Source organism: Spirulina sp. LEGE 11439 (assembly GCF_059821285.1).
In genome coordinates this window covers 1-57671 of record NZ_JCAMRX010000038.1, presented here as the reverse complement: position 1 = coordinate 57671, position 57671 = coordinate 1, and the positions used below count along the sequence as shown (strand labels likewise).

Annotated in this window: 46 protein-coding genes (1 of these 46 running past the window's edge); 32 read left to right on the top strand and 14 right to left on the bottom strand. The window is 40.4% G+C overall.

The features are described from left to right. Positions 1 to 414 carry the 3' portion of a phosphoglycerate kinase gene (locus AC6RV6_RS21275; protein ID WP_500242886.1) on the top strand. 792 nt of this gene lie to the left of the window's left edge, so 414 of the gene's 1206 nt are visible here — the last part of the coding sequence; its start codon lies off the left edge, out of view; its stop codon occupies positions 412 to 414. 303 nt (positions 415 to 717) lie between these two features. Here AC6RV6_RS21275 and AC6RV6_RS21270 read toward each other — a convergent pair whose 3' ends face one another. From AC6RV6_RS21270 to dapB, 4 genes are all read right to left on the bottom strand, one after another. Next, positions 718 to 1149 (bottom strand): hypothetical protein, encoded by a 432-nt coding sequence (locus AC6RV6_RS21270; protein ID WP_500242885.1) that lies wholly within the window; start codon positions 1147 to 1149, stop codon positions 718 to 720. A gap of 377 nt (positions 1150 to 1526) precedes the next feature. After that, on the bottom strand, positions 1527 to 2087 hold the full coding sequence (locus AC6RV6_RS21265) for a GNAT family N-acetyltransferase (protein WP_500242884.1): 561 nt from the start codon (positions 2085 to 2087) through the stop codon (positions 1527 to 1529). Positions 2088 to 2123: 36 nt separating this feature from the next. Next, entirely contained in the window at positions 2124 to 2954 is an 831-nt protein-coding gene (locus AC6RV6_RS21260; protein ID WP_500242883.1) for a DUF8619 family protein, read from the bottom strand. 97 nt (positions 2955 to 3051) lie between these two features. Continuing rightward, the gene (gene dapB, locus AC6RV6_RS21255) at positions 3052 to 3879 is read right to left on the bottom strand and encodes a 4-hydroxy-tetrahydrodipicolinate reductase (RefSeq protein WP_500242882.1); all 828 of its coding nucleotides are present in this window, start codon (positions 3877 to 3879) and stop codon (positions 3052 to 3054) included. 269 nt (positions 3880 to 4148) lie between these two features. Between dapB and AC6RV6_RS21250 the strand changes: the two genes are divergently transcribed. From AC6RV6_RS21250 to AC6RV6_RS21235, 4 genes are all read left to right on the top strand, one after another. Continuing rightward, entirely contained in the window at positions 4149 to 5459 is a 1311-nt protein-coding gene (locus AC6RV6_RS21250) for a DUF3326 domain-containing protein (RefSeq protein WP_500242881.1), read from the top strand. Between the two features lie 29 nt (positions 5460 to 5488). Continuing rightward, positions 5489 to 6835, top strand: a complete 1347-nt coding sequence (locus AC6RV6_RS21245) for an aminotransferase class I/II-fold pyridoxal phosphate-dependent enzyme (protein WP_500242880.1) — start codon at positions 5489 to 5491, stop codon at positions 6833 to 6835. 224 nt (positions 6836 to 7059) lie between these two features. Continuing rightward, positions 7060 to 8598: a phytoene desaturase family protein gene (locus AC6RV6_RS21240; RefSeq protein ID WP_500242879.1), complete on the top strand. Its 1539-nt coding sequence runs from the start codon at positions 7060 to 7062 to the stop codon at positions 8596 to 8598. Positions 8599 to 8630: 32 nt separating this feature from the next. After that, the gene (locus AC6RV6_RS21235; protein WP_500242878.1) at positions 8631 to 9845 is read left to right on the top strand and encodes an FAD-dependent oxidoreductase; all 1215 of its coding nucleotides are present in this window, start codon (positions 8631 to 8633) and stop codon (positions 9843 to 9845) included. A gap of 10 nt (positions 9846 to 9855) precedes the next feature. On the opposite strand, the gene AC6RV6_RS21230 is transcribed toward AC6RV6_RS21235, so the two are convergent. Beyond that, entirely contained in the window at positions 9856 to 10719 is an 864-nt protein-coding gene (locus AC6RV6_RS21230) for a hypothetical protein (RefSeq protein ID WP_500242877.1), read from the bottom strand. A gap of 238 nt (positions 10720 to 10957) precedes the next feature. Between AC6RV6_RS21230 and ureC the strand changes: the two genes are divergently transcribed. From ureC to bioF, 3 genes are all read left to right on the top strand, one after another. Continuing rightward, complete coding sequence (gene ureC, locus AC6RV6_RS21225) at positions 10958 to 12667, top strand: urease subunit alpha (RefSeq protein WP_500242876.1); 1710 nt, start codon at positions 10958 to 10960, stop codon at positions 12665 to 12667. A gap of 291 nt (positions 12668 to 12958) precedes the next feature. Further along, a complete protein-coding gene (gene proS, locus AC6RV6_RS21220; protein WP_500242875.1) occupies positions 12959 to 14764 on the top strand; it encodes a proline--tRNA ligase in 1806 nt (601 codons plus the stop codon). 65 nt (positions 14765 to 14829) lie between these two features. Next, complete coding sequence (bioF, locus tag AC6RV6_RS21215; RefSeq protein WP_500242892.1) at positions 14830 to 15993, top strand: 8-amino-7-oxononanoate synthase; 1164 nt, start codon at positions 14830 to 14832, stop codon at positions 15991 to 15993. A 100-nt stretch (positions 15994 to 16093) separates the two neighbouring features. On the opposite strand, the gene AC6RV6_RS21210 is transcribed toward bioF, so the two are convergent. Continuing rightward, positions 16094 to 17068 carry an Npun_R2479 family HD domain-containing metalloprotein gene (locus AC6RV6_RS21210; RefSeq protein WP_500242874.1) on the bottom strand — a complete coding sequence of 325 codons (975 nt, stop codon included), beginning with the start codon at positions 17066 to 17068 and terminating at the stop codon, positions 16094 to 16096. Positions 17069 to 17492: 424 nt separating this feature from the next. Here AC6RV6_RS21210 and AC6RV6_RS21205 point away from each other — a divergent pair, with 424 nt between their 5' ends. Then, positions 17493 to 19376 (top strand): AAA-like domain-containing protein, encoded by a 1884-nt coding sequence (locus tag AC6RV6_RS21205; RefSeq protein WP_500242873.1) that lies wholly within the window; start codon positions 17493 to 17495, stop codon positions 19374 to 19376. A gap of 78 nt (positions 19377 to 19454) precedes the next feature. On the opposite strand, the gene AC6RV6_RS21200 is transcribed toward AC6RV6_RS21205, so the two are convergent. Continuing rightward, entirely contained in the window at positions 19455 to 19703 is a 249-nt protein-coding gene (locus tag AC6RV6_RS21200) for a Ycf34 family protein (RefSeq protein WP_500242872.1), read from the bottom strand. 257 nt (positions 19704 to 19960) lie between these two features. On the opposite strand from AC6RV6_RS21200, the gene AC6RV6_RS21195 reads away from it, so the two are divergent. Further along, a complete protein-coding gene (locus AC6RV6_RS21195; protein WP_500242871.1) occupies positions 19961 to 23251 on the top strand; it encodes a CHAT domain-containing protein in 3291 nt (1096 codons plus the stop codon). Positions 23252 to 23296: 45 nt separating this feature from the next. On the opposite strand, the gene patR is transcribed toward AC6RV6_RS21195, so the two are convergent. From patR to gifA, 3 genes are all read right to left on the bottom strand, one after another. Further along, positions 23297 to 24232 carry a heterocyst master regulator PatR gene (patR, locus tag AC6RV6_RS21190; protein ID WP_500242870.1) on the bottom strand — a complete coding sequence of 312 codons (936 nt, stop codon included), beginning with the start codon at positions 24230 to 24232 and terminating at the stop codon, positions 23297 to 23299. 365 nt (positions 24233 to 24597) lie between these two features. Next, complete coding sequence (locus AC6RV6_RS21185) at positions 24598 to 25476, bottom strand: ABC transporter permease (protein ID WP_500242869.1); 879 nt, start codon at positions 25474 to 25476, stop codon at positions 24598 to 24600. A gap of 209 nt (positions 25477 to 25685) precedes the next feature. Then, positions 25686 to 25886, bottom strand: a complete 201-nt coding sequence (gene gifA, locus AC6RV6_RS21180; protein WP_500242868.1) for a glutamine synthetase inactivation factor IF7A — start codon at positions 25884 to 25886, stop codon at positions 25686 to 25688. Positions 25887 to 25972: 86 nt separating this feature from the next. On the opposite strand from gifA, the gene AC6RV6_RS21175 reads away from it, so the two are divergent. From AC6RV6_RS21175 to AC6RV6_RS21165, 3 genes are all read left to right on the top strand, one after another. Continuing rightward, positions 25973 to 26098, top strand: a complete 126-nt coding sequence (locus tag AC6RV6_RS21175; RefSeq protein WP_500242867.1) for a hypothetical protein — start codon at positions 25973 to 25975, stop codon at positions 26096 to 26098. 145 nt (positions 26099 to 26243) lie between these two features. After that, on the top strand, positions 26244 to 28805 hold the full coding sequence (locus tag AC6RV6_RS21170) for a two-partner secretion domain-containing protein (RefSeq protein ID WP_500242866.1): 2562 nt from the start codon (positions 26244 to 26246) through the stop codon (positions 28803 to 28805). A 132-nt stretch (positions 28806 to 28937) separates the two neighbouring features. Next, complete coding sequence (locus AC6RV6_RS21165) at positions 28938 to 29813, top strand: alpha/beta hydrolase (RefSeq protein ID WP_500242865.1); 876 nt, start codon at positions 28938 to 28940, stop codon at positions 29811 to 29813. Positions 29814 to 29903: 90 nt separating this feature from the next. On the opposite strand, the gene AC6RV6_RS21160 is transcribed toward AC6RV6_RS21165, so the two are convergent. Genes AC6RV6_RS21160 through leuS form a run of 4 tightly spaced genes read right to left on the bottom strand, consistent with a single transcriptional unit; the run spans position 29904 to position 34566 of the window. Then, entirely contained in the window at positions 29904 to 30308 is a 405-nt protein-coding gene (locus AC6RV6_RS21160; protein ID WP_500242864.1) for a helix-turn-helix domain-containing protein, read from the bottom strand. Next, positions 30292 to 30591, bottom strand: coding sequence for a type II toxin-antitoxin system HigB family toxin (locus AC6RV6_RS21155; RefSeq protein WP_500242863.1), 300 nt, complete (start codon positions 30589 to 30591; stop codon positions 30292 to 30294). The genes AC6RV6_RS21160 and AC6RV6_RS21155 overlap by 17 nt, the downstream gene beginning before the upstream one ends. Positions 30592 to 30620: 29 nt before the next feature. Then, positions 30621 to 31808 (bottom strand): GIY-YIG nuclease family protein, encoded by a 1188-nt coding sequence (locus AC6RV6_RS21150; RefSeq protein ID WP_500242862.1) that lies wholly within the window; start codon positions 31806 to 31808, stop codon positions 30621 to 30623. 22 nt (positions 31809 to 31830) lie between these two features. After that, positions 31831 to 34566: a leucine--tRNA ligase gene (gene leuS / locus AC6RV6_RS21145; protein ID WP_500242861.1), complete on the bottom strand. Its 2736-nt coding sequence runs from the start codon at positions 34564 to 34566 to the stop codon at positions 31831 to 31833. 60 nt (positions 34567 to 34626) lie between these two features. Here leuS and AC6RV6_RS21140 point away from each other — a divergent pair, with 60 nt between their 5' ends. From AC6RV6_RS21140 to AC6RV6_RS21050, 19 genes are all read left to right on the top strand, one after another. Continuing rightward, positions 34627 to 35442 carry a nucleotidyltransferase family protein gene (locus AC6RV6_RS21140; protein WP_500242860.1) on the top strand — a complete coding sequence of 272 codons (816 nt, stop codon included), beginning with the start codon at positions 34627 to 34629 and terminating at the stop codon, positions 35440 to 35442. Between the two features lie 174 nt (positions 35443 to 35616). Beyond that, on the top strand, positions 35617 to 37107 hold the full coding sequence (locus AC6RV6_RS21135) for a hypothetical protein (protein ID WP_500242859.1): 1491 nt from the start codon (positions 35617 to 35619) through the stop codon (positions 37105 to 37107). Between the two features lie 44 nt (positions 37108 to 37151). Further along, positions 37152 to 38624 carry a class I SAM-dependent methyltransferase gene (locus AC6RV6_RS21130; RefSeq protein ID WP_500242858.1) on the top strand — a complete coding sequence of 491 codons (1473 nt, stop codon included), beginning with the start codon at positions 37152 to 37154 and terminating at the stop codon, positions 38622 to 38624. A 74-nt stretch (positions 38625 to 38698) separates the two neighbouring features. After that, positions 38699 to 40288, top strand: a complete 1590-nt coding sequence (locus AC6RV6_RS21125; protein WP_500242857.1) for a radical SAM protein — start codon at positions 38699 to 38701, stop codon at positions 40286 to 40288. A 53-nt stretch (positions 40289 to 40341) separates the two neighbouring features. Beyond that, positions 40342 to 41847 (top strand): hypothetical protein, encoded by a 1506-nt coding sequence (locus AC6RV6_RS21120; RefSeq protein WP_500242856.1) that lies wholly within the window; start codon positions 40342 to 40344, stop codon positions 41845 to 41847. 8 nt (positions 41848 to 41855) lie between these two features. Beyond that, entirely contained in the window at positions 41856 to 43385 is a 1530-nt protein-coding gene (locus tag AC6RV6_RS21115) for a B12-binding domain-containing radical SAM protein (RefSeq protein ID WP_500242855.1), read from the top strand. Beyond that, entirely contained in the window at positions 43378 to 44046 is a 669-nt protein-coding gene (locus tag AC6RV6_RS21110; protein WP_500242854.1) for a thiamine pyrophosphate-dependent enzyme, read from the top strand. Before AC6RV6_RS21115 ends, AC6RV6_RS21110 begins: the two co-directional genes overlap by 8 nt. A gap of 8 nt (positions 44047 to 44054) precedes the next feature. Then, complete coding sequence (locus tag AC6RV6_RS21105) at positions 44055 to 44591, top strand: hypothetical protein (protein ID WP_500242853.1); 537 nt, start codon at positions 44055 to 44057, stop codon at positions 44589 to 44591. Positions 44592 to 44600: 9 nt separating this feature from the next. Further along, on the top strand, positions 44601 to 45566 hold the full coding sequence (locus tag AC6RV6_RS21100; protein ID WP_500242852.1) for a GDP-L-fucose synthase family protein: 966 nt from the start codon (positions 44601 to 44603) through the stop codon (positions 45564 to 45566). 23 nt (positions 45567 to 45589) lie between these two features. Continuing rightward, positions 45590 to 46720, top strand: a complete 1131-nt coding sequence (locus AC6RV6_RS21095; protein WP_500242851.1) for an SGNH/GDSL hydrolase family protein — start codon at positions 45590 to 45592, stop codon at positions 46718 to 46720. Continuing rightward, complete coding sequence (locus AC6RV6_RS21090) at positions 46717 to 47649, top strand: NAD-dependent epimerase/dehydratase family protein (protein WP_500242850.1); 933 nt, start codon at positions 46717 to 46719, stop codon at positions 47647 to 47649. Before AC6RV6_RS21095 ends, AC6RV6_RS21090 begins: the two co-directional genes overlap by 4 nt. Before the next feature lie 95 nt (positions 47650 to 47744). Then, positions 47745 to 49232 (top strand): putative sugar O-methyltransferase, encoded by a 1488-nt coding sequence (locus tag AC6RV6_RS21085; RefSeq protein WP_500242849.1) that lies wholly within the window; start codon positions 47745 to 47747, stop codon positions 49230 to 49232. A 39-nt stretch (positions 49233 to 49271) separates the two neighbouring features. Further along, positions 49272 to 50285, top strand: coding sequence for a GHMP family kinase ATP-binding protein (locus AC6RV6_RS21080; protein WP_500242848.1), 1014 nt, complete (start codon positions 49272 to 49274; stop codon positions 50283 to 50285). 3 nt (positions 50286 to 50288) lie between these two features. Further along, on the top strand, positions 50289 to 50882 hold the full coding sequence (locus tag AC6RV6_RS21075) for a D-sedoheptulose-7-phosphate isomerase (RefSeq protein ID WP_500242847.1): 594 nt from the start codon (positions 50289 to 50291) through the stop codon (positions 50880 to 50882). 45 nt (positions 50883 to 50927) lie between these two features. Next, positions 50928 to 52097, top strand: coding sequence for a DegT/DnrJ/EryC1/StrS family aminotransferase (locus AC6RV6_RS21070; protein WP_500242846.1), 1170 nt, complete (start codon positions 50928 to 50930; stop codon positions 52095 to 52097). A 55-nt stretch (positions 52098 to 52152) separates the two neighbouring features. Next, complete coding sequence (locus AC6RV6_RS21065; RefSeq protein WP_500242845.1) at positions 52153 to 52959, top strand: ABC transporter permease; 807 nt, start codon at positions 52153 to 52155, stop codon at positions 52957 to 52959. Between the two features lie 2 nt (positions 52960 to 52961). Further along, complete coding sequence (locus AC6RV6_RS21060; RefSeq protein ID WP_500242844.1) at positions 52962 to 53708, top strand: ABC transporter ATP-binding protein; 747 nt, start codon at positions 52962 to 52964, stop codon at positions 53706 to 53708. Between the two features lie 274 nt (positions 53709 to 53982). Then, positions 53983 to 55998: a hypothetical protein gene (locus AC6RV6_RS21055; protein WP_500242843.1), complete on the top strand. Its 2016-nt coding sequence runs from the start codon at positions 53983 to 53985 to the stop codon at positions 55996 to 55998. A gap of 145 nt (positions 55999 to 56143) precedes the next feature. After that, entirely contained in the window at positions 56144 to 57370 is a 1227-nt protein-coding gene (locus tag AC6RV6_RS21050; protein WP_500242842.1) for a glycosyltransferase family protein, read from the top strand. The last annotated feature ends 301 nt before the right edge of the window (positions 57371 to 57671 follow it).

Below are 57671 nucleotides of genomic sequence, written 5' to 3'. Positions count from 1 at the left end.
TTATTGTTACCAACGGATGTTGTGGTTGCGGATAATTTTGCACCGGATGCGAATGCTCAAACGGTTAGCGTTGATGCGATTCCCGAGGGTTGGATGGGTTTGGATATCGGGCCTGACTCTGTAAAGACTTTCCAAGCGGCTTTAGAAGATTGTAAATGCGTGATTTGGAATGGTCCGATGGGGGTTTTTGAATTCGATAAATTTGCTCCGGGGACTGAAGCGATCGCGCATACTTTGGCGGGTTTGACTCCGAAAGGCTGCATCACGATTATCGGCGGTGGCGACTCGGTTGCAGCCGTGGAAAAAGTGGGTGTTGCTGAGAAAATGAGTCATATTTCGACTGGTGGCGGTGCCAGTTTGGAACTCTTGGAAGGAAAAACTCTTCCCGGTATTGACGCACTGAATGATGCTTAATTATATTTTAGGCTAATTGTAGAAGGGGCGCGATCGCGCCTCTTTTTTAGATAGGAAGGCCAATAACGCAAACAAAGTTAAAATCAACAAAAAAGAGGGTTTAAAGTATAACCCTCTTTTTTATTAAATACCACATTCAAGGAAGTTGTATAGTCATTTCAATTTAGATTGCGACAAAGCTGTCTTGCTATTAAAGCGGTTCAGTCGAAAAAAGGTGTTTCATTTTTATTTGAAATGACTATAATAGGTCAATTGCGGTGATTTTTTGATGCGTTAAGCTGTTGCTAACGCATCCTACGAGTTCTACTGCCAGTAATAATCATCTGAGTACTTTTCGGAACATTTTTTTACGGTGTCTTCAGAGTAGTTTGCATCCACCAGTGCAACATGTTGACCGTAATAGTAAACAACATTGTTGCCACCAAAACTGTACTGGACATTCCCTTGTAAGCAACTAAATACATCGTCAGCAATACTAGATCCCCAACTAAAAACAGAGAACTCAGGGCTAAAGCACGAATACAACTGATCTTTCGAGATGTCTGCCATAACCGCATTAGGATTATCTGGAACACCTACCGTTTTAACGTGTGAATTTAGACATTTTGTAATTGTGTCTGCTTGACTATTAGTTATTGCTGCTATAGCTGGGCTTTGTCCTTGAAGCATAATAAATGCAGACAGTAATAAAACACCAATTATTACGAAAAAACGACGTATATTTAATGATTGCATTAGAGATATCCTTCTAAATCTGTATTTTCTCAAATCTAATATGCCTAAGTATAATAGATGGATAGTAATGAATGCCAATTGCTGTTGAGTGCGTTAATGAAATGTAACAAACTCTCAAATCCTGAAGATTTAGTGAGTTATACTGTTACTAACACATTCTCTAAAGTTACTATTTGCAAGTGCGATCGCACTTTATATCAAATTCGGAAAACTATCCATAATACTAATGAAAATACAAAATCAAGACAATGAGTTTTGATGGTTCAGAATTTTTGGTGTTGGCAGGACGGCTTGTAGAAAAAGTTGAATTTTTTGCGACTCGCGAATCAAGATTGCGATCGCTAACAAAAAAAACTAGATTTCAGATCGCACTCTTCCTAATATTGTGGAAGCAGATAATAACACATGATAACTCGCTTATCTTGTCGTAAACCGCGTTGATTTTCGGCGGTAACCAGCCCTTGTAGTTCAATATTGCATTCTGAGAATGATCTCTCGTGAAATCCCAATTTTTGATAAAAAGAAGCATTCCAAGGAATGTCTCGAAAGGTCGTTAAAGTAATAGCTGGAATTCTCATTTCTCTTGCTCGATCGCAAACGGCTTTCACCAAAGCACTCCCGATCCCTTGTTTTTGAGATTGAGGATGAACATCTAATTCTTCCAAATGCCAACAATCTCCCAGTTTTTCGACATAAGCAAAACCGACCGGGATATCGTTGCGATCGCTAGCCACCCAAAGCAAGTTTTCTTGTTGCGCTTGTTGTAATTTTGCCATTGGGACGGGGCGATCGAGCAGTTCTTCCGGAAACTGTAATTCTGCTAAATAATCATGGAAAATCCGCGCCGCAGCCCTTTCAACATCGGGCAAATATGCCAAATTTTGAGGGCGGGCTAGATGAATTGTCTCGTTTTCTCGCATATTGTTAGAGGCAAGCATTGTGATGCAAAAATAATGCGATCGCTAACACCTTATTTAATAATCTTCACCTTTCCGACTTGTTGCTCTTTCCCGACGGCGATCCTCTCGTTGTCTGCGCCGTCTCATTTCTGCATAGTCGAGATCGCTTTTCCGACTCTCCTCAGATGTGCGGCGACTGGGAGAAGGACGACGAGAGGGTCGTTTTTTCTGGGGAGGTGCATTGCGAGCCTTTTTTTTGCCGTAGCGATCGCGCAGATCTTCCCGCATGGCAATAAAAAAGTCCCGCCGCAAACAAGGATACGCCCCCACCCATAACTCTTGACTGGGAATATAAATATCGCTGACCTTGCGAATATTTTCCAGATCGGGATCGTTGGACATGACCAAGCACTCTACCGGTTGTCCTCGGGCGATCGCTTTATGAATGCGCTGCAAAGGGGCTTTAATAATGGTTCTAAAGCCTGCCTTATCCCCAATTTCTACATTAATGCGGCGTTCGCGGTTTTCGACAATAACCAAATCTCCCAACCGATTAAAACTTTCCGCCTCATCAATGACATCTTCGGTAATAAAAGTATCCAAAACGCGACCCCGCCAAAAGCCGCTATAGCGCCATTTTCGATAGGAGGAATTTTGTATGCTCGCCCAATAGACCGGCGACCACAACCAATAAAACCCGAAAACAATGCCTAAAATAAACTTAAACCCTTGAGCGACTCCCCCAAAGAGAATATCTAATACAAAAAGAACAATCACACCCACAAAAGAAATTAACAGCCGTCGCAAAACATCTCTCAATGTTCCCCAGATCGCAGCATATTGAGACCCTGTTGCGATCGCAGGGACTAACTGTTCAAATTTTTCGCGAGTAATAGAGATAAGCATTGATTATGGGTTATTGGTTGTGAGTTATTGGTTATGGGGAAATATTCTCCTCAAAAAAATTGTGAAAATCCTAACATCCAGAAAATTTCCCTCAAGATTAGAGGATTTTCTCGAGACCGTATATTAAGGATTTTAATTCAGTTACTTTGCGAATGGCGAGAAGAACCCCCGGCATAAACGAAGCGCGATCGCTGGTATCGTGGCGCAGGGTATAAATTTGACCGGGAGAACCGAAAAGAATCTCCTGATGGGCGATCAGTCCGGGGAGACGCACGCTATGAATGCGGATATTTTCATCCCCGACACTTCCCCTCGCACCGGTTAAATGTTCGGTTTCTTCCACAGAGGACGGATTGTACGTTTTCCCTAATTCTGCCAGCATCTGCGCCGTTTTAATCGCCGTTCCGCTTGGTGCGTCAGCCTTTTGGTTGTGGTGCAGTTCGATAATTTCTACGTGGTCGAAATATTTCGCGGCTTGAATCGCGGCTTGCTGCATTAAAATCACGCCAATGGAGAAATTAGGGGCGATTATCGCTCCCGTGCTGGCTTTTTCGGCAAACTCCGTCAGATCTTTAATTTGTTCTGGGTTGAGTCCCGTCGTTCCCACCACCGGACGTACCCCATAAGCGATCGCGCTGCGAACATTTTCGTAAACGCCGTCAGGATGGGTAAAATCTACCATCACCCCCTGTACTTTTTCTTGGGTTGCCACCACTAAAATACTTTGCAGATCGTTCAAAATCGGAACTTCCAACTCGCCGCACCCCGCCACGACTCCCGCATCTTGCCCTAAAAGATTGGCGTTGAAGTCTACCGCCCCCACCAAGACCATATCTTCGGCTCCGGCCACGGCTTTAATGACTTCTCGCCCCATTTTGCCCCCCGCACCGTTGATAACCACGGGAATTGCTGCTTCATTAACCATTCTTTTCCTCTCGCTAGCTTTAAGCTGAGTTTTATTTTATCAAGATGGCTGCTCATTGCCTGACTCCCTTCGCTTTTTCTTTGAGAACCAAAGGATTGCTAGACTTGTTAACATTGCTACATTAAGATATTTTAAAAATCTTCTATTGCTTATATGAAGTGAATAGAATTGAGCCGAGTGAGTTTTGTTGATTGGTTTTGCGAGTACCGCGCAAAACCAACCTGCACAAACGCGATCGCGAACAAATCACTATTAAGAGGAGCTTAGGCGTGTCTGAAGTATTCGTTAAAGACTTTGAAATTAAATGCCCTTCTCATGAGAGAACTTGGAGTCAGATTGCCGAAAAAATTGCCCAATTTCCCTTACCGGGGATTCCTCTGAGATTGATTTTAATTGAAATCCGTGACGAAACGTTGATTTTTGAATGCAGCTTTATCCAAACCGATCGCCAGCCTATTTGGCCGTCTTTATTAGCACCGCGTCCCCGTCGGACGGCTAGTTCTCATCCGTTTGTTGTCGTTAATCTCATTCCTACAGGCATTCGGGCAGAAATTGGCGGCTTTGCCGGCGATGCCACCCCGAGTATGAATCTTTTAGCCAAAGCCTGCGATTATTTGATCGTTCACCCCAACTGCGTCACGGCTTCGGATTTATACTACGCGAACGATAATGTTCTTTACTTAGAAGGAAATTTAATTTGTCACCTGTTACTCGGTCATCTCAAACTCTTACCCGAGCCGCGCAAAGATATTGGGGTGGTGATTGAAAAACCTTTAAACGACCTCTTTTTAAATAATATTCTCAATGCCATTAATGGCGTAAGAACCGTTGGCGGCATTAATATCGATCCTGTCGTGGTAACAGGCGATCGCGTTAAAACCGAATGTACTTTTTCGGCTTACGGTCATGCCTCGGGGAAATTTTCTGGCATTGACGAATTAATGAAAGCCCTCGATGTTGTCGCCGAAACCGACACGACATCCGTGGCATTTTCAACGACGCTTTTTGTCGAAGATGAAATCAGAAAAAAATACTACGATGGGGAACCCATCCCCAACCCTTGGGGCGGTGCAGAAGCGACAATTACCCACATGACCACCAATTTCTATCCGTTTACCGCCGCCCATTCCCCCCTACTACTCGAATGGGAACATACGATGTTCGGCACCTTGGGAGACCCGCGAGACGGTGCGGAATTAATTTCGAGTTCCTTTCTCTGTTCGACATTAAAAGGATTAACCCATTCTCCCCGTCCTCTGCCTGTTGACGAACCTTTAGCACCGGGGTCTGAAGTAATTTCCTTGGAAAATGTTTCCGCCGTGGTCATGCCAGAAAGTGCGGTGGGGAATATTCCTTTCTTTACCGCCCTCGAGCAGAATATTCCCATTATTTTAATTCGCGGCAATCACACTCAATCGGAAATTACCCCTGCCCGCTTGGGTGTTGAAGATCGCGCCAAGCAACTGTATTACGTTAACAGTTATCTCGAAGCTGCCGGGCTGCTTTTAGCCTTGCGACACGGGATCGCCCCCGAAACAACAACTCGCCCCATTCTTCCTTTGCAACCCATTTTTCTCTAAAGGTTTTTAACCATTTCCCATTAGCAAAAATGACGATGGATTCTACCCGAGATAATCGTTCGATTTACAATGCGATCGCGTCCTATACGCCGGAAATTGAAGTGCGCTTGCACACTCCCGCTCATCAAGGGCTAAAAGGTCAATCAGACTATTTTAGCGATCGCATCTATGCTTACGATTTGCCTTTTTTTACCCGCGAAAGAAGCCATGATGCGGAAATAACTTGCGCTCGACTCTACCAAACCCAACATACGTTTTTCCTAACATCAGGTGCAACTCAAGGGATTCTGGCAGCCTGCACGCTTTTGGGGAGAAAACATCGCAAAGTTGCGATCGCTCTGAATAGCCATCTTTCCATTTTGCACGGGTTCGTTTTAGCCGGGATCGAACCCGTTTTTATTCGTTCTCGATCTTTAATGCCAACCGCAGAAGAAGTCGTACAAACTTTAGAAACTACTGAAGGAGAAGTAACGGCGCTCTTTTTAACCTGTCCCAGTTATGATGGCATCGTTCTCGATTTAGAACGGGTTGCTCGTTATTGTCAGGAGCAACAAATTGATTGGGTAGTTGATGAGGCACATGGAACGCATTTTCCCTTTTTCCCGCAAAACTTACCCTCTGCCCTCGATTTTGGCGCAGATCTCGTCATTCACAGTTTGCATAAATTTGCCGGGAGTTTGGTGCAAACTGCCTTGTTACATTTATCACCATCTTCGGCGATCGCGGAACGAGAAGTCCGCGAGGCTCTGGGGATATTTGAAACGACTTCTCGCAGCAATCTTTTATTACTCAGTATTGAAGAAGCCACCCAACTTGCTTTTAGTGCTTCTCGACAAGAAGCATTAAATTTTGCCCTTGAAAATTGCGATCGCCTGCGTAATTTACTCACTTGCTTTGATGAGATTCTCACTTACGATATGCGAGTGGGAGATCCATTGAAAATTTTCCTTATGAGCGATCGCGCTTCCGGGCAAGAATTAGAGCAGTTATTGTTCGCTTGCGAGGTAGATTGCGAATATTCTGACCGGCGCGGAATGCTCTTGATTTTCTCCTATCAAAATGGCGATCGCGATTTTAAAATTGTAGCAACAGCCTTAGAAAAAGTCTCTGAGATGTTATGCGATCGCCAGCCGATAGGGTTCTATGAAGAACATCACCTCGTGCGCGTTCCCGTCGTCCGATGTTTGCCCAAAGATGCTTATTTTGCCTCCCAAAGAAAACCGATTGCCCTCAACAATGCCAAAGGTTCTATTAGTTGTACGAGCATCAAAAAAATTCCCCCCTGTATTCCCGCCCTCTTCCCCGGAGAGGAAATTACAGAATGGCATCTCAAAAATATTACCTCCAACCCCACGATTGAAGTCATGGATTTTTAGCTTTTTGATGTAAAAATTATGTTACAATCGAGCCTCTCAAATTTGCTTGATAAAACCCCTTAAATTACTGAAATTAAAGGATTACTGGCATTTTCTCCCTTTTCCTTTTAGCCTCATTTCATTGACATTTCTCAACATTATTTTCCCGATCGCGGCGTTAAAATAGAGACAGTTGCAATCTAATTCTAGAACTAGACAGGCATCTATTTTGACAAACTTGTAAAATGAAAACGGACTATCTGAGCGTAGGCAGTGGCTTATCAGCCTTAGTATTTGGGGCATTGATGGCAAAATCCGGCAAGCAAGTCCAAATCTTAGAGGCTCACGAGTATCCAGGCGGTTTTGGTCATACCTTTACCATGGCCAAAAAATATAGTTTTAATGCACAACTGCATTATGTTTGGGACTGTGGTGAAGGAGGCAGTGTTAATCGAGTTCTCAAAAAGCTCGGCTTAGAGCGAGTTGTTACTTTCAATCAATACGATCGCAATGGCTTCGATCGCATGAGAATGCCCGGTTATTCCCTCAATATTCCCGCGAGTACCGAAGAACTCATTCAGCGTATCGAGGCTCTATTTCCTGCCGATGCCCGTCCCTTGCGCCAATTTATGGAAGAAGTCCAGAAAACCAGCAAAGGCATCAAAAGATTATCGCCTCCCCGCAAACCTGCTGACTTATTACAAAATTTTGGTGAAGTTTTCTGTGCTTTAAAATATCTAAATAGTACCTTACAAAACGTTTTCGATCGCTTTCATCTTCCTCTTGAAGCCCAAACACTTTTAGCCTTACAATGGCCGGATTTTTTGTTACCTCCCGAGGAACTTTCCTTTTTTGCGTGGGTAATTTTATTTACAGGCTATCAAAAAGGTGCATTTTACCCGACAAAACATTTTGAATTTGCGATCGATGCTTTAGTTAAAGTGATTGAAGAAAACGGCGGCGAGATTTTGTACAATTATGAAGTGAAAGACTTTTTACTCCAGGATAAAACAGTCACTGGCGTTCGCGCTGTTAATCGCCTCACTCAGCAAACTCGTGAATTTACTGCCGCCACAATTATCTGTAATATGGATCCCCAAAAAGCGGCGCGATCGATCGGTTTAGAAAAATTCTCCCAAGCAGTTCGGAAAAAACTTGCTTATGATTATTCCCCCTCCAACTTTGTCGCTTATTGTGTCGTTAAAGATATTGACTTGCGAGACTATGGATTTGGAGAATGGAACACTTTTCATACAGAGCAGAAAAGTTTGAATGAAGCGTTTACACAAATGTATGAAAAGCACGACTATTCTCAACCGAGCTTTGCCATTACCACACCAACATTATTAACCCAAGCGCAACGAGACTGCCCAGAAGATTGTCAAATTATCGAGTTTTTGACAGTTGCGAATTATACTTATTTTAAGCAATTGAAGGAAAAAGATAAAAAATTATATCGACAAAAAAAGCAAGAAATTCTCGACTCCATTCTCGATGTAATGGAACGAAACTACATTCCCAATTTAAGAAAACATCTGGTTTTCCAAATGACGGGCAGCCCCACCACAAACGAGCATTTTTGTAACTGTCCCGAGGGGAATTCTTATGGATCGAGCTTAACCCCTCGTAACATGGGAATCGGTCGGCTCGATTGCCACACTTCTTTAAATAATTTCTATTTTTGTAATGCTTCTTCTGGCTATCCCGGATTTGCACCGACATTTTGGACCGGGGCAAGTTTGTATCAGAAATTGTCGGGAGATTTGCTTTTAGCCAAAACTTAAAAATCCCCTAAACTTAAAGAGATCGTAAAACCATGAAGATAGCAATTATTGGCGGCGGAGCAAGCGGCTTAGTAACGGCATATTTGCTCGACAAACAAGGCCATCAAGTTACACTTTTTGAAAAAGAAACGATTTTGGGCGGACATATTCGCACCTTAAACAAAAATATTCGGCCCAATCAATCGAACTGCGACCAAATTTTAGAATCCGGTGTCCTTGAATTTCCGGTTAAGTTTCATAATTTTCTGGATTTAATGGAAGAATTAAACGTAGAATTAGAACCTGTTTATATTGGCTCGGGTTTATTTCTACAAGATGGTCGCCATTTTCTTTCTGGAGGAACCATTCGTAAAAATTTTACTGGTATTCAACGCTTCCTTGAATATTTGCGCCTCGATACACTTTATGCGCGATCGGCTGGGTTGTGGGTGAAAACTCGTTTTGCTAAAATGCAGGATTTTTATAATCAGCCTATGTCTCAACATTTGCAGCGCCAATGTATCCGGAATTGCTGGTTAAAATTGCTGACGATGTATAGCTATTCAATGCCCTTTGAAACGATCAATGATTTTCCGGCGGAATTGGCGATTCCAGCCCTTCAAGATTACATTTTTGTCAGTTGGGTACGGATTAAAAATGGCGTGTATTCTTATGTTGAAAAAATCCTCGATCGCTTTCGCGGTAAGATTTGGCTCGATGCAAAAATCAAAGAAGTTTCTCGAACCGTTGATTCGGTTAATATTCGTTTAGCGGATGGGGTAACGCAGCAATTTGACAAGGTTGTTTTTGCGACTCCTCCCGATCGCATCCTCGAGTTATTATCCGATCCAACTGAGGTAGAAATCAAGCGCTTTTCTCCTTGGAAGGTAAACCATGCTAAAACAATTATTCATTGCGATACATCAATGTACGATCGTTATGGCATTGAGAACTTTTCAGAATTTGACTTTTTTCAAACTGAAAAATCTTGGGGCTATAATGCTTATCTCAATCAGCTTTGTGGAATTTCATCCTCTCAAAAATATAGTCTTGCCTTTAATTTAAATCAGTTGCTCTCGCAGGACAAAATCATCCATATTCAAGAACATCACACCCCTTTATATACCGTTGCCGCGTTTCAGTATAGAGATGAAGTTGTGGCGACTAATGGCGAAAATAATACTTACCATGCAGGTGCTTATCTTGGTGATGGACTGCATGAAGGGGCGATTGTTGCTGCTATTCGGGTGGCTCAATTATTAAGATAAATATTTTCAATTAATGTTTAATTTCTACCAGCATCGAAAGCATTTTTAGAAAAACAACTCCGAGTTGAGAAAATTTTTCCTTTAATCGCGTTTGAAAAACTTCATCTTTTTCTAGAATTTTAATGATTTCTTGCAATAAATTTTGACGATTTTTGACCTCTAAAAAGGTGTGTATGAGCTTAAAAACCTTTAAATTGTCTCGAGAATCGGAGATATTGAGATCGTAAGATTGTTGATAGCGATGGGTTTGAAAAAAAGAAGTATAAACTCGATATTCGGGAACAAAATCTCGAAATTCAGAATACTCTTTTAATCTTTGACGAATTAACTCGGTAAAAATTGCAAATGATTGTACGGAGAAAATATTAAGAACGTATTGAACCAAAGTTTCTGCCAGCGCAGTTGAAACGATGCCTGCGCCCATGAGAATAGGATTGATACTAGCTAAAACCCCAAGAGAATTCAAAGAAATACTCACGACGAGTTCGGAAATTAAATGATGACCGAACTGTTTGATTTTCCAGCGATCTTGCGATTCTTTGAGATGGAGCGCATCGAATTGAGGGTGAACTTGATGAACTAAATTTTCGAGAACGGATGCGATCGCCGTCGATCCGAAAATACTATTAATCGTCCAGTGACTGCAAGAAGCGCTAATTTTTTCAAAGGCAGTTTCTAAGGCTTGTAGGGTGCGATCGGTTTCGTTGAAAAGTTCTGAGAGATCGGTGACAGGAGAAATGGGTCGCTCTAACTCTTTTTGCAAATCGAATAGATTTAAGAGCTTGAGAAAAACCTCTAAATAATTAATATCAATATCGCGAATATAATCGGTCGGTTTTGATAAAGCAGACAAAGCGGCTAACGACATAAGCATTTAAAAATATCGTGCTTTTGCCACGAAAAGTCTCACACCATCAATCAGTTAGATTTGAGTTGGCTGACTCAGAATCTCTGACTCGTTACAATTCTTTTGGTTTTTGAGAGGAATCATGGGAACGATATGTCAGATAATTTTCATATTATTAATTATACTGTTGAAGTGACATTCCTGACCTGACTCTGATACAGTAAAATCTATGTTTTCCCCACGATCGCAGCTTTGAGGAGAGATTATGAGCTATCGCATGGATCGCCGCGCTTATGCCGAAACCTACGGACCCACCACTGGCGATCGCGTCCGTTTGGCAGATACAGAATTAATTATTGAAGTTGAACGAGATTTGACTCGCTACGGGGATGAGGTTAAATTTGGCGGCGGTAAAGTGATTCGCGATGGGATGGGACAATCTCCTATTTCTCGTGCAGATGGAGCGGTGGATTTAGTGATTACGAATGCCCTCATTCTCGATTGGTGGGGAATTGTGAAAGCAGATGTCGGCATTAAAGATGGCAAAATTGTCAAGATCGGCAAAGCGGGAAATCCTTATATTCAAAATGATGTCGATATTATCATCGGACCCTCTACGGAAGCGATAGCGGGGGAAGGTTCGATCTTGACGGCTGGGGGAATTGACGCACACATTCACTTTATCTGTCCGCAACAAATCGAAACGGCGATCGCTTCGGGAGTGACCACGATGATCGGCGGCGGGACGGGTCCGGCGACGGGAACTAATGCGACAACTTGCACTCCGGGGGCGTGGAATATTTACCGAATGTTACAAGCTGCCGATGCCTTTCCCCTTAATTTTGGCTTTCTCGGCAAAGGCAATAGCAGTCAACCCGACGGACTGGTGGAACAGGTGCAGGCGGGGGCAATGGGGTTAAAATTACATGAAGATTGGGGGACGACTCCGGCAGCGATCGATACTTGTTTAAGTGTGGCAGATGAATGTGACGTACAGGTTGCCATTCATACGGACACTTTAAATGAAGCTGGGTTTGTGGAAGATACGATCGCCGCTTTTAAAGATCGCACTATTCACACTTATCACACAGAAGGGGCAGGGGGTGGTCATGCTCCCGATATTATCAAGGTTTGCGCCGAGAGTAATGTTCTCCCTTCTTCGACGAACCCCACTCGACCTTACACCACGAATACCCTTGAAGAACATCTCGATATGTTAATGGTCTGTCATCACCTCGATCGCGGTATTCCCGAGGATGTTGCCTTTGCGGAGTCTCGCATCCGTCGAGAAACCATTGCGGCTGAGGATATTTTGCACGATCGCGGCGCATTTAGCATGATTGCCTCGGACTCCCAAGCAATGGGACGAGTAGGAGAAGTGATTATTCGCACATGGCAGACGGCTCACAAAATGAAGGTACAGTTCGGACATTTGCCGGAAGATAGCCAACGCAACGATAATTTACGCGCCAAACGCTACATTGCGAAGTATACGATTAATCCGGCGATCGCTCACGGGATTGCCAATTATGTCGGGTCCGTAGAAGCTGGCAAAATCGCCGATTTATGTTTGTGGAAACCCGCGTTTTTTGGGGTGAAACCGGAAATTATTATTAAAGGTGGCGCGATCGCCTGGGCGCAAATGGGAGACCCCAATGCGAGCATTCCCACCCCTCAACCAGTACATATGCGTCCCATGTTTGGCAGTTTTGGCGGTGCGATCGCGGCAACTTCTTTGACGTTTGTTTCTCAAGCAGCAGTAGAAGGAGGAATTGCAGCACAAATTGGTTTACAAAAGCCAGTAGCGGCGGTTTCTCATACTCGTCAAATTGGTAAGAAAGACATGAAACTCAATGATAGTATGCCGAGCATTGAAGTGAATCCAGAAACTTATGAAGTTCGCGCTAATGGGGAGTTATTAACCTGCGAACCTGCAACAGTTTTACCGATGGCGCAACGTTATTTTCTGTTTTGATTCTCATCTTAAAGATGAGTAAATAAATAGCGATCGCATCTTGTGTTATTGTTTGTCATCATCCTCAAACAAATTTTCTAAATCACGATAACCACTTACTATCCTTTTTCTGGATTAACAGCGATCGGACGAGCCACAGTTATTGCTTTACGTTTAAATAACGAATAAATAACGAAGAAGCGATCGCGGCTCTTTTGTCAACATTGCAAACTTTTATACAATCCTTGCCCAATCTGCAAACAAGACTGATATCCTAGATCGATGCAACTGCACTGAAAAAGGGAAATCTGTATGCGACTGTCTCAAATGCTCTTTGTCACTCTCCGGGAATCCCCAGCCGAAGCGGTTATTCCCAGCCATCAATTGTTGCTGCGGGCAGGATACATCCGAAGCGTTGGCAGTGGTTTGTATAGCTATCTTCCCCTCATGTGGCGCGTGTTGCAAAAGATATCAGCGATCGTGCGGGAAGAAATGAACGCGACGGGAGCCCAAGAATGCTTGCTTCCTCAACTACAACCCTCGGAATTATGGAAAGAGTCGGGGCGTTGGGATACTTATACCAAAGCAGAGGGGATCATGTTTGCGTTTACCGATCGCCGCGATCGCGAAGTCGCCCTCGGACCCACTCATGAGGAAGTGATTACAACAGTTGCGAAGGACATGATTCGTTCTTATCGCCAACTTCCCCTGCACTTATATCAAATTCAAAGCAAGTTTCGCGATGAAATTCGCCCTCGTTTTGGCTTAATGCGCGGGCGAGAATTTATTATGAAAGATGGTTATTCTTTTCATGCTAATATGGAGAGTTTAAAAGAAACTTATCAGGATATGGATCGCGCCTATCGCAATATGTTTTCTCGTTGTGGCTTAGATTTTGTGGCAGTAGAAGCCGATTCCGGTGCAATCGGAGGATCGGGTTCTCAAGAGTTTATGGTCTTGGCAGAAATTGGCGAAGATGAAATTTTATACACGGAAGATGGCAAATATGCGGCAAATGTCGAGAAAGCAGAATCGATTCCTCCTGAAACTGAGGCTTCACCGTTTACAAAGTACGAAAAACGAGAAACTCCTAATACGCCTACCATTGCAACCTTAGCAGAATTTGCTCAATGTTCTCCGACAGCAATCTTGAAAAATGTCTTGTATGAAGCAGTTTTAGATAATGGTTTATTGGTGTTGATATTGGTCAGCATTCGCGGCGATCGCGATGTTAACAATGTCAAGTTGCAAAACGAAATTAGCAAATTACTGACTGAATTTGGCGCAAATGCCATTTTATCCCTTGAAGTTCCCGACGAAGAAGCACAAAGGAAATGGGCGACAACATCATTACCTTTAGGTTATATTGCTGCCGATCTCAGCGACAATTGCATTAAAAAAGATAAAAATATTCACCCCAAATTTATTCGCATGGTGGATAAAACGGCTGTCGATTTAAAGAACTTTGTGACAGGGGCAAATGAATCCGGCTATCATGCTTTTGGGGTGAATTGGGAAAAACAATACCCTTTACCTAAATTAGTCGTTGATGTCCGTAAAGCTGAAGCCGGCGATCGCAGCATCCGCGACCCGGAACAAGCGTTAAAATCAGCACGCGGAATTGAGGTAGGACATATCTTCCAATTGGGGACGAAATATTCGACAGCAATGGGTGCGACATTTACCAGCGAAGATGGCAAATCTTTACCGTTTGTCATGGGTTGTTATGGGGTAGGAGTCTCGCGTTTAGCACAGTCTGCGGTAGAACAATCTCATGATAAAGATGGCATTATTTGGCCGCCGGCAATTGCGCCTTATCATGCGATTATTGTCGTCCCTAATATTAATGATGAAAAGGCAATGGAAGCGGCAGAAAATTTGTACACAGCGTTAAATTCGACGGGTATTGAAACACTGTTAGACGATCGCAAAGAACGGGCTGGAGTTAAATTTAAAGATGCCGATCTTATTGGTATTCCCTATCGTATTGTTACGGGACGTTCTTTAAAAGAAGGTAAGGTCGAGGTTGTCCAACGTGCGACCAAAGAATCTCAAGATATTCCGTTAGATGAAGTGGTCGCAACAATCAAAAATTGGCTGTCTTCCGCGATTAGTTAAAGGAATGAGAAACAGTGAAAAAGGAAAAGACTGACCGATCGCTAAGAACCAATAACCAACAACCAATAACTAATAACAATCCCTATTCTTGGCTCGAAAAATCCCTAGAAACCATTCATCGCGCCCATTGGTATCGTTCGGTTAAAGCGATCGCAGGGCGTGGAGGTGCTGTTATCAACTTGGAAGGGCGAGACGCGATTAACTTTGCCAGCAATGACTATTTGGGGCTTGCGGGGGACGATCGCCTCGTGGAAGCCGCGATAAAAGCCACCCGAGACTATGGGACGGGAAGCACCGGATCGCGTCTATTAAGCGGACATCGACAATTACATCGGGACTTAGAAATAGCGATCGCAGACCTCAAACAAACAGAAGATGCGCTGGTTTTTAGTTCGGGATATTTGGCAAACTTGGGGGCGATCGCGGCTTTAGTCGGACAGAGAGATTTAATTTTAGGCGATCGCTACAATCATTCCAGTTTAAAAAATGGGGCGATTTTAAGTGGTGCGACAGTAATGGAATACAAACACTGCGATCGCCAAGATTTAGAAGCAAAATTACAGCAACATCGCCAACAATATCGCCGTTGTTTAATGACCACCGATAGCGTTTTTAGTATGGATGGTGATTTATGTCCGTTACCAGAACTGTTAGAATTAGCAGAAAAATATGATGCAATGCTGCTCATTGATGAGGCTCATGCTACAGGCGTTTTAGGCACAACAGGGGCGGGGTGTGTAGAGCATTTTAATTGTACGGGAAAATCATTAATTCAAATCGGCACTCTTAGTAAAGCCTTGGGCAGTTTGGGGGGATATATTGCCGGTTCTAAACTATTAATTGATTTTCTCCGCAATCGTGCTTCGACATGGATTTATACCACGGGATTATCACCTGCGGATACTGGGGCTGCGATCGCGGCTATTCGCATTATTAAAAAAGAACCTGAAAGACGAATGAAATTATGGGAAAATGTCAAGACAATTAAACAAAATTTAATAAAAAAAATCACTCTTTTTCCTTCTGAATCGCCTATTTTGTGTATGAGTATCGAAAATCCACAAGCTGCCCTCAATTTCGCTCAACAATTACAAAAAAAAGGTATTTTTGCCCCTGCAATTCGCCCGCCAACCGTTCCGACCAGCCGCATTCGTTTATCTGTTATGGCAACGCACGACCCCCAACATATCAACAAACTTTTGCAGACTATTAATGAGATAAACTCATAGAGAATAAGTTAGTTAATACAAGTTGATTTTATCAAAATAGCGATCGCATATCCAGAAAAAAAACCTCGAATTTTTGATTCGAGGAAATTAAATCATATCATTAACCGGGATGAAAAGCTAAAGCGCGATCGCCCCAATTGTTGGTTAAATTATTACTGCGTCTGCTATTTTGAGGTCGCGCTAAACGCGCTTCCTTTGGCGTTTCCTCCGATGATTGTTCGCGCTGGCGAGAAGCCGCTTTTTTGAGTTCTCGCTCAACAATGAAAACATTGGCATAAAGGTTAGCAATAATTTGTCGTCCGGCTTGAGTGACTTCCAAATAAGCTAAACCCGGTTCGATGTAAGGGTAAACCACATTCCAGAAAAACTGAGGAAAACCTGCCCGCAAATCGCCAGAGTGAGCGTATCCGAGTTGTTTGTTCGTGCCATTTTCTTCAAATTCCCGATACAAAGCTGGCAGTTTTTGCAAGTATCGCGGATCTGCCAGTTGACCGATGAGATCGGCAGCCCTCACTAAACCCGAATAATCTCCAGTATTCTCATACACCTCTCCTTTAGGAACAGGAAAGCGAGTGAGTTCGATATTCCGTTGCAAAATGCCAATATCAATCAACTTATGATAGCCAAACCTCTCGCTGACAAATTGCTTACCGCGATCGACGTGGTAAGGTGTGAGACTGGCATCAGTAGCACCGGGAGCGAGTTTTACGGCTTCTCCGTTTTTACCAATAACATAAAGACTTTCGTCTAAATTATCGTGACTGCAAATGCCTTTAAGATAACCGATATCGTGGCACAAAAGAGATAAAATACAGTGCAACCAATCCTCTGGAGTCACTCCTCCATCGCGAATTTGCTTGCCGCGAAGAATCTCTTGACCTGTCAGTGAAACCAGCACAGTATGTTCGACATCGTGATAAGCCGCATCACTACGGTTAATACTTTCTAGAGCCATCGTTGTTGCCCAAGCGATAATCTCCGGATAATCTGGCTTCAAGCTCCCGTAGGTGCTATAATAGGCAGCTTTCAGATGTTGGATGCAAGTGTCAATAGTGATTTCAATGAGACTGAACATAGCTTCCCCCGATAAATAAATGCTGGTGACAAAAAAAGATTAGAGAATTTCAGGAATTGTTTGGCGGTTTGCTGTTTCCTTATCTATAGTTTCCCTAAAAATCCCCGAGTTGCAAACCAGAAAAACTCATGAGTTTTGACCCAATCCCTCATTTCTTTTTCTTTCGCGGAAGACTGTCGCCAACACCCTCGGTCGAAATACCTCATAAAATTTCGAGAAACCTCAGAAAACCTCATAAAAATCAACGGGTTTTGCAGAATTGCCTTTAGAATGGGCAACAGAGAAAGATAGGAATTGTTCCCGGTAGATGCTGCTTCTTGAGTTAATGGTAGTTAAATTTAACAACAGTAGCGATCGCAATCCGGATGTTAAGATGACATTACCTCCAGCCTCCGCTTAAGCCAGAGTTCTGGGTCATTAGTCATTGGTCATTGAAAGGACTCGCGATCGCGATTGTTGGTCGATTGCTACCGCCAAATCATCAGCTAATCTGCAAAATATGATGGACGTAAAAGAAGCGTTAGAACTGGCCGATCGCTTAGTTTGCGCGAAGACAGGGAAGCATCTCAACGATTTAGAACGTGAGGTGTTTACCGGGTCTTGGCAAGGGCAAACATATGAGAAAATTTACCCCCTAAATCCCCAATATGTTGAGAAATATGTGGGTTACAAGCTCTGGCGAAAGCTCTCGCAAGCAATTGGAGAAAAAGTCTCCAAAAAGACCGTCAAAGGCACCCTCGAACGTTTGGCACGATCGCACCCCCTCAAACCGACTTATCGCATTGCCATCGCCCATCGCGATCGCGAACCGGATATCCAGTTGGCGATCCCTCTTGCTCACACCCTAATCTCACAAGGTCATCGCGTTTTTCGCACAACAGACGTACTGGGGGTACATCCCCTCGCTCAGATCGAAACAGAACTCGCTCAATGCGATTATTTTATTTTACTCCTCTCTGCGGAAACAGCAGTGAGCGAGATCGCAATTGAGCAGTTACGGCAGGTAAAGGAATTTCGCGCTGCCGGCCAAGCGCCGATTATTCTGCCTATTCGCATTCAGTTACCCGTTAGTTTTCCCCTCAATCACGCACTGCGAACCTATTTACACGGCATTCAAGCGCGAGAATGGAACGATCGCGAAAAGGATACCGATGCGATCGTCAAAGAAGTCCTACAGGTTCTCGATAGACAGGGAAATTGGCAGACTCACGAGGAAGAATTAACCTCAGAGATCCCGGCAACCCATCAATCTGTGATTCCCACTCCCGTTGCGGAACCGGAATTACCCAAAGGTCAAGTGCGTCTCGCATCTGAGTTTTATATCAGTCGGGATTCTAATGAGGAAAAATGCTATCGCGCGATCGCACAACCCGGGGCGCTCATTCGTCTCAAGGCTCCCCGACAAATGGGGAAAACTTCTCTCATGGCACGAATTCTTTATCATGCGCGAGAACAAGGTTATTGTACAGTGCCATTAAGTTTTCAACACGCAGATAAAACTGTTTTTCATAACTTGAACGAATTGTTGCGCTGGTTTTGTTTGAAAATTTCCCGTAAGTTACGCTTGCCCTATAAAATTGACGATTATTGGACGGATACTTACGGCAGTAAAGATAATTGTACGGCCTTTTTTGAAGATTGTTTGTTAACCGAATCAGATAAGCCTTTAGTATTGGGATTGGATGAAGTAGATCGCATTTTTGACTATCCCAGTATTGCCGACGATTTCTTTGGTTTATTGCGGGCATGGTATGAAGAAGCGGGGTATGGTGGCGGCGACAGCGATCTATGGGAAAAATTGCGTTTAGTGGTCGTTCATTCCACCGAGGTTTATATTCCGATGGATATCAATCAATCCCCATTTAACGTTGGTTTGCCCATTGAACTATCGGAATTTAGTATCGAACAAGTTGAAGATTTGGTACGCCGTCACGGGCTAAATTGGACGCGATCGCAAGTTAAACAACTCATGTCTATTGTCGGCGGCCATCCTTATTTAGTTCGACTGGCACTCTATCACATTGCTCAAGGGCAATTGGAGTTAAATAAATTAGTTAAAAGTGCGCCAACAGAAGCAGGCATTTATGGCGATCATTTGCGGCGACATCTGTGGAATTTACAGCAACATCGAGAGTTAGCCGCAGCCTTCAAAAAAGTCGTTCTCAGTGAAGAAGCTGTAGAATTAGAATCGATTTTGGCTTTTAAATTACACAGTATGGGATTAGTCGATCTGCAAGGAAATGAAGTGTCTCCTCGCTTCGATTTGTATCGGAATTATTTCCGCGATCGCATGGATAATATTTTGTAACGACAATTAAAATCCCCCTTCTAACCAAGGGGGACACAGTTATCAGTTATCAGTTATCAGTTATCAGTGAACCAATAATTAAGTTGGAATTAATTCTCCCGGACGTAGCTTTGCCCATTTTCCGGCTTCTTCCAAGAAACTTTCGCACCCTACCACGTCCCATTCCATCTCAACGTACTCTTGTTGGGTGCGGATATTGACATTAATACTCGGTTCTTGGGGTTCAAAATCCGGTGTGTCGGTTAAATGAGGTTGCTGGTGTTGGGTTTCAACCGCATTATAGGTGATGCAGCGATCGACGTAGTGACAGTTCACGCAAATACACATAAGCCTTTCCCCTCTACGCGCTCGTGTAATGAAAATAATTCGATGATTAATCAAATTTTAGCACTGCGGTCTGCAAATGATTTCTGAGTGATAAGAATTACACTTCTTTGTCTGAAATTGCGAGATAATGGATTGTAGTCAACTTTTATCTTAATTTTGCTCGCTTCGAGTTAGGGTATCTCTTCCATTCTTCATTGAGAAAATTTCTCTTGCTGTCATGCTCCCAAAGCACAACAGTTGTCATTGGCTAAAAATTCATGAACCTTAGAGTCTCTTGGTTTCTCTCTGCACTATTTGGCGCGATCGCCTTATCCCACCAACCTCTTTTGGCTCAGTCCATTACCTCCGGAGGGGATGGAACGACTGTCATGCCAGTCGGTTCAGCCTATGACATTGACGGAGGAACTCTATCGGGAGACAATCTTTTCCATACTTTTCAGAAATTTGGACTGGGTGCGGGAGAAACCGCTAATTTTATCGCCGACCCTAACATTATGAATATTTTGGGGCGTGTCGTCGGGGGCAATGCTTCTATTATCAATGGACTCATACAAATTTCTGGCGGAAGCCCCAATCTTTTTTTATTGAACCCTGCGGGAATTATCTTCGGCTCCGGGGCTTTTCTCAACGTCCCCGGTGATTTCACCGCTACAACCGCTACGGGAATTGGCTTTGGAGGCGATCGCTGGTTTAATGCCTTTGGAAACAACGATTATATTAATTTAACGGGAACGCCTTTAGAATTTGCCTTCGATCTGGAGAACCCGCGCGGCATCATTAATCTGGCTGATTTAACCGTCTATGGAGGAGATTTGACCCTATTAGCGGGAACGATCGCCAGTGAGGGAAATCTCGCCGCCACTAATGGCAATTTAGTTGTCGCCTCAGTCCCGGGAAGCAGCCTGATCCGTATTTCCCAAGCCGGTTCCCTCCTGAGTTTGGAAATTGAACCCCCAAGAAATGCCGATGGCATCATTACAGAAATTACACGATTAAATTTACCGGAATTATTAACAGGAGATGGCTTAGACACGTTATTAAGTCAAGCTGGTTCAGACCCGAATTTAGTCGTTTCTGGGGATGTTTGGGGGATAGATGGGGAAGGGAGAGATATCCTTGTTTATGCCGATGGCGATTTAATGCTGAACGGCCGTTGGAGTACGGCAAATGATTGGGGGGATGCGGGGAATATTGCCCTAGAAGCTGGAGGCAATATTTTTACCGGGGATCTCGATGCCTCTTCTTATGAAGGAGAAGAAGATAGCGGCCGAGGTGGAGACATTTCCCTCTCTGCGCGGGAGAGTATTCTTGTTTATGGCGCGATCGATACTCGCAGTCTCGCAAATTTTGGCATCTCTCAAGATGGCGGCAATGTTAGCCTTAATGCTGAAAATGGCTTTATTGCTGTGGTTGATAAAATTATTACTAGCAGTTCCGATGCCAATGCCGGCGCGATCGCTCTCTCTGCCAACAGCACGATTTACACGGATAATTTAACAGCGCGTTCCCTCGGATATGGCGATGGAGGAGAGATATCCGTATCAAGCAATTTCGGTCATGTTTTTACGGGTGATATTAATGCCGCTTCTGAAAATGGTTGGGGAGGGAGTGTCGCGATCGCAGCACAAGAAACTATCTCGACAGGCAATATTATTACCCGTTCGATCGCTGGAGAGCAAGGAGGCAATATCTCTCTATTTAGCGCATACGAAAGTATTGGCACGGGATTTCTCAATGCTTCTGCACCTCAAGGCAACGGCGGCGATATTAGTCTGAGAGCGATGGGAGATATTTCTATTTCCTATCTGAAAACCGAAGGATTCTATTTTGGTGGGATGACCCATATTTCAACGGATTCTTATTTCCGCGCCACCGATTATTTTCTCGCTCAAAATGGACTCTTTGCCAGTCTCTCCACGGCGGGAAATTTTGAAGGAGGAGCAATTTCTATCTATCATGGTGGTAGTTTCTTTGAAGTCGGCAGCGCTGGGCTAAACGGCACAGCAGGCGCGATTACAACCGGGCAGTATTCAATTTTGCCGTACCAGTTGTTTGACTCCGAATTTCAACAAGGCAATATTTTTATTAGTAACAACGATCCTTTTATTGATACTGAAATCGCCGAAGAGACAAATACCAATCCTGAAAATATAGAATTTGAAGAAAACTTATCTGAGGAATTTAACTTTGTTGGAGAACATACCGGACTTCAGCAAGAAGAGCTAGCCGGAGAAATTGAAGACAATCTCGAAGAACACTTCACAGAAGAATTTACCACGTATTTAGGCATCGGTGATGTTGCTAATGTCACCCCCGAACAGGCGCAACAAAAGCTCAGAGATATCGAACAATTAACTGGCATTAAACCTGCTTTAGTTTATGCAGTCTTTACCTCGGACGAGGTTGCCGATAATGGGATTAAAAGTGCAACTAAAGCTGAAGAGCAAACACTTTGGCAATATCCACAAACCAATACAAACCACCAAAATTTCTTACCCAAGAATCGGAATCGACGCAGTACGGATCGCTTAGAATTAATTGTCGTGACATCAGAAGGCGGTGTGATTCGCAAAACTTCCCCAGCGACACGAGAACAAATTCTCAAATCCGTTCGCGATTATCGCCGCAACATTACGAATTTACGCCGTCCCGGTGCTTATTTAGAATCTTCCCAAGATTTGTATCGGTTTCTCATCGCGCCTTTAGATAGCCATTTACAGGCACAAGGAATTAATAATCTTTCCTTTATTATGGATGCCGGATTGCGATCGATTCCCCTTGCTGCCCTTTACGACGGTCAAAAATTTGCGATCGAAAAATACAGTTTGGGAATGATGCCCAGTTTGAGTTTAACCGATACCAGTTATAGCGATATTCGCAGCCAAAAAATTCTGGCTATGGGTGCAGAAACCTTTGTCAATCAAAGTTCGTTACCGGCAGTTCCAGTTGAACTGGAAATGATTACTGAAAGTTTGTGGCAAGGGACGGCTTATCTCAACGAAGAATTTACCCTCGATAACTTTCACGCCGCCCGAGAAAAAGGAGATTATAATATTGTACATTTGGCCACTCACGGAGAGTTTAAATCCGGTGCGCCGAGTAATTCTTATATCCAATTTTGGGATAGCAAATTGCAGTTAGATCGCTTGCAGGAATTAAAACTCAATAACCCTCAAGTCAATTTATTAGTTCTCAGTGCCTGCCGAACGGCCTTAGGAGACGAACAAGCAGAATTGGGCTTTTCGGGATTGGCTGTCATGGCTGGCGTGAAAAGCGCAATGGGTAGTCTTTGGTATGTGAATGACGAAGGAACATTAGCCTTTATGTCCCAGTTTTACGATCGCTTGCAAACCCATTCCACTAAAGCTGAAGCCCTGCGCCAAGCACAACTCGCCATGTTAAACGGCCAAATTCGCGTTAAAGACGGGCAATTAATAACCCCACTCGGAACAGTGGCTCTCCCCTCAGAATTAGAAGGAATCGGCGATCGCAATCTGGCTCACCCTTACTATTGGAGTGCCTTCACGCTCATTGGCAATCCTTGGTAACGAGCAAAGGGAACGAGCAGATTTTGCTCATTCCCTCCTCTTTTCTCATTGTTTGGTCGAGCGATCGGCTTTTTGCACGGGTTTGGGAATATTCGCTCGCGGTCCCCTCGGTACTTCATTTCTTGGCTGGTAAGACTTCTTATAAGGTTTGCCTTTGGTAAATCGTTTCTTCCGTTTAAAGACTTCACCCAGATTGTGAGCCTCTTGGATCGTTAAGGCCGTTCCTTGGCGAAGAATATGCACATCCCAAAAGTGTCCTAGCACTCTGCCTCCTGCTAATATTCCTTTGAGATTCAGTTTGAAATATTTTTTCTTATCCGATTCTTTGCGAGGGATTTGCGAAATTTTAATGATGATGCTTTCTTCTTCTTGAGAATAAAAAATAGCTTCCCCTCGAACTGAAAAATAGCCATCTTCTACAGGTACGATCCTGTTGGTTGTTTCGCTGGGCTGGTCGGAATCGACTTCATTTTCATTCGCTTCAAGGGTTTCGGGGTGCAGTAATTCCGGTTCCCAAACCCCAGTAATTTGAACGTGCAGCATTTCATCTTGTTGGCGCGTGCGAGGATATACAACCCAAAGATGAGATTCTTCTAAATTCAAATGATTTTTAATGAGGCTGATCGTTCGTCCCAGCAAAACGGCATCGATTTCGGTACCGTCTTCACCCAGAAGAATCCCTCGGGTTAATTGTTCGTCGGCAGGTTTATACCAACCGCGAACCAAACCGATCGCTCGATACTGTCTTGGCTCGCTGGGTGGGGGAATGGGTTGTTTGCGCGGACTGCGGGTAGAAGCAATATCTGGCGTTTCGGCGGTCGTTTCCACGGGAAGAGGTTGAGTGTTGTTGTTCATTTCAGTGCTGTTATCGGCACGGGGTGGCAAATTAGACACGGTAGATAACGATGATGATTGGCACAAACGCGCTCCGGCAGACGGATTCGCGATAATGGGGTTTCGAACTCCTCGGGAAAGAGGCATGATTCAATCCTCGCTGCGAATAAGCATTTTACCTTGACAGGCAAACGTTAGTACAGACTGATGAATCCCGCTCTAGTTTCCCTCCGGATGAGTTTTCACCGGGTTGCATGAAGCTAGCCGGGTCAGTCTGCCTATTGTACTCAATGCAGGGGCTTTAGCGGTATATCCGTATAGTTTTGTAGAAATCTTTCCCCCAAACGACAAGTAGTAAGCGAAATTCGATCGCTGATAACTGATAACTGATAACTGGTGATTGATAACTGGTGACTGGTGACTGGTGACTGGTGACTGGTGACTGGTGACTGGTGACTGGTGACTGATAACTGGTGACTGGTGACTGGTGACTGGTGACTGGTGACTGATAACTACCGTTCCATTTCGGGGTTAAAAATTTCGCTCAATCCTTCTCCCACGAGGGAAAGTCCTGTCACCATCAGGGTCATAGCCAAACCCGGAAATAATGCCGTCCACCAAATTCCCGTGGGTAAGGAATCTAATGCCAATTTTAAATCGTGACCCCATTCGGGGGTATCCAAAGGCAATCCCAGTCCCAAAAATCCCAAGCCTCCTAAAATTAAAATGGCATCGGCGGCATTCAGGGTAAATAACACGGGAACGCTTTGAATGACATTAAGAAATAAATAGCGAGATAGAACTCGCGTTGGCGTTGCACCCATCCCTCGAGCCGCTTCGATAAAAAGTTCGGTTTTTACGCTGGTGGTATGATTTCGCACTACTCGATAATATTGGGGAATATAGGAAATACTGAGAGCGATCGCAGCATTTCCGACCCCTCTCCCCACGACAAAAGCCAATGTTACGGAAAGGAGCAACCCCGGTAACGTATAAATCGTATCCATTAAAAATAAAATAATGCGATCGATCTTCCCTCCCAAATAGCCGCTAATCAGTCCCAAAGGAACGCCGATCGTTAACGACAGAGAAGTTGCTAAAATCACCACTTGCAATGCCACGCGAGAGCCAAATAAAGTCCGAGAGAAAATATCATACCCTTGACGACCCGTGCCAAACCAATGTTCGCGACTGGGAGGCTCGTGAATGGGATTACCTAAAAATGTGGTGGGGTCTTGCAACCATCCCCATGCTTGAAAGACTGGAGCAAAGATGGCGATAATGATAAAAAAAGTCGTAATAACGAACCCGACGAGCATGAGCCGACGGGATAGAGAAGGATAAGTTAAAAATTGTAGCCATCGAGGTTGTTTGTTGAGCGATGCCGTCATAGTTAGGGATCGGGAACTAAGGGTTGGAAGTTAGGCATTGGGGTTTAGTTTATCATTCAGAGCGTAGTAACTAATAACCAATAACTAATAACCAATAATAAAAATATCCCAGTTCGTAAACTGAACTGGGAAACAACAATTGCAACTATACAAATAAATTCACACCGACGATCTTTGAGTTTGCCAAATATGTTGCTTGAGATGCACTTTTAGCTCATGGTCGCATTGCTGCGATCGTAGGATGATCGAGAAGCAGAACTGGGTTTGCCTTGAATGCTATTAGAATATTGTGTTGTGTCAATGTCCATCCCAATTTCAGCAGCCGCACGTCCTAACATGGACTCTTGACGGTTGCGGATAAGTTTGGTGTGACGCATCATTAAAGCACGGGCTTGATTTTTAGTATCCATAATTTTGATCTCCTGATTGCCGACCTCGTAAAATCGAGTGCTGTTTTTTGCTCATGTTTTTACTATATCGGAATATTCTGTAAAAAATGATACAAAATAGAAATTTTAAACAAAAATTAATAATTGCTTTGGGATGGGTCTGCGATCGCGTTCCCGTCCCGATCGCGAGCAAAACTGGAAAGGGCGGTAAAGGCAGAATGCTAGGATTATGATGATATACAGAGAGAGCGATCGCGCATCATCATATTTAAGCTCCCAAAAAACTTAGATTCTTCTGTATTGATATTCGCGTGCATCCCTCAAATCCTGCCGAGATCGGCGGAATCATTCCGTAATGGTATTTTTTAAGAGGCAAAAATGAGCGCTTGTCAAGTGGTTCTTCGATATTTTTCTCCAGTTTTAGCGATCGCGCTACTTGCGGGTATGACGGGGAGAGCGATCGCTATAACTCCCGCTACAGATGGCACGGAAACGCAAATTACGCAAATAGGCGATCGCTTTGATATTGAAGGGGGAATGCTTTCAGGAGATGGAAAGAATCTTTTTCACAGTTTTGACCGATTTGGTTTAAATGCTAACGAAATCGCCAATTTTCTCTCGAGTCCGCAAATTCGCAACATTCTCGGACGAGTTACGGGGGGAGATGCTTCCATTATTAATGGGCTAATTCAAGTAACAGGTGGAAACTCCAACTTATATTTAATGAACCCAGCAGGCATCATTTTTGGGCAAGGGGCAAGTTTAAATGTTGGAGGGGATTTTTTCGCCACGACGGCTACAGGAATTGGCTTCAATGGCAATTGGTTTGAGGCAATGGGAACGAATGATTATAAGGCTTTGAACGGCGATCCCAATCAATTTGCCTTCGATCTCGCCCAACCCGGATCGATCGTTAATGCGGGGAATTTGGCAGTGGGAGAGGGACACAATTTAACCCTGACGGGGGGCATGGTTGTCAATACGGGAACATTAACCGCAGAGAGAGGAAATATTGCGATCGCAGCGATACCGGGAACGAGTTTAGTGAGGATTTCTCGTATGGGAACTCTCTTAAGTTTAGAAATTGAACCGCCTCGGGATAGAAAGGGAAATATGACTGCGTTTGATGCCCTCGATCTGCCGGAGTTATTGACGGGAAAACAGCCCGATATAGAAACGAATTTAGCCGTTGTCGGGAACAACGTACAAACCCTCGCAGGAACGATTATTCCTACTTTAGCGGGAACAGCGATCGCAACAGGAACGCTTGATGTTACGTCAGAAATAGGAGGAACGATCGACATTTTGGGCAATCGCGTGGCTTTGGTGGATAATGCCCTGTTGGATGCTTCGGGAGATTTTGGGGGCGGAAAAGTGCGACTGGGGGGAGGTTATCAAGGACAAGAGGGTGTTTATAATGCCGACTATACTTACGTCAGTGCTGATGCTCTGATTTTAGCCGATTCTCTTTTAGAAGGAAATGGCGGTAGTGCGATCGCTTGGGCGGATAAAACCACTCAATTTCACGGGGAAATCAGTGCCAAAGGGGGGGCGATTTCCGGCGATGGTGGATTTGTGGAGATTTCTGGGAAAGAAAATCTTCTCTTCACTGGCGATGTTGATGTAGGTGCATCAGTCGGACAAAACGGCACGATCTTATTCGATCCCCAAGATATTATTATCGAACCCAATGATTTTGTCGCAGACAATAATGCAGAGCTAGGCGACCAACAAATTTTATTTGCAGATGGTGGAGCAACTACTTTTGAAATCGATGATGCGACTCTTCAAGGTTTAACTGGAAATGTAACTTTACAAGCAACAAGAGATATTATTTTTGATACCGGTGTCTCTCTAGATGCCTTCGATCTCTTAAATCAAAATTTGACTTTACAAGCTGGCAGCAATATTACCATTCGAGAAAATTTAGAGTTTTCTTTTGGTAATACTCTGACCATGAGTGCAGGAGGAAATATTATCGTTCAAAGCATTCTAGGAATAGGCACGGGAAATATTAGTTTGACCAGTACGGGAGGTAGCATTACTGTCAATGGAGGTATAACAGGAATTGATGGTACTGTAACCTTACAAGCCGCCAATAATCTTCAAATTCAAGGAATTAACGCCAATGGCGCGATCGCTTTAACCAGTACCAATGGTAATATTACGATAGGTTCTAATAAAAGCAATGAGATTATCAGTGGTTATTTTAATGGTGGCAATGCCGGGCAAGTTGTAGTAACAGCTAATAATGGTTTAATTACTCTGAATGGTTGGATTCACTCGGGAGGAACGGGGAAAGCTCAAGGCAGTACGATCGCCATTACTGCGGCTCGTTTCCGTGCTATTAATCCCTTTGATGGAGAAGTTTTAAATATTAATTCCTATAAAGCCTCTGGTGCTGGAAATGCAACGGGACAATTGGTGACAACACCGACCAGTCTTCTCGCTACTCCTGCTAATGTCGTTTTGGGCAATGAAGGGGGTGTGACTCAAACCAATGTCGATACACTTCCAACTGGAAAAATTGTTCTCACTTTTGCCGGAGATCCCAATCCTATTGAAGCAGGAAGCGGTTCGACTTTAATTTCTATCAATTTACTCGAAGATACGACTTTTACAGTCAATAAAACCCTCGGATCGACGGGAAGCGGGACGGAAGGAATTATCGGTATTATGGCAGCAAATATTCCCCCCACGGTTGTCGTTTTGCTGGGAGATGGAGATTTTAGTGCAACTATTCCTGAACTGGATACGGGAACTGTTGCAGAAGTTGCCACACCAACTTTTAGTTTAAGTACAGATGCGATCGCAGCCGGACAAAATTTAGAACGCGACGCTTCAGGTTGTAGCACTGTTAATAACGAAACCACAGATAATGAGAGTTGTGAAATCGTAGCAAGAGAAGAGGTGCGATCGCTTTTGACTATTGAAGAGTAAAAGAATTTTGCTATACGATTCTGCAACAAAATCGCGCTAACATTAATCAGCGATCGCAAATCAAACGCGATCGCTTTCGGGAATTTCCCCCCTTGTATTTGTAGACTGCTGACAAATTTAGAGGAAATGACAATGGCGCGACGATGTTGGGGGTGGTTGGGGAAGAGTTTGCAAATTTTGATGATATTAACGCTATTGGGTTACAGTGCGATCGCATGGCTGTTGTTTCTCCATCAACGGCGCTTTATTTTTAATCCCATGTCCGCGATCGAATTAACGCCTGAAGCCTTAAATCTTTCCTCTTATGAAGAAGTGTGGATTCCTGTTGAGAATAACGGGAAAATAGAGCATTTGCACGGCTGGTTTTTAGAGTCGAGTTATTCTCCTTGGGGAACATTGCTTTATCTGCATGGAAAAGGAGGAAATATTAGCACGAATATCCGTCAAGCGCATTATTTTCAAAAACTGAGTTTATCGGTTTTCTTATTTGATTATCGAGGATACGGACGCAGCGAGGGAGAATTTCCGGGAGAACAGCAAGTTTATCAAGATGCAGAAATCGCTTGGAATTATTTGCGAGAACAGCGTCAAATTCCCGCCGATCGCATTTTCATTTACGGACATTCCCTTGGTGGTGCGATCGCGATCGAACTCGCAAAAAAACAATCGCAAGCGGCGGGTTTAATTGTCCAGAATTCCTTTACTTCTCTGCTGGATATGAGTCGGCGTTCCTTTCATTTTCGTCTCTTTCCGATTAATTTTCTCCTCAGACATCGTTTTGATTCTATTGAGAAAGTACCAGATCTAAAAATGCCCGTTTTATATATTCACGGTGCAGAAGATGACTATGTTCCTCCGCAAATGAGTCAAACATTGTATGAGCGATCGCCGCAACCTAAATCACTTTTGCTCGTTCCAGGTGCCAATCATAATAATGGAAATTTGTTTTACGATCGCCCTCTGTATAGCCAAAAAATCCTGCAATTTATTCGACAAGCCAATAATTAACTAAAATCGGTAAATGGGTGTGCGATCGCAATCTCCGAGAGTGACAGACGTGGGATATAATTGCGATCGCTTTTTCATTTGAATTTATTCTCAACATTCTACAAATAAACTAGAATTAACATGAAAGAAATCAGCTAATTTTTTAGCTTGCGCTTGACTAATTTTACATTTTTCTTCAAAAACATCGAAAACAATCTCTTTCGAGCCAAAAATATTGATTAAATCTGCTGCTTCTAGATTTCTTGCTTCCATTAAATGCAGCAATATTGAATGCGGTGTCGATCCGTCCATTGGATAATGTTCGTCTTCGTATTTTTCAATTAAAGCAATCAAAAGATTGAGTAACAAAGATTCTTCTAAAGTACGATTTTGACGATGTGAGAGTTGTTCGGCTAATGCGATCGCTTTTTCATTCTCTTCCTCAGTTTCGATTACTTTAGGTTGATATCGAGCCAGCAAATCGCCGTAAGTTTCGCGGTTAAAAGTAAAAGTCATTTTTCCAGTCCTCTTTATCGTATTTTGCGTGAGTTAAGATGTATTTAATGTAAATAATTTGGTCTTGATAAACAATATCTACGATTAAGCGATATTTATTGCCTTTGATATTGAATACGGTAAAATTGCCAACAGCTTCAGCTTGAGGATAAACAGATTGAACTTCTACTAAATTCGACCAATTTGCTTGACTGGCTGTTTTATACCAGCTATTCAGAGCACCTCGACAGTCTGAATGTATTTTGTAGAATTCTCTCAGCTTTTTTCGACTGATAACGTGCATCGGGAAAATTCTCCATAATTTTTATGATTTTATCTCATTGATTCATTTCCTCCTTGTTGCAGTGCAATCTCCCAATCTGAGATTAAGAAACAAAAAGCACGATCCACTTGTGCAATTTGACATAATGAAATTTTGCAATATTCTAACTCTAACTCAAAAAAATTAAGGATTTCCAAAATATCTTCTTTATATTCTTCTGAATACTTAATATATAATTCAACTTCTTCAAGATATTGCAAAGATTTTAGAACTTGAAGAGATTCTTTATCAATTTCAAAGATTTTGAGATTTCTAAGATTTGGAAGTCCTAAGAGTGTATGTAGATTAATTGCACTTCTAGGAATCGTTAACGAAGAAAGAGATAAAAAGATACTCAAAGGAGTCAAGTCTTTAGGTATATCCAAATCAAAACTTTGTGTTAAGCAAATATTTACAAATATCTTAAAAGATTCTAGTTCAGATTTTTTTACAAACATTTCCCCTTTAAAGTCTTCCAGAACATCATTTAAACAGTAAACTATCTCTAGGTGATGAAGTTTAAGTATGTTTTTAGGACAATCTTTTAAATGTTTACCTTTGTCAATAAAAAATAGAGTATCTTGAATAATATTATCATCAAACAGTTCTTTTCCAGACAATCTCAGTAGAATTGAAATCATATCTTTCATTTCTAGTAAAGCACAAACTTTAAATTCTTGCTCCCATTGTTCAAATGATTCTACCAACAGTATTGATTCAGTATTATAATACAAATCAAAAAAATTCTTCCATTCGTCACTTAACATCCTCCAATAATTTGAAATATATGTTTTATTGGCTGATTCTAGGTATTCTACATAATTTTCTGTATCTTGTTGATATTTATAACAGTCATTGAGTTCTTGTATTGATTTTTGATGAGTTTGTTGTAATTCGGATTTTTCTTGCTCTAATTCTTGGATCAACAGATCGTCAATTACTTTAATTGCGCGGTAAAGCGGCACAGCAAAAAATTCTCTATCTGAACTTACACGGTATTCTTGTAAAGTTTCATGCACAGTTTTTTCCGTGCTAACAGCATCTTTAAATTTTCTAGAGTATTCAACACGATAAGGGGTAGGGACACTCGTTCCAGAAAGCTCTTTTGCTCGAGTTTCTGGATCGCGAGATGTCCTGCCAATTTTCAAACTTTCCAGAATAGATAGGTTAGACAAGATGTAAATGAAGCCTTCAGACATTTTTCAATGAAAGAGTAATAAACTACTTACCCAAAACAAAATTAACTAACTTACCGGGAACGACGATCGCTTTCTTAATCTCCTTCCCTTCTAAATAAGGTTGCACTTTATCCGAGTCTTTTGCAAAGGCTTCTAACTCCGCTTTTGTGGCACTCGCAGGTACTTGAATCACTGCCCGTTTTTTACCCATGACTTGCACGACTAAAGCAATCTCATCTACTTCTAAAGCTGTCGGATCGTGCTGCTTCCATGCTTGTTGGTGCAAGGAATCTTTACCGCCAATTTTCTGCCATAATTCCTCAGCAAGATGAGGGGCAAATGGAGCCAGTAAAATAAGTAAAGTCTCGATGCCTTCCTCATAAACCGAAGACTCTTTGCACTTAGCATCATTTAAGGCATTGCTGAGTTTCATCATTTCCGAAACCGCCGTATTAAATTGATAATCTCCTTCTAAATCTTCCGAGACTTCTTTGATAGCAGTATGAATGGCACGGCGCAACTTTTTCTCTTCTTTGGAAAGTTCCTTGTTACTTTGAGAATTTCCTTTTTTGTCGGCATATTCATCGACTAAACGCCAAACACGATTTAAGAAGCGAAATTGTCCTTCTACATCTGCATCATCCCATTCTAAATCTTTTTCGGGGGGAGCTTTAAATAAAATAAACATCCGCGCTGTATCAGCACCATATTTACTTAAAACTTCTTTTGGATCGACTCCATTATATTTGGATTTAGACATCTTGACAAAGAAGACTTTTAATGGTTCTCCCGTATCGGGATCGGGGAAAATTTGCAAAGTGTCTCCCGTTTGAGGATCTTTGGGATCTTTGAGATCGATTTTTGACCCAGAAGGTTGCGTGGCAATATATTGAAAATATTGACCGGTGTTGGGATTTTGGAAAGTAATATCCTCGATCGCATTTTTCTCGACTAAGCGTTGATAGGCGATGTTCACATTATTTGCCCTGACATGAGCAGAAGGAACGTATTTATTAGTCTTAGGATTCTTATAGGTTATCCCTTGAACCATGCCTTGAGTTAAGAGTTTTTTGAAAGGTTCGTTAAACTTTAATAAACCGCGATCGCGCAACACTTTCGTAAAGAAACGAGAATACAACAAATGCAAGATCGCGTGTTCGATTCCACCAACATATTGATCCACCACCATCCAGTCATTCACCTTTTCTGGATTAAAAGCTTCTCCTTTATTTTTTGCATCTGTATAGCGCAAGAAATACCACGAAGAATCGATAAAAGTATCCATCGTATCGGTTTCGCGTTTGGCATCTTCATTGCAACTGGGACATTTTACATTAACCCAGTTTTCCATCTTCGCTAAAGGTGAAGGACCTCGCCCACTAAAAGAAACGTCATCGGGCAATTGTACGGGTAAATTTGCATCGGGAACGGGAACCGCACCGCAACTGGGACAATGAATAATAGGAATCGGAACTCCCCAATAACGCTGACGGGAAATCAACCAATCTCGGAGACGATAATTAGCTTGTGCGTTACCGATTTTCTTCTCTTCTAAATACTCAATGACTCGTTTTTTGGCATCAGGGACGCTTAACCCATTCAACACATCAGAATTGTTGAGAATTCCTGTTTGATTATCTACAAATGCCTCGGTTAACGGTTCGGAATTTTCGGGTGTATCTGCTGCTGAAAAGACAACTTGTTTAATCTCTAAATCGAATTTAGTCGCAAATTCAAAATCTCGTTGATCGTGGGCGGGAACTGCCATAATTGCCCCGGTACCGTAATCCATGAGAACATAGTCGGCGATCCAGATGGGAATTTGAGCATTATTAACGGGATTTATGGCATAACTACCCGTAAATACGCCGGTTTTTTCTTTCGTGTCATCCGTGCGATCGATTTCGCTTTTTGCTGCGGCTTCTTTTTGATAAGTTTCTACTGCTTCTTTTTGCTCTGCTGTTATTAATTTAGGAACAAAGGGATGTTCGGGAGAGAGTACCATAAAAGTTGCTCCCCAAAGGGTATCCGGTCGCGTAGTAAAAATAGGAATGGCATCCCCGGCAACGGTTTTAAATTCAACATGCGCCCCAATAGATTTGCCGATCCAATTGGTTTGTAAGGTTTTAACTTTCTCCGGCCAGCCTTTTAATTGTTGCAAATCATCGAGCAATTCATCGGCATATTCAGTAATTTTTAAAAACCATTGACGCAATAATTTCCGTTCGACTTTTGCTCCCGATCGCCACGATCGCCCTTCACTATCGACTTGTTCGTTAGCTAACACGGTTTGGTCAAAGGGATCCCAATTTACTGTCGCTTCTTTTTGATAAGCTAAACCGGCTTGATAAAACTGTAAAAATATCCATTGCGTCCACTTGTAATAATCTGGGGAACAGGTGGTCACTTCTCGATCCCAGTCGAGGGAAAGTCCGAGGGTTTTGAGTTGTTCCCGCATTTGGGCAATATTTTGATACGTCCATTTGCTGGGAGGAATACCACGATCGATCGCCGCATTTTCCGCCGGGAGTCCAAAAGCATCCCAACCCATCGGATGTAACACCCGATAGCCTTGCATCCGCTTGAGACGGGCAATAACATCGGTAATGACATAGTTGCGGACGTGACCCATGTGCAGGTTGCCCGAGGGATAGGGGAACATGGACAACGCATAAAACTTAGGCTTTTTGGGGTCTTCTGGTGTGCGATCGATACCCTTCTCTGCCCAAGTTTGCTGCCACTTTTGCTCTATCTCTGCTGCGTTGTATCGGGACTCCACGACGATCTCTCCTGCTGGGTTGGCAAAGTTGTATTTTATATTGTAAGGGAATTGGCAGACATGGTGTTATCTCATAACCCCAACCAACCTTGCAGAGTGCGATCGAGTTGCTTTGCCTCTACTTCCTTGGATAACCAAACTCTCATGATTATGAAAATGCCGCTAGAATTGGAAGCCGTAATCTTAGCAGGAGGTCTTGGTTCCCGTCTCAGACCTATTGTTAGCGATCGCCCGAAACCAATGGCTTTGGTTAGAGGACGACCTTTTCTCGAGTGGATTCTGTTAGAACTATATCGAGTCGGAGTTCGTCGCATTATTGTAAGTATTGGCTATCTAGGGGAACACATACAATCTTATTTTGGTGATGGTTGCCAGTGGAATTTAGAGATTGTTTATGTTCGAGAATCCGAACCTTTAGGGACAGGTGGTGCAATTCAATCTGCTTTACCTTCCATTCAAGGCCACTCTTTTTTAGTGCTGAATGGAGATTCATTATGTCAATTTGAACCCCAACAACTGATCGAAATCTGCGATCGCCACCAAGCAAAGGCTGCGATCTGGCTGACTCGAGTCGAGAATAGCAAGCGCTATGGTAGCGTGAAGATTAACGAAAACAATGCGATCGTTGGATTTTATGAGAAATCGCAAACTGTCAATACAGGATTAATTAATGCAGGGATTTATTTACTGTCAAAAGATATTTTTTCCTATCCTTGGGGAAAAATTCCGTTTTCAATCGAGAAAGATATTTTTCCTCAATTAGTCGGTTCGGATTTATATGGAGCGATCGGAGATGATATCTTTATTGATATTGGTACACCAGAGTCCTATTTAGCAGCCGATTCATTTTTCTGTCAATATTGGCAAAATCGTTAAATATAAGCGATCGTGCCGGGAAAGTTCTAGATATGGAAGACAGATTATTGTAGAATAGCACTACTTTCTCATCGCGTTGGCGAAGCCTCTCCTAGAGGAGAATCGCGCTGAATCATCACTAGGGTATAGAAAGTCCCGATCGGAGTCAATCTACCAAAATCTACCATTTCAACAATGTTAAAGCGTGCAAATATTGTTTTATCCCAAGGCAGACATAGAGGGATAGATGATTATATGGACTATCTGCTCGAATTACTGAATTCTATTTACGAATCAGTCGCGATCGGAGATACCTATAGAGCAGATTCTCATAACTACATTATTGACGGTAATTTTTCTAACGAACGCGATGAAATTGAAATTCTTTCTTCTGCTGGTGTTGTTATTATATTTGTTGCCAGTGAATGGGCGCATTTTTTTAAGGGAGTTTTATATTTTAATACATTTCAACATCGCGATTTTCTAATTTCTCGTTTCTTACGAAAATTATCTAAAAAACGCAGAGGATTATTAACGCATCGACTAGTCAAAAAGATTCTTTTTGAGTTATTTAATGTAAGAGTTGATGAAATTTACTATTGGGCAAATAGAGCAGAAGAATTTGCCAAAAATGCTTCATTTTTTACGGCAATAATTGGTGCTTCAAAAGATTTAGTAAAACCTTATAGTGATTTTTACAAAGTTCCAGCTTTTGCAATAGAACCATTTTTTGAGGAAGGGAAATTCTTAGATAAAGATGTAGAGGGTTCAGCAAAACTTTTTTTGTCTGGAAAACTAACTAAATTTCGTCAAGGCATGCTTACAAATATTAAAAAAAGTCATCCTAACCTTGATATTGAATATATTGAGAACAGTACCAATCTATCGTCCGAAAAATTTACCCATGAGTTATACATTCCACAACAATTTCGATGGCCTTATAGCAGTCCTATCCGGACATATAGAGCATATCGACAAGGCTTTATACCTGTTAATTTCTCGCAATACAGACAGTGTATTATGGATATGTATTTACCAATTCTATCAGAATCACCAGAATCTTATGAGCAGTTTATGTCATATAAAATCAAAAAATTAGTTGCAGGTGCAAGAGCTAGTAATGAAGTCAGAAAAGAACAAATTAATGTTTATGTAGAATATCTGAATCGAGATTTAGAACAAGAAAAACAAAAACAACCAATCGCTAAACATATTCAGTTGATTGTAGAAGATTATCAAGGTTTCAATATTGTGAAAGCTGATGAACAATACTATGCCATTCCTCAAGGAGAAGGACAATTTAATCTCGATCGCATTAAACGGCAAGATTATTCTGCCTCATTCTCGGCTATAGATGAAGCAGATGTGCGTCGTCAAATTTTAGAATTCAATCAACATTTTCAACTCAATACTTATAAAATTCAATCAATCAAGAAAAAACAAGGATTTAGGATTATTAAAGTCGATAAAAAATACTATGCGATTCCTGAAAGAGAGGGGAATTTTAGTCTCGATCGCATTGAACGAAAAGATTATTCAATGTTCTTTGTCGCTGATTCGCGATCGGATATTTATCATCAAATTACAGAGTATAAAAAACCTCAAATAGATTCTGGCAAAAATACAATTAACTTTACCATAAAAGGTTATATTAATCAAATTATCACAGTTCTATTCGATCGCTAGCAACAAAAGACAATTATTCACTATCTCCTAATCTTCGTAAATTCATGAATGGATACATTTTCGGAATTGATATCGCTGGAATACAATCTCCTCCAGCAAGATATGCTTATTTATCCCAAGCAGCAATTGATATTGCTACAAGTAGTCAGAATCACTCTTTAAAAATTCTGGAAATTGGATCTTGGGTAGGTGCCTCAACAGTTACGATTGGAACAACATTAAAAAATCGGTTTCCTTCCTTAAATTGGGAACTTCATGTTGTCGATCCTTGGCAGGAGTATTTTAATAATCCAAGGAAAAAATATTTGAATACTCCAATTAATTTAGACCGACATTATTGTTCTATCAACGAACTGGCCAGAACAGGTAGAGCTTTCCAACTTTTTATCAGTAATATACAAAATGCAGGAATCGAGACAAATATTGTAATTCATCAAGGTTCAAGCCTTGATATTCTGCCAAAACTTCCCCAAGAATCCTTCGATTTAATTTATATTGATGGCAATCATTTGTATGAATTTGTCAAAGGTGATATCTTCTATTCGAAGCAACTTGTTAATCGTAATGGTATTCTTTGTGGGGACGATCTCGAATGTCCTCAACCCCCTGTCGATCGGAAAAGACATGAAGAATTATTAGCTCAATCTATTGATTATGACTGTAGCGCAATTTGCTATCATCCCGGTGTGACCCAGGCTGTTATGGAAGAATTAGGAATACTTGAACCAATGGAAGGATTTTGGGCAGTCAGAAATAGTGAGAGGGTTTATGGAAAATACCAAAATATTAATTATTCCTTTAATCCAAGACTGATCCCGAGCTATTTACCTCTTCGGAATGAATCTTTTTTCCTTGGTAGCAAAAATGGTTACAATATTTTCTTAATCGATTGCGGTATTGTACGAGTCAATCAAGACTTTGGTCAAATTAATTTTGCAGATAATATACAAGAACTACTTTCTCGAGAAGATTCTGGGATAGAGTTTGTTGCCTCTAGAGATGAATTTTTGACCTGCGATATATTCAAATTAGTTCCCAGTCAATCTACTAACGATATGATTCAGTTGATCGCAGAAGATTATCAAGGATTTAATCTTTTGACAGTTGGGAATACATTCTATGGTGTTCCTCAAACTGAAGGAGAATTTAGCCTCAAACGAGTGGAAAAGAAAGATTATTCAGTTTTATTTATAGCCGATAATGAAACGGAATTACGCACTCTTTTGCAGCAAAATCCCTATCAAAAAATTCAGTTGATCGCAGAAGACTATCAAGGATTTAATCTCTTAGCAGTTGGGAATAAATTCTATGGTGTTCCTCAAGCCGAAGGAGAATTTAGTCTCGAACGAGTAAAAAAAGAGGATTATTCAATTTTATTTACAGATACTAATGAATTAGCGCTGCGCGAACGGATTATGAAGTATGATAATGAGAAGTGGCGATCTCCTCCCAGTCTTCCAACATTATTCCAGAAGATACTCTCTCACATTGTCAGTTTATTGAGCAACGATCGCTAGTATTTCCTGCAAAAGAGAGCAGTAAATATTTTCTCTATTCATTCTTTCGAGCGACTCTACTCCCTGATAAACCAATGAATGACAATCCTTTTTTCCAATCCGATCTTGCTTCCTCTAGCAAACCATTATTTATTGATTTAGAGCCTGCCTATGGTTGTAACCTTCGTTGTCGGATGTGTCATGTCACCTATATGAAGGACAAAAATCTTCCTAAATTTATAGATAGCAAGAGAATTGATTGGGGATTTGTTCGAGATAAAGATGTTTCTTTGGGTTCGGTATTTGAACCAACGATTCACCCATCCTTTAATGAACTGATTGGTTTTCTGAATAAAGAGAATGCTCGGATTAGTTTAGTCACGAATGGTTTCAATTTATCTCCAGACAAATTTAGCAACCTCTACAATGCGCGGCTCAATATTGTTAACTTATCCTTTGATGGTGCAAGTCAAGAGAAGTATGAATATATTCGTCAACGATCGCGCTACGAACGGGTTATCTCAAATATTCAAAATCTCATCAAGCAGCAGCACAATTCAGAGACTACATTTATTATCAATTTTACAGTCTGTAAATACAATATGGATGAAATTATTCCAGCGATCGATCTCTGGGAATCAATGGGAGTTCATACTCTCAACCTGATTGCAATGGTCGCTCGAGAGCAAGAACCATTCTTTGTTGAAAATTCTCTCTTTGATGTTAGAGAGGACTTCAATAAATCTCTAGAAATGGCGACGGATTATCTGGTGAAAAAAGGTTTGAAAATTAGTCTCATGTCTCCCTATTTTGCCAAACCTGAAGTCAGAGAAAAATATGCAGATTATTTTGTACCACCAAGTGCGATCGCGGTCAACAAGCAGCGAATGATGGGAAGAATTCCGTCATTGTATCATTATTACGGTTATGGAAAGTCTATCATTCCCCATAAGACTTGTAGCGCTCCCTTGACAACAGTAAGAATTGATTACGATGCTAATGTTTATATCTGCAAAAGTATCAAGGTTGGCAACCTCTATGAAAACACATTTGAGGAAATTTGGAATTCATCGGAACGCAGTCAAATTATATCGCAACTCATTGCTAGTCCAAAGCAATGTAATATTTGCGATTATTTTAAGTTTGGCATTAATTTTCAAACGATTGATTATGAAGAACCCGATTACTTTATCTCGCAACACCTTTTGACAGACCCGTCTAATGCCGAAATTCAATTAATTGACGAAGGCTATCGAGGATTTAATTTTTTGAAAGTGGGGAAGCAATTTTATGGAGTTCCCCAAGGAGAAGGAGAATTTAGCCTCGATCGCATTGAAAAGCAGGATTATTCTATTTTTTACCAAGCAGAGGATGAATCTAACTTGCGCGATCGAATATTAAGCGATCGCGTAAATGCTGAAATTCAATTAATTGCTGAGAACGAACGAGGATTTAATCTTTTGAAAATGGGGAATCAATTTTATGCAATTCCCCAAGGAGAAGGAGAATTTAGCCGCGATCGCGTGGAAAAACAAGATTATTCAGTATCCTTTAAGACAGATAGCGAATCAACCCTGCACCAGCAAATTACAGAGTATTGGATGCGATCGCATCCCCATCCTGAAAATATTCTCAAAACTACCTTCAAAAAAGGAGTCAATCGCATCTTCAGATTATTCGGCTAGTCTCCTTATTGAATGAGCGAATTACTCCTTAACGCAAACTCTCTTGAACAATCATGTTAAACCAAGCCAATATTGTTTTATCCCACGGAAAACATAGAGGAATAGCAAGCTATGTAGACTATCTTCTCGACCTGCTGAATTCGCTTTACGAATCCGTTACGATGGGAGATGCCTATCGAGCAGATTCCCATAACTATCTCATTGATGGTAATATTCCTAATGAATCCGATGAGATTAGAATTTTAGCATCTGCTGGTGTAGTCATTATTTTTGTTGCTACAGAATGGACGAAGTTTTTTAAGGAAGTTTTATATTTTGATACCTTTCACAATCGAGATCTCGTCGCTTCATTTTGGTTGCGAAGCCTCCCGAAAAGATCTAGAGGATTATTGACCAATTCATTATTTCTGAAAATTCTCGATCGCTATTTCGACATCCAAATCGATCTACTTTATTTTTATGTCAATAGAGCAGAAGAATTTGAAAAAAACTCCCATTATTTTACAGCCGTCATCGCACCTTGTCAAGATTTAGTCGAACCCTATAAATACTTTGGAATTCCTACTTTTGCGATTGAACCCTTCTTTGAAGAAAACAAATTTCTCAACAAAAATTTACAAAGTAAACCTAAAATATTTTTTTCAGGAAAATTTACAAAATGTCGTCAAGTTGCTCTAGCAAATATGCAAAAAAATCATTCGAGTCTCGATATAAAATATGTTGAAAATAGCACAAATCTATCAGAAGAAGATTTTACCCACGAAGTATACATCCCTCAGCAATTCAAATGGCCTTATGGAAGTCCCATTCGGACATACAGAAGCTACCGACAAGGTTTTATTCCTGTTGATTTTGCCCGCTATACTCAAAATACAATCAATTCTTATCTTCCAGTCTTATCAGACTCACCAGACTCTTACAATGCTTTTATATCCTATAAAATTGACGAATTAGTTGCAGGAGCAAAGGCCAGTAATGCTATCCGAGAAGAACAAATCAAAACTTATCGAGAATACTTGATTCAACAGGAAGACCCCATACATAAAAAATACTACAAAAGTAAAAGTATGGAAGGTCTTCAGTTAATTGAAGAAGCTCATCAAGGCTTTAATATTCTAGAACTCGAAGAGAAATACTATGCCATTCCTCAAGGAGAAGGAGGTTTTAGCCTCCAACGCTTTGAGAAGCAAAATTATTCAGTTTTTTTCACCAGTGAAAGCGAAGCAGATGTGTATCGTCAAATTGCTGAGTATAATCTTTCATCGCCTGCTCAAATTAAGGAAATTAGAAAAGCCTATAAAGGCTTTAATATCCTAGAATTAAATCAGAAATACTATGGGATTCCTGAAGGAGAAGGAGAGTTTAGTCTCCAACGCGTTGAAAAGCAAGATTATTCAGCTTCTTTTATTGGTGAGAGCGAAGCAACCGTGTGTCGCCAAATTAAAAAGTACAAAGCAAAATCCAATCGCAGTTCTCAATTGTACCTCGGTATCAATAAAATTAAAGTTGCAATAAAAGGTTATATTAAAAAACTGATAGACATTCTTTTTGATTCCTAACAAATAATATGAACAAAAAATTAATCCTCGATGTTTTATTCGTTAATCCAAATTCCTCTGCTAAAGCTTATCAAGATTTAGCCAAGACTTATTCTGCTATTGAACCGCCAACTTGGGCATTATTATTAGCGCAGGCTTGCCGTTCTAATGGTTTTAATGTTTCGATTCTCGATTGTGTTGCTGAACGTTTGAGCAACGATCGCGCTGTAACCCGGATCGAGGAAGCCAATCCTCGCTTGGTTTGTTTTGTCATCTATGGTTCAACTCCCAATTCCGGTACCATCAATATGATTGGCGCAAATCAATTAGCCGAAGACTTAAAGGCAAGTAAACCGGGTTTTTCCATCTGCTTTGTTGGTTCCCATACCAGTGCCTTACCCAAAGAAGTTCTTGCTTTGTCTTGTGTTGATTTCATCCTTTTAAATGAAGGAGTTTATGCCCTGCAAAATCTCTTGAGAACCGACCTGAAAAGCGATCTCGGTAAAGTTAAAGGTATTGGTTATAAACAGGAAGGGTATCCTATTCTTAATTCTCCAGAACAATTGGTACCTCAAGAACGAATGGATAGCGATCTGCCGGGTTATGCTTGGGATCTCCTCCCTTATCGCGAGAAGCCTCTCGATCTCTACCGCGCTCATTTTTGGCATGCAGAATTCGATCCTCAAAAGCGGACTCCTTTTGCAGCAATATATACTTCTTTAGGCTGTCGCTTTGCTTGTGATTTTTGTATGATTAATATTGTTAATCGGATGGATAACGAGGATAATATTAATGCTTCTCATTCTAAAGGAATGCGTTTTTGGAGTTCAGAATTTATTCTCAAGGAATTTGAAAAATTGGCAGCAATGGGAGTGAGTAGCATTCGCATTTCTGATGAAATGTTTTTCTTAGATCGACGCTATTATGAACCTTTAATTCAAGGGCTAATCGATCGGGATTTTGGTTTGAGAATGTGGGCTTATTCTAGAGTAGATACTGTGCGCGATCGCGCCTTAGATAATTTCAAAAAAGCGGGAATTGGTTGGTTAGCCTTGGGTATCGAAGCTGGCAATCAAACAGTTCGTCAAGAAGTCTCTAAAGGAAGTTTTCAAGATGTTAATATTCGTGAAGTTTGTCAGAAAATCCGAGAACGCGATATTAATGTTATGAGTAACTATATTTTTGGGTTTCCAGAAGATAACTTAGAAACCATGCAGCAAACCCTCGATTTAGCCCTCGAATTAAATACCGAAATGGCCAATATGTATCCCTGTCAGGCATTACCCGGCAGTCCCATGTATCATATTGCTAAACAAAACGAATGGGAACTGCCAGATTCTTATGAAGGATATGCGTTTTTAAGCTATGAATCCCTGCCTCTGAGAACGAAGTATCTCAGTTCTGCTGAAGTTTTACAGTTTCGGGATAATGCTTGGCAGACTTATTTTACCAATGAAAAATATTTGTCCCTTGTTGAGACAAAATTTGGCCAGCAAGAACGGAAAAATGTTGAAGAGATGGCTTTGATTAAATTAAAAAGGAGGATTCTCGGTGACTGATGCGATCGCACCAGCATTCCCGGTAGGGAGTATCGCGCAAACTAGATCGAATTTAACAAAAGAAGATTTGATTGCTTTTGAGGAAGAAATTGCCAATCTTTTCAACTCTGCTCAAATTCGCGCCCCGGTTCATTTATATTATGGCAATGAAGAGCAAATGATTCAGATATTTCAGAAGATTCGTCCCCAAGATTGGGTCTTCTGCTCTTGGCGAAGTCATTACCAATGTTTATTAAAAGGAGTGCCAAGGGAACAATTGCGCCAAGAAATTTTGGACGGACGATCGATTTCTCTTTGTTTTCCCGAATATCGTATTTTTTCTTCGGCAATTGTTGGAGGAGTTTTACCCATTTCTGTCGGTACGGCGATGTCTATAAAAATGAGAGGTGAAGAGAGTAAAGTTTACTGTTTTATGGGGGAAATGACCGCAGAAACGGGAATTGCTTACGAGTCAATTAAATACAGTCGCAATCACAAACTACCAATACATTTTATCATTGAAGATAATGGGAAATCTGTATGTACGGACACGCGAGAAGTTTGGAATCAACCACATTTGAGTTTTGAAGAATTTGAAAATCGAGAAGATGAGTATATAACTTATTATCGATATGAAACGAAGTATCCTCATGCTGGTGCTGGTATTCGGGTTGAATTTTAAACAAGACTATGAAATATTTTGACGAACTCAAGCGATCGATGAATTTTTTGGCTGAAGACCCTAGAATTGTTTTCATCGGTCAAGCAGTCGCAGTAAAAGGAACTGCGATGACTAATACCTTAAAAGAAGTTCCTTTAGATAAGAGAATTGAATTACCCGTTGCTGAAGAGATGCAAATGGGAATGACGACAGGAATGGCTTTAACAGGCTTGATTCCAGTCAGTATTTTTCCCCGATGGAACTTTCTTCTTTGTGCCATCAATCAATTGGTTAACCATTTAGATAAAATTTCCATGATGTCGAATGGTGGATACCAAACTAAAGCCATTATTCGCACTGGAATTGGTTCGGAACGTCCCCTACACCCTCAACATCAACATATTGGTGATTTTACCGAAGCAATTTCTCGCTGTTGTACGACCATCGAAGTCATTCGTTTAGAAGAACCAGAAGATATTTTTCCAGCTTATGAACTTGCCCTCAAACGCGAAGATGGAAAAAGCACAATTGTGGTTGAATATGGCGATTTTTATAACGAAAAGTAGGAAAAGTTAATGAAACGAAGAACTTTATATATTGCCGGTCATACCGGGCTTGTAGGGTCTGCACTATTAAGGCGTACAATAAAAGATACAAACTATTCTGTAATGACGCGAACTCGTGCCGAACTGGATTTAATGAAATCGGAATGCGTAGAGGAATTTCTACAACGAGAACAGCCCGATCGCATTATTATTGCAGCCGGTAGAGTGGGCGGTATTTCAGCTAATCAAACTTATGCAGGAGAATTCATTCATCAAAATTTAACCATTCAAAATAATTTAATTCATCAAGCAATGAAAGCAGGGGTTAAATCGCTTGTTTTTTTAGGCAGTTCGTGCATGTATCCCAAACATTGTCCTCAACCCATGTCAGAGAGATCGTTGCTGACGGGAGTGTTAGAAGAAACCAATTTACCCTATGCGATCGCCAAACTTTCTGGCTGGGCAATGTGCCTAGCATATAATCAGCAATACGGGACGAATTATATCACCGCAATTCCTGCAAATTTGTACGGCATTAACGATAATTTTCATCCCCAAGATAGTCACGTTATTCCGGGGATGATTCGTCGCTTTCACGAGGCGAAAATCAATGATGCAAAAGAAGTTATTATTTGGGGAACGGGTAAACCGAAACGAGAGTTTTTATTGAGCGACGATCTGGCAGATGCTTTACTATTTTTGCTGGATAGTAATTATCATTCCTCTCAACCGATTAATATTGGTAGTGGAGAAGAAGTCAGTATTGCTGAATTGGCAGAAATAATTAAAGAGATTGTAGGTTTTGAGGGAACTTTAATTTTCGATCCGAATAAACCCGATGGAATGCTTCTCAAGCGATTGGATAACTCCCAACTAGAAAAGTTTGCTTGGTCTGCTCGAACTTCTCTCGCGGAAGGAATAAAAAAAGTTTATCAATGGTGTTTGGATGGTAGAATGTTAGAGCGATCGCATTATGAAGCACCAAACAATACTTAGTTTATTGCGATATTGTCTTGCCAATGAAATTCAAACAATTAATTACAATATCAACGAGCTATGCTTTGATTGGCCTCATTACATTGTCTTTTCTGGAAATTGCTTTTCAAATTTCCAGTCTCAAAATATTGCAAAATAGCTCTCTATTCAAGAGATTATTGAATATTGCCGATCGCAAACAATTTGAACGAGCTTTTTGCCATTCTGATTGGTGGAAACATCGCTTTATCGAACGTTATGAGAATAACTTCGGCATGATTTCCAATGAACCCAGTCATGATTTTCATCCCAATCGAGGCTGGATTCCCAAACCCAATCTCAATCTTACTCTTGGTTCTATAACATATACGACTAATAAGCAAGGTCATCGTGCCTTAAAAGATTACGAACCAAACGCCCAACAATATACTGTGTTAATTGTTGGTGACTCTTTTACTTTTGGAATTGATGCTGACGATCGCTACGTTTGGACAAATTTAGTACAAGCCAAAGATAAACGATTAAATATTGTTAATCTAGCAGTGGGGGGTTATGGTTTAGACCAAATGTATGTTACTTTAAAGGAAAGTATTAAAATTTATAATCCAGATTTGGTAATTACTGCTTTTACTTCTGACGATCTATTTCGTATGAAATTAAACTTCAGAGACTATAAAAAGCCACAGTTAAAACTTAAAAAGAATGGATTAAAGATCGCAAATATTCCAATTGATAGCTTGGAGAACACTTATTTAGAAGCAAAACAAGATTTACAAGAAAATACAATACCAGTTTTGAAGCTAGATGATGTTATTTTTAATCTATCTATTTCTTGCCAAGGACCCGCTTATAAGTTAATTAGTCAAACTTTCTTGGAAATGCAAGAAATTGCGGAGACCAACGATGCTGAATTTCTTTTAGTTTATTTGACTAGCGATCCCGACCTTGCAAATCCCAAGGATGTTGTTTATTATGGTGCTACAGCTTTTCTGAAATTTATTAGCGAAAATAACGTCAATTACTTGAATACTGTTCCGCATTTTTTGGCAAGGAAAGAACAAGACTATAGAGGTGGACATTATCAAAAAAACGAAGCAATTTTAGTGAGCGATCTAATTTATGAGAAAATAATAGCATTAGACTCGTTTGCCAAATTCGGAAAAAAAGAACCATGAAAATTCTTGTCACGGGGGGTGCGGGTTATATTGGCTCAGTTTTAGTGCCAATGCTGTTGCAAAAAGGTTATGAAGTCACCGTTCTCGATAACTTTATGTACGGTCAAACCCCTTTGCTGGATTGCTGCTACGATCGCAATTTGGCGATTATTCGCGGAGACGTGCGCGATCGCGATTTGGTTAAAGAACTCGTCCCCCAATTTGACGCTATTCTACCCTTAGCCTGTTTGACAGGAGCGCCTTTGTGCGATCGCGATCCCGTAGGAGCAAAACAGATTAATCACGACGCAGTACGCTTTATCGCCGAGTGTAAATCCCCAGAACAAATGCTCGTATTTCCCTGTACCAATAGTGGTTATGGCGTAGGAGAACAAGGTATTTTTTGCGATGAAAATACCCCCATGCGTCCGGTATCTTTATATGGACGGCTCAAAGTCGATCTCGATCGCTATCTGTTAGATCGAGGGGACTGCGTAACCTTTCGTTTTGCGACGGTATTTGGGATTAGTCCTCGAATGCGGTTAGATTTGCTCGTGAATGATTTTACCTACCGTGCTGTGGTCGATCGCACTGTGGTTCTCTTTGAAGCGCATTTCAAACGCAATTACCTTCACGTTCGTGATGCAGCAAATGCGTTTATTCACGCGATCGAGAACTATTCGACCATGAAAGGACAGCCTTTTAATGTCGGGCTTTTTGATGCTAACCTTAGCAAACAAGAACTCTGTGAAGCCATTCAGCGTTACGTTCCGGAATTTCGCTTCATTCTTTCAGAGATTGGCAAAGACCCTGATCGCCGCAACTATATTGTTAGTAACGATCGCATTGAAGCGACGGGATTTAAGACGCAAGTTTCTCTCGATCGCGGTATTCAAGAACTCATCAAGGGTTATCAAATTATCCGAAGAAATCAGTTTTCTAACATTTAAAAACAATTTTTTTAGGCTATTTATTCAGAGATTTTCAACTTACTATGTACAGATTTGTTGGTTTGGACGACCAAGAGCTAATAACGCCTTTCGAGATGAGTGTAGCTGAAGAAATGTTCGAGAAAGTTATGAATTCAATTGCATATCGTTCGTCCATAGCTACTTCCCTTAAAGAAGGCGTTGATTTTCCAGATGCTTCTTGGTCTCTCACGCAACCATTTTATAAGCTTTCCCGGCAAATGTTTGAACGGAATCATTTGGATCGATTTCGCTTATACGCGAGCCAGTTTACTGGCTTTCCTTTACTCACATTTAGAGAAGAAAATATATGCCACAATTTGAATGATTCTAATGACAAAATCGATCGATTCTATAATGATACCGTTGCTGAAAAATATAGTAGCATACTCAGTGCTTTCAAGTTTTACAACGACTTACTCCCTCCATACCTAAAACTTCTTACCCCGCCCATTAAGTTTAGTGAAGTGGGTTGGTGGATAGACCATGTTTTAGTTAACCACGATACAGTAGCATACAGAGAGCGTTTGGCCATCATGTACGATTGTGGTTTGCTTAACTTAAAACACCCTCAATCTCTTTTTAACACAACCAATCCTACAATTATAGAAATTGGAGGGGGATATGGAGGGTTAGCATATTACATCGCTAAAGCTATTCCCAAAGTCAACTATATTATAGTTGATTTGCCAGAAAGTCTACTGTATTCATCAATCTACCTTTCGCTCTTATTTCCAGATAGAGATAATCAAATTGTGGATAGAAGTAATTTAGAAGAACTTATAAAGCCAGAAAAAGAATTGGGTGGGTTTAGGTTTATCCCTAATTATGAATGGGAAAATCTGGTTTTATTGAACCATAAAGCCGATCTAGTTATCAACACCTTATCAATGTCTGAGATGAGAGAAGAGCAAGTAAGAAATTACTGTAAAGGTATCGCTAAAATTTGTACCGAACAAGGAGGTGTTTTTTTTGAACAAAATCAAGACAATAGATATCTAGGGTATTTAGATGCCCAACAAGTTATTTCTCAGTATTTCCCTTACAGATATCAGCTTTGCGACAGAGAGTTACCTTATTTTCCTTTCATGCAAGGTTATCCAAACCTATATGCTCATCAAGAACAAAACGACTATTTCAGAAAACGTCCTATTGAGATAGAAAAACGAGAAAGTCCTTATACCAAAGTTCCTAGATTAGTAGAAAGTTATCAGTCTTATAATATTGTAGGATACAGAAACAATTATTTTGGTTTACCCAAAGCGATGGGTCCCATCGATTTAACGATCGCTGATGTCCGAGGACGAGAAGGGGTTATTATTGCTAAGACACTCACTGAAGTCAAACAAGAAATTTCAAGAATACCGAATTCTGAAGTGCCTAGATTAATAGAAAGTCATCAATATTACAATATTGTAGAATACAGAAACAATTATTTTGGTTTACCCAAAGCGATGGGTCCCATCGATTTAACGATTGCTGATGTCCGAGGACGAGAAGGGGTTATTATTGCTAAGACACTCATTGAAGTCAAACAAGAAATTGCCAGAGCTTTGATGGAATAAACCCCAATAAACCAGTTTTCTAATGTTTAAACTATTCCCATGATTATTACGCGCACCCCTTATCGACTGTCTTTATTTGGCGGAGGAACGGATTATAATCCTTGGTTTGAAGAACATGGTGGACTGGTTATTGCTTTAGGGATGGCATATTACTGTTATCTCACAGTTCGTTACCTGCCCCCTTTCTTTGAACATCATAGCCGTATTGTTTATTCCCAGATTGAAAATGTTGCCGAAAATCAAAAAATCACTCATCCTTCCGTTCGCGGTTGTCTGGAATATTTAAAAATTTCCAAAGGTGTAGAAATTCACCATGATGGGGATTTACCTGCGCGTTCGGGAATCGGTTCAAGTTCATCCTTTACTGTCGGTCTTCTCCATGCTCTTCATGCCCTTCAATATCGCACACCTTCTGCAAAACAACTAGCCGTAGAAGCAATCGAAGTTGAACAAATCTTATTACAAGAATCCGTTGGTATTCAAGATCAAATTATGACAGCACATGGCGGTTTTCAAGTAATTGAGATGAAGCCTAGAGGAGAATGGACAACACGCAATCTGTTAGTATCTCCCGATTATTTACAGTATTTAGAGTCTCATATTTTATTGGGTTTTAGTGGTATTCATCGCATCGCAGAACAGCACGCACGCGAGCAAGTTAACAATATTAAACAAGGCAAAACAAGAGAAGAACTTAAATCTATACATACTCTGGCACAAGAAGCGCTTAATCTTTTTTCTCGAGAAGAATCTTTGACTGCGATCGGAAAACTACTTGACAAAAGCTGGCATTTAAAACGTCGTTTAGCTAAAGGAATTTCTGCGGATTGGATGGACGATCTCTATCAAACTGCCTTGCGATCGGGTGCCTTTGGTGGTAAATTGATGGGAGCGGGTGGAGGAGGATTTTTCTTTTTTCTGGCTCCTCCAGAAAAACACGAAATAATCTGTAATGCTCTTCCTCAAATTAAAATTTGGGTACCATTTCAAATCGATTCTGCTGGTTCACGAGTTCTTTTTTCCAGTTCATCTACCAATAGGTTTAGCTACTAATCCATGAGTGATTTCGATCGCAGACTTAAAGAACATAACGATCTTGTTTCTCAACTTATCAATTTAGAAAAGCGTGGTATCCTTGAAGATGCGATCGCGCTCCTTTGTTCTGCTCTATCTTGCAAATTACCCGTACTCATTTGTGGGAATGGCGGTTCTGCTGCGGATGCACTGCATATCTCCGGCGAACTGGTGGGAATGTTTTTGCACCAAAGAAATGCTCTCAATGTCATTTGTTTAAATGCAAATGTATCGGTTTTAACAGCATGGACCAATGATTATGAATGCGATTCGGTTTTTTCTCGTCAAGTTGAGGCCCACGGTCAGCTTGGGGGAATTTGTTGGGGAATATCCACCAGTGGGAATTCTCAAAATATCGTTTGTGCCGTAAAAGTCGCTCGAGAACTGGGAATGAAAACCCTCGGTCTAACGGGAAAAGGTGGCGGAAAAATGGCTCAATACTGTGATATATTAATTGATGTTCCCTCTACAAATACCCCGAGAATTCAAGAGTTACATCTTTTATTATATCACTATATTTGTGAAAAAATTGAGATTCGTTTATGTCAATCAACCCATGTAAAAATGTTAAACTGAACATCCCTACAATTAATTTTTCTGTAAATCTCTTGTTTGCCTGATATGAATTTACCCTTAATGCGAAACAATATTCTGAGAGAAGACTTAGATGCACTGATTGCATATCTCAAACAAGACGATCCAATTTTAACTCAATCCACCAATGTCAGGGCATTTGAGGAAGAGTGGTCGGAATGGTTGGGGGTCAAATATAGTGTATTTGTGAATTCAGGATCTTCAGCTAATCTCCTAACGATGGCTGCTTTAAAACTGCGCTATCCTTCGGGTGGAGAAATTATTGTTCCTCCTCTCACATGGATCTCAGATATTGCCTCGGTATTGCAAAATGGTTTCACCCCAGTTGTTGTCGATATCGATCGCCACACTTTAGGAATGAATTGCCAGCAAGTTATTGCTAACCTGAACGAGAATACCCGGGCAGTTTTTATTACTCACGTTCAAGGTTTTGATGCCTTAACCGATGAACTATTAGAAGAACTAGATCGTCGCAAAATCATTTTAATTGAAGATGTTTGCGAGTCTCACGGTGCAACTCATCATAATAAAAAATTAGGAAATTTTGGTTGGATATCTAATTTTTCTTTTTATTACGCTCACCATATGAGTACCATAGAAGGAGGAATGATTTGTACGAACGATGAAACCGTTTATCAACAACTGCGAATGTTGCGCTCTCATGGCATGATTAGAGAAGCCAGTAGCGTCGGTCTTAAACAAGAATATCAACAAAATTATCCCGATCTCAATCCTGATTTTATTTTTGCTTTTCCCGCTTATAATGTTCGCAATACCGAACTAGGTGGAATTTTAGGTCGCAGTCAACTGAAGCGATTGGATGAAAATATTATCCGTCGCAATCACAATTTAAAGCGCTTTTTAGAGAAAATCGATCGCGATAAGTACCGCACCGATTTCAAACTAGAAGGATGTAGCAACTATGCCTTTAACTTAATCTTGAAAGAACGAGAGAGCGATCTCGTCGTTCGTCTAATGCAAAAAATGAGAGATTCTCAGATTGAGTTTCGCCGAGGGAGTTCCGGAGGAGGAAATCAATTACGCCAACCCTATCTACAAAAAATATTTTCTAACTACGATCTCAATAATTTCCCAGAAGTCGAACACATTCACTTTTATGGGTTTTATATTGGAAATTTTCCCGATTTACAAGATCGTGAAATCGATCGCCTCTGTAGTTTAATTAATTCAGTCTAACGATCGCACGCTTCCCAAAAAGATAGATTATTTATGCAAAAACCAACTTAAAAACATGGAAATATTTCAGGAGAAAATCTATCACGAAGAAAGTGTTCAGCGATATTTTGAGATTGTACGAACCTTGGTAGAATTTAATCTCAAAATTCGCTATCGAGGGTCTTTTCTGGGAATTTATTGGTCGCTTCTCAACCCTGCGATTATGACTGGCGTATATACTACAATTTTTGGAGAAGCTTTTCTCGAATATTATGACGGTTCAATGATTCGTTATATGTTGGCCGCATTTACAGGATTAGTTATCATCCATTTTTATACCACATCAACATCTCAAGCACTCTTAAGCCTTACGATCAATGGCACTTTGCTTAATAAGATAAAACTTCCCGTAGCAGCTTTTCCTCTCGCAATGATCTTTTCCCACCTCGTACAGTTTTGCATCGGTGCTTTACCATTCTTATTGATTGTCACCTTAATTATTTCCAAAAGTATTCTCAATGCGATCGCGCTACTATTTCCGATAATTGGTTTAGCAATGCTTTGTTTGGGAATTGGTTATATCATGAGTGCCTTATACGTTTTCTTTAGAGATCTTCACTATTTTTACGAAATTATTTCCTTTTTGATGTGGATAAGTACGCCAGTCTTTTATCCTCGCGATATCGTGCCACAAAACGTACAACCTATTCTCAAACTCAATCCTTTATCCTCGATTATTGCAAGCATTCGTCAGATCGTTCTCTCTGCTCAATTTCCAGATCTATTTCTGATTTTTCAATCTATACTCGCAGGCAGCATTATTTTAGTCATTGGTTGGATATTTTTTCAAATTTTAAAACCTCATTACATGGATTTAATTTAAAAATGGAATCTGTCAGACTTGAAAATGTATCGCTTTTTAGAAGAACGAAAGAAGAGTTTTCTTATACTCTCAAACAAACCTTATTTTCAATTATCGAAGGTAAATACAAACATCCTGTCAAAAAGAAAGTTTTAAACGAAATCAGTTTTAAGCTCAATGAAGGGGAGAAACTAGGGATTATTGGGTCAAACGGTGCAGGGAAATCAACTTTACTCAAAGCGATCGCAGGGATTTTACAACCCTCTTCCGGTACAGTGAGAACGAGAGGGAGCATTGCCCCTCTAATTGAGTTAGGTGCTGGCTTTAACCCAGATTTATCAGTCATTGATAATATTTTAATGTATGGCGTATTTCTCGGTTTTTCTCGGAAATATATGCGAGACAAAACTGAAGAAATTTTAGAGTTTGCCGAGCTACACGATTATAAGTATGCACCTGTTAAAAGTCTATCATCAGGAATGGCTGCTAGACTTGGATTTGCCATTGCAACCGACGTTCATCCTAATATTCTTATCTTGGATGAAGTTCTATCTGTTGGCGATGCTAGTTTTCAGGAGAAATCAAAGAAACGAATCGAGCAACTTTGGAACTCAACAAATATTACTATCTTATTAGTTTCTCACGATCTTGACTTTATTCGAGATTCTTGTACGCAAGCGATGTGGTTAGATCGAGGAAAAATCATAAACATTGGCGAACCAAACCAAATGATTGAAAATTATCTATCCTCTCTAAATCACAATATTTGAGGTTAGACTAAAGGAAACTTATCACTCAATCAAATAGGCTCTGATGTTGACAATTCAGAACAATACTCCGGACAAAATTTGGAAGCAATAACACCATAGGTCAATAGATCGGAATAGTTGAGATATAATGTAATTAAAGTGGGGTTGAGGTCAAAACTGTTCAGAGTATTGTCAGAACCTCTCTTAATCGTGTATTCTATAATTCTATCTTAGAGTTTGTGATATTTCATAATTCAATGAGCAACACTTCACCAATACTGAAATCAGAAAAACTATGATATTTGAATCAACTGAAAATATTGTTAAGGAGTTTTCCACTACAAGCTCTTTTTTATTAATTTGTTTAGTAGTAGCATTATGTCTTATTTGCATATACCAGAAATTATTAAAAAACAAAAATCGGGATAAAGAGAGTATCGAGACTTTCGTTTCTGCATTCTTCTTAATTTTGCTGACTTATAGCCCTATTATAAAATCGTATTATGTATTTCATGATGACTATTATTTATGGGCTTGGCCGAAAGGAGTTTGCTATACACATCCACAATATCTATTTCTTTTAAGTATTGGTCGTCCTATTGCTAATATTTTTCTTTGTCCCTTGCTTTCTATGATTGATAGCTTGGAAAGTGCTAATCTGGCTCGATTAATATGTATCATCTTAACTTCTATAGTTTTTTTCATTATCAATAGATTTCTAATATATCTAAAATTTAATAAACTTTTTTCTTATTCGATCGCATTAATAATTGTTACAAGTTTTTCTTTTCAAGTTTACAATGCTTGGATTATGGCATCCTATATGCTAATTGGAATTATTTTCTCGATGTTCTCGATTTTTCTTGCTGTAAAATTGATAGAAGCTATAAAAAAGAAAGAAAAATACTTATTAAATCAAGGAGCAATTAAGATAAAAAAATTATTCTATAATGCAAGATTTAGCTCATTTTACATATTATCTATTATTCTCTACATACTAACTCTTGCAACATATCAACCTTCTGCTGGTTTTTTTACATGTTTTGCTGCTATTTATATTCTTAAAGACAAGGAAATAAGATTTACATATTTACGATTGATAGGGATCGTAGTTGGAAGTATATTTTTTGTTTCAAATTTCCTCTATTTTTCGATTTTAAGAGCTTTATTGTTACTATTTTCTTATGATGATTTTATCTCATCTTACGATCCTCGTATCCTGAGATTTGTCTTCGATCCATCTTTTATAGTTGATAGATTAATCTGGTTTTTCAAAGTGCCTTTTTTGAACTCAGTAAACATTCTGAATATAGAAAGTAACTTTCTTTCAGCGATCTTTGTAATTGTATTAGGAGTGAGTTTTATTATCTTATATTTAGAAGACATAAAATATATTTCTGTTTTCAAAAACAAGATTTTGCTTATTGTATATAAATATCTTATTGTTGCTATCTTTATCCCTCTGTCTTATCTATCTGTTTTAGTTAGTAACAATTCAGAGATAAACTATAGAACAATAGCTCCTTTAAGTGTTTTTTGTTTTGTTACTATATTGATTGGACTAGAAACTTTTTTGATAAGTATTCTGTCTAATTCCAAAATTTCCAGATATTTTAAGAATTTATCCAGTAATATATTATTATTCTATTTTCTATCTTTTTTCTGTATGTTTAATCTTCTTAGTGCAAACTTTTATCTTCAAACTTTTGTACGCAATCATTCCTTAGAAATTCATTATTTAAAAGGGCAAATAAATTCAGTTCCTATAGAACATATAAGGCAGATAATGATTGTAACTCCAATGGATAGTTCAATTATTGCAAATTCAATTCATGACTTAAATTATCTCTCTTCTTCATATCCAGGGAATATTAATCAAATGCTAACGGCTGCCTTTACAGAGATATCTATTCTAAAGCAACTGGAACAAATAAAAATCGTTGTATCTCATCACGGTAATAAGAATATTATTCAAGAAGGAAATAGACAAGACTTCAGAGAAATTCAATTAATCCAAGAAGGTTATAAAGGCTTTAATATTATAAAAGTTGATAATTTTTTCTATGCGATTTTACAAGGAGAAGGAGAATTCAGTATTGAACGCATTCAGAGCAAAGATTATTCAATTTTCTTTATCGCAGATAAGCAATCTAATATTCTAGAGAAAATTGACCAATATCTAGAAGCCAACGATCGATTTAAAATAATATTAGGTGATGAAAGCTACAGAGAATTCAATGATATAGAAAGAAAAAAACAGTTAAGAAATGAAGAGCTAATTATAGATATGAATAAAATCGGATTGTTCTAACCTGTGTTTTGTCATTTCTCTGAAATTATTCTAGGTAGTTCAAATATATACTTCAGCATTTCTGTTCGTTGAATGATAATCTTATCTCAACTATAATATTTCAAGAATTTACTGTTCGAGTAGCTAAATTAAAGAAAATTTAATTATGAAAATTCGTGAAATTTTATGGCTTATTCCCGATCGCCAGAACTATCTCTTTCTATCTTACTCGAAAGCACTACAGCAATTAAATTGCCAAGTCACTTTATTTGACCATACAGAGCAATTGTTAGAGTTAGGCATTGATGAGATGTACGATCGGATTCTCAAGTATATTTCGAGACTCGATCGCGAATCCAGTTTAGTTATTGCTTCATTCTACCATTACTCTATGGCATTAACTCCCGAGTTTTTAAAGAAAATATCCGAAAAAATTGGCCTAGTTATCTGGAGTTTTGATGATGAAATATACAGCACCTCACAAACTTTTTATCAAGCACAATCCGCTCATGCTATTATCACTACTGATTTTTATGGACGGGGAATATTTGAACAATTAGATATTCCCACTTTCTTTTTTCCTGCACCAACAATCGATCTGACCATTTTACCTCCTATTAAAGACAAAAAAATAGATATTGCTTTTGTGGGAGATTGTCATAAATCTAATCGTCGCCAATACTTAAATACTTTGAGAGAAGCAGGTTTTAGCGTTGAAATATTTGGTCGCGGCTCAAAAAATGGTTTTATTTCCAGACAGAAGATGAGAGAAGTTTTTGCCAACTCAAAAATATGCTTGAATTTTACTGGCTCTAGTATTCCCAATTCGATCGCTCAATTAGAGCCTTGGCGACAACATATTCATCAATTGAAAGGTCGTCCCTTTGAAATCTGTGCTTTAGGTTCATTTTGCTTAACAGAATGGGTTCCTCATCTGGAACAATGTTTTTCTATCGGACGAGAAGTTGATTGTTTTTGCGATCTTGAAGAGTTGTTAGAAAAAGCTAGATTTTATCTAACTAATGATACCATTCGAGAAGAAATGGCAAAAGCAGCTTATGAAAAAGTGAATCGCGATGTCTTGTCTTTGAAGTCATTGGAGCGAGTATTTCTCGATCTGGAGATGCAACTTTTAGGAAACAAATTATTTGTGCAAAAGAAAGAAATTGTTCGCAGCGACTACTTTCGATTTTTAGAGGTTTTCTTTGCAATTTTAATGGCAATTAAAATGATACAAAATAATAACCTGAGATTGGCAATAAATTTACTCAAACGGTTCAATATTTTTGGTTTCAACAATCGTCATGTCTATCACTTAACTCGGACATTTTTTACTCTCGTAAAAATGATTTATCGAAAAATAATTAATCAAACGGATGGATCGATCCTTTAAGTTAATGAGGTGTAAAAAAAGATTCAGCCGAGACGATACGGCTGAAGTCGAACTATGCGAGCGATCGCAGTCCACTAGTAAATTGAGATAATTACTTAGCGGCAAGATTGCTCTTGTTGGTGAATACAAAAGTTTCAGAATAACCTCACGATCGCGCCAGTTTTCAAGATGCTTCAACTAAACCACCTCATCGGGATCGACTCCTAAGTCTCGCAGTCTTGCAGCGAGGCGATCGGCACGTTGTTGTGGGAGCAGGTCAGTTTTGTAAGAACAAATATATTGAAAAGCTACAAAGCATTAT

What these genes read in the sequence shown, in the direction of transcription:
- AC6RV6_RS21125 (WP_500242857.1), top strand. Translation starts at nt 38,699, where the DNA reads ATGAATGACAATCCTTTTTTCCAATCCGATCTTGCTTCCTCTAGCAAA.
- AC6RV6_RS21140 (WP_500242860.1), top strand. Translation starts at nt 34,627, where the DNA reads ATGGTGTTATCTCATAACCCCAACCAACCTTGCAGAGTGCGATCGAGT.
- AC6RV6_RS21095 (WP_500242851.1), top strand. Translation starts at nt 45,590, where the DNA reads ATGAAATTCAAACAATTAATTACAATATCAACGAGCTATGCTTTGATT.
- AC6RV6_RS21265 (WP_500242884.1), bottom strand. Translation starts at nt 2,087, where the DNA reads ATGCTTGCCTCTAACAATATGCGAGAAAACGAGACAATTCATCTAGCC.
- AC6RV6_RS21085 (WP_500242849.1), top strand. Translation starts at nt 47,745, where the DNA reads ATGAGTGTAGCTGAAGAAATGTTCGAGAAAGTTATGAATTCAATTGCA.
- AC6RV6_RS21195 (WP_500242871.1), top strand. Translation starts at nt 19,961, where the DNA reads ATGAACCTTAGAGTCTCTTGGTTTCTCTCTGCACTATTTGGCGCGATC.
- AC6RV6_RS21070 (WP_500242846.1), top strand. Translation starts at nt 50,928, where the DNA reads ATGAATTTACCCTTAATGCGAAACAATATTCTGAGAGAAGACTTAGAT.
- AC6RV6_RS21185 (WP_500242869.1), bottom strand. Translation starts at nt 25,476, where the DNA reads ATGACGGCATCGCTCAACAAACAACCTCGATGGCTACAATTTTTAACT.
- AC6RV6_RS21115 (WP_500242855.1), top strand. Translation starts at nt 41,856, where the DNA reads ATGAACAAAAAATTAATCCTCGATGTTTTATTCGTTAATCCAAATTCC.
- AC6RV6_RS21055 (WP_500242843.1), top strand. Translation starts at nt 53,983, where the DNA reads ATGATATTTGAATCAACTGAAAATATTGTTAAGGAGTTTTCCACTACA.
- AC6RV6_RS21120 (WP_500242856.1), top strand. Translation starts at nt 40,342, where the DNA reads ATGTTAAACCAAGCCAATATTGTTTTATCCCACGGAAAACATAGAGGA.
- AC6RV6_RS21050 (WP_500242842.1), top strand. Translation starts at nt 56,144, where the DNA reads ATGAAAATTCGTGAAATTTTATGGCTTATTCCCGATCGCCAGAACTAT.
- AC6RV6_RS21080 (WP_500242848.1), top strand. Translation starts at nt 49,272, where the DNA reads ATGATTATTACGCGCACCCCTTATCGACTGTCTTTATTTGGCGGAGGA.
- AC6RV6_RS21175 (WP_500242867.1), top strand. Translation starts at nt 25,973, where the DNA reads ATGATACAAAATAGAAATTTTAAACAAAAATTAATAATTGCTTTGGGA.
- AC6RV6_RS21105 (WP_500242853.1), top strand. Translation starts at nt 44,055, where the DNA reads ATGAAATATTTTGACGAACTCAAGCGATCGATGAATTTTTTGGCTGAA.
- AC6RV6_RS21240 (WP_500242879.1), top strand. Translation starts at nt 7,060, where the DNA reads ATGAAAACGGACTATCTGAGCGTAGGCAGTGGCTTATCAGCCTTAGTA.
- AC6RV6_RS21235 (WP_500242878.1), top strand. Translation starts at nt 8,631, where the DNA reads ATGAAGATAGCAATTATTGGCGGCGGAGCAAGCGGCTTAGTAACGGCA.
- AC6RV6_RS21075 (WP_500242847.1), top strand. Translation starts at nt 50,289, where the DNA reads ATGAGTGATTTCGATCGCAGACTTAAAGAACATAACGATCTTGTTTCT.
- AC6RV6_RS21100 (WP_500242852.1), top strand. Translation starts at nt 44,601, where the DNA reads ATGAAACGAAGAACTTTATATATTGCCGGTCATACCGGGCTTGTAGGG.
- AC6RV6_RS21270 (WP_500242885.1), bottom strand. Translation starts at nt 1,149, where the DNA reads ATGCAATCATTAAATATACGTCGTTTTTTCGTAATAATTGGTGTTTTA.
- AC6RV6_RS21170 (WP_500242866.1), top strand. Translation starts at nt 26,244, where the DNA reads ATGAGCGCTTGTCAAGTGGTTCTTCGATATTTTTCTCCAGTTTTAGCG.
- AC6RV6_RS21135 (WP_500242859.1), top strand. Translation starts at nt 35,617, where the DNA reads ATGTTAAAGCGTGCAAATATTGTTTTATCCCAAGGCAGACATAGAGGG.
- AC6RV6_RS21260 (WP_500242883.1), bottom strand. Translation starts at nt 2,954, where the DNA reads ATGCTTATCTCTATTACTCGCGAAAAATTTGAACAGTTAGTCCCTGCG.
- AC6RV6_RS21090 (WP_500242850.1), top strand. Translation starts at nt 46,717, where the DNA reads ATGAAAATTCTTGTCACGGGGGGTGCGGGTTATATTGGCTCAGTTTTA.
- AC6RV6_RS21130 (WP_500242858.1), top strand. Translation starts at nt 37,152, where the DNA reads ATGAATGGATACATTTTCGGAATTGATATCGCTGGAATACAATCTCCT.
- proS (WP_500242875.1), top strand. Translation starts at nt 12,959, where the DNA reads ATGCGACTGTCTCAAATGCTCTTTGTCACTCTCCGGGAATCCCCAGCC.
- AC6RV6_RS21060 (WP_500242844.1), top strand. Translation starts at nt 52,962, where the DNA reads ATGGAATCTGTCAGACTTGAAAATGTATCGCTTTTTAGAAGAACGAAA.
- AC6RV6_RS21155 (WP_500242863.1), bottom strand. Translation starts at nt 30,591, where the DNA reads ATGCACGTTATCAGTCGAAAAAAGCTGAGAGAATTCTACAAAATACAT.
- dapB (WP_500242882.1), bottom strand. Translation starts at nt 3,879, where the DNA reads ATGGTTAATGAAGCAGCAATTCCCGTGGTTATCAACGGTGCGGGGGGC.
- AC6RV6_RS21065 (WP_500242845.1), top strand. Translation starts at nt 52,153, where the DNA reads ATGGAAATATTTCAGGAGAAAATCTATCACGAAGAAAGTGTTCAGCGA.
- AC6RV6_RS21245 (WP_500242880.1), top strand. Translation starts at nt 5,489, where the DNA reads ATGACGATGGATTCTACCCGAGATAATCGTTCGATTTACAATGCGATC.
- ureC (WP_500242876.1), top strand. Translation starts at nt 10,958, where the DNA reads ATGAGCTATCGCATGGATCGCCGCGCTTATGCCGAAACCTACGGACCC.
- AC6RV6_RS21165 (WP_500242865.1), top strand. Translation starts at nt 28,938, where the DNA reads ATGGCGCGACGATGTTGGGGGTGGTTGGGGAAGAGTTTGCAAATTTTG.
- AC6RV6_RS21210 (WP_500242874.1), bottom strand. Translation starts at nt 17,068, where the DNA reads ATGTTCAGTCTCATTGAAATCACTATTGACACTTGCATCCAACATCTG.
- AC6RV6_RS21150 (WP_500242862.1), bottom strand. Translation starts at nt 31,808, where the DNA reads ATGTCTGAAGGCTTCATTTACATCTTGTCTAACCTATCTATTCTGGAA.
- patR (WP_500242870.1), bottom strand. Translation starts at nt 24,232, where the DNA reads ATGCCTCTTTCCCGAGGAGTTCGAAACCCCATTATCGCGAATCCGTCT.
- gifA (WP_500242868.1), bottom strand. Translation starts at nt 25,886, where the DNA reads ATGGATACTAAAAATCAAGCCCGTGCTTTAATGATGCGTCACACCAAA.
- AC6RV6_RS21230 (WP_500242877.1), bottom strand. Translation starts at nt 10,719, where the DNA reads ATGCTTATGTCGTTAGCCGCTTTGTCTGCTTTATCAAAACCGACCGAT.
- AC6RV6_RS21160 (WP_500242864.1), bottom strand. Translation starts at nt 30,308, where the DNA reads ATGACTTTTACTTTTAACCGCGAAACTTACGGCGATTTGCTGGCTCGA.
- AC6RV6_RS21200 (WP_500242872.1), bottom strand. Translation starts at nt 19,703, where the DNA reads ATGTGTATTTGCGTGAACTGTCACTACGTCGATCGCTGCATCACCTAT.